Source organism: Rhizobium sp. K102 (genome assembly GCF_022385315.1).
Classification (GTDB): domain Bacteria; phylum Pseudomonadota; class Alphaproteobacteria; order Rhizobiales; family Rhizobiaceae; genus Rhizobium; species Rhizobium croatiense.
Genome location: NZ_CP092438.1, coordinates 171,509 through 227,404, shown reverse-complemented (window position 1 = coordinate 227,404; position 55,896 = coordinate 171,509). Strand labels below are relative to the sequence as shown.

General features: G+C 62.8%; 52 protein-coding genes and 4 pseudogenes (2 of these 56 only partly in view). 29 read left to right on the top strand and 27 right to left on the bottom strand.

Features of this window, described 5'->3' with window-relative positions:
* A protein-coding gene (locus MHI61_RS31705) for a mobile mystery protein A (protein WP_239793435.1) crosses the window boundary here: on the bottom strand, window positions 1-43 show its 5' portion. It extends 419 nt beyond the left edge of the window; only the first 43 of its 462 coding nucleotides appear in the window; the start codon lies at window positions 41-43; the stop codon falls past the left edge of the window.
* A 233-nt stretch (window positions 44-276) separates the two neighbouring features.
* Entirely contained in the window at window positions 277-1,203 is a 927-nt protein-coding gene (locus MHI61_RS31700) for an SMP-30/gluconolactonase/LRE family protein (protein ID WP_239793434.1), read from the bottom strand.
* A 178-nt stretch (window positions 1,204-1,381) separates the two neighbouring features.
* Here MHI61_RS31700 and MHI61_RS31695 point away from each other — a divergent pair, with 178 nt between their 5' ends.
* Window positions 1,382-2,452, top strand: a complete 1,071-nt coding sequence (locus tag MHI61_RS31695) for a LacI family DNA-binding transcriptional regulator (protein WP_239793433.1) — start codon at window positions 1,382-1,384, stop codon at window positions 2,450-2,452.
* Between the two features lie 11 nt (window positions 2,453-2,463).
* Here MHI61_RS31695 and MHI61_RS31690 read toward each other — a convergent pair whose 3' ends face one another.
* Window positions 2,464-3,495, bottom strand: a complete 1,032-nt coding sequence (locus tag MHI61_RS31690) for an L-idonate 5-dehydrogenase (protein WP_097664981.1) — start codon at window positions 3,493-3,495, stop codon at window positions 2,464-2,466.
* Window positions 3,496-3,505: 10 nt separating this feature from the next.
* Window positions 3,506-4,447 (bottom strand): 2-hydroxyacid dehydrogenase, encoded by a 942-nt coding sequence (locus MHI61_RS31685; protein WP_239793432.1) that lies wholly within the window; start codon window positions 4,445-4,447, stop codon window positions 3,506-3,508.
* 135 nt (window positions 4,448-4,582) lie between these two features.
* On the opposite strand from MHI61_RS31685, the gene MHI61_RS31680 reads away from it, so the two are divergent.
* From MHI61_RS31680 to MHI61_RS31650, 7 genes and pseudogenes are all read left to right on the top strand, one after another.
* A complete protein-coding gene (locus MHI61_RS31680; RefSeq protein WP_097580880.1) occupies window positions 4,583-5,347 on the top strand; it encodes an SDR family oxidoreductase in 765 nt (254 codons plus the stop codon).
* 13 nt (window positions 5,348-5,360) lie between these two features.
* Window positions 5,361-5,912, top strand: a complete 552-nt coding sequence (locus tag MHI61_RS31675; protein WP_239793431.1) for a gluconokinase — start codon at window positions 5,361-5,363, stop codon at window positions 5,910-5,912.
* Window positions 5,902-6,797 (top strand): annotated as a pseudogene (locus MHI61_RS31670) (NAD(P)-dependent oxidoreductase). Before MHI61_RS31675 ends, MHI61_RS31670 begins: the two are co-directional and overlap by 11 nt.
* Before the next feature lie 102 nt (window positions 6,798-6,899).
* The gene (locus MHI61_RS31665) at window positions 6,900-8,396 is read left to right on the top strand and encodes a sugar ABC transporter ATP-binding protein (RefSeq protein ID WP_239793430.1); all 1,497 of its coding nucleotides are present in this window, start codon (window positions 6,900-6,902) and stop codon (window positions 8,394-8,396) included.
* A gap of 18 nt (window positions 8,397-8,414) precedes the next feature.
* Window positions 8,415-9,455: an ABC transporter permease gene (locus MHI61_RS31660; RefSeq protein ID WP_097606077.1), complete on the top strand. Its 1,041-nt coding sequence runs from the start codon at window positions 8,415-8,417 to the stop codon at window positions 9,453-9,455.
* Window positions 9,456-9,505: 50 nt separating this feature from the next.
* Window positions 9,506-10,603 carry a substrate-binding domain-containing protein gene (locus tag MHI61_RS31655; RefSeq protein ID WP_239793429.1) on the top strand — a complete coding sequence of 366 codons (1,098 nt, stop codon included), beginning with the start codon at window positions 9,506-9,508 and terminating at the stop codon, window positions 10,601-10,603.
* 91 nt (window positions 10,604-10,694) lie between these two features.
* The gene (locus tag MHI61_RS31650) at window positions 10,695-11,033 is read left to right on the top strand and encodes a hypothetical protein (RefSeq protein WP_097580874.1); all 339 of its coding nucleotides are present in this window, start codon (window positions 10,695-10,697) and stop codon (window positions 11,031-11,033) included.
* Between the two features lie 32 nt (window positions 11,034-11,065).
* Here the strand turns inward: MHI61_RS31650 and MHI61_RS31645 are convergent, their stop codons facing one another.
* Entirely contained in the window at window positions 11,066-12,775 is a 1,710-nt protein-coding gene (locus MHI61_RS31645) for a GGDEF domain-containing protein (protein WP_239793428.1), read from the bottom strand.
* Window positions 12,776-13,348: 573 nt separating this feature from the next.
* Here MHI61_RS31645 and MHI61_RS31640 point away from each other — a divergent pair.
* Window positions 13,349-15,319 (top strand): methyl-accepting chemotaxis protein, encoded by a 1,971-nt coding sequence (locus tag MHI61_RS31640; RefSeq protein WP_239793427.1) that lies wholly within the window; start codon window positions 13,349-13,351, stop codon window positions 15,317-15,319.
* 68 nt (window positions 15,320-15,387) lie between these two features.
* Here the strand turns inward: MHI61_RS31640 and mctP are convergent, their stop codons facing one another.
* The 5 genes from mctP to MHI61_RS31615 form a co-directional block, all read right to left on the bottom strand.
* Window positions 15,388-16,863: a sodium:solute symporter family protein gene (mctP, locus tag MHI61_RS31635; RefSeq protein WP_239793426.1), complete on the bottom strand. Its 1,476-nt coding sequence runs from the start codon at window positions 16,861-16,863 to the stop codon at window positions 15,388-15,390.
* Window positions 16,853-17,050 (bottom strand): DUF3311 domain-containing protein, encoded by a 198-nt coding sequence (locus tag MHI61_RS31630; RefSeq protein ID WP_007539443.1) that lies wholly within the window; start codon window positions 17,048-17,050, stop codon window positions 16,853-16,855. Before MHI61_RS31630 ends, mctP begins: the two co-directional genes overlap by 11 nt.
* Window positions 17,051-17,298: 248 nt before the next feature.
* Window positions 17,299-17,970 (bottom strand): response regulator transcription factor, encoded by a 672-nt coding sequence (locus MHI61_RS31625; protein ID WP_239793425.1) that lies wholly within the window; start codon window positions 17,968-17,970, stop codon window positions 17,299-17,301.
* Window positions 17,967-19,352, bottom strand: a complete 1,386-nt coding sequence (locus MHI61_RS31620; protein WP_239793424.1) for a cache domain-containing protein — start codon at window positions 19,350-19,352, stop codon at window positions 17,967-17,969. The genes MHI61_RS31625 and MHI61_RS31620 overlap by 4 nt, the downstream gene beginning before the upstream one ends.
* A 73-nt stretch (window positions 19,353-19,425) precedes the next feature.
* Complete coding sequence (locus tag MHI61_RS31615) at window positions 19,426-19,890, bottom strand: Lrp/AsnC family transcriptional regulator (protein WP_010029817.1); 465 nt, start codon at window positions 19,888-19,890, stop codon at window positions 19,426-19,428.
* A gap of 161 nt (window positions 19,891-20,051) precedes the next feature.
* Between MHI61_RS31615 and MHI61_RS31610 the strand changes: the two genes are divergently transcribed.
* The 8 genes from MHI61_RS31610 (at window position 20,052) to MHI61_RS31575 (ending at window position 27,286) form a co-directional block, all read left to right on the top strand.
* Window positions 20,052-20,831: an ATP-binding cassette domain-containing protein gene (locus MHI61_RS31610; RefSeq protein WP_239793423.1), complete on the top strand. Its 780-nt coding sequence runs from the start codon at window positions 20,052-20,054 to the stop codon at window positions 20,829-20,831.
* A gap of 48 nt (window positions 20,832-20,879) precedes the next feature.
* Window positions 20,880-21,653, top strand: coding sequence for a transporter substrate-binding domain-containing protein (locus MHI61_RS31605; protein WP_239793422.1), 774 nt, complete (start codon window positions 20,880-20,882; stop codon window positions 21,651-21,653).
* 12 nt (window positions 21,654-21,665) lie between these two features.
* Window positions 21,666-22,391 (top strand): ABC transporter permease subunit, encoded by a 726-nt coding sequence (locus MHI61_RS31600; protein ID WP_239793421.1) that lies wholly within the window; start codon window positions 21,666-21,668, stop codon window positions 22,389-22,391.
* 15 nt (window positions 22,392-22,406) lie between these two features.
* Window positions 22,407-23,096: an ABC transporter permease gene (locus MHI61_RS31595; protein WP_009983832.1), complete on the top strand. Its 690-nt coding sequence runs from the start codon at window positions 22,407-22,409 to the stop codon at window positions 23,094-23,096.
* 76 nt (window positions 23,097-23,172) lie between these two features.
* The gene (locus MHI61_RS31590; RefSeq protein WP_239793420.1) at window positions 23,173-24,081 is read left to right on the top strand and encodes a homocysteine S-methyltransferase family protein; all 909 of its coding nucleotides are present in this window, start codon (window positions 23,173-23,175) and stop codon (window positions 24,079-24,081) included.
* 182 nt (window positions 24,082-24,263) lie between these two features.
* Window positions 24,264-25,382 (top strand): ABC transporter substrate-binding protein, encoded by a 1,119-nt coding sequence (locus MHI61_RS31585; RefSeq protein WP_239793732.1) that lies wholly within the window; start codon window positions 24,264-24,266, stop codon window positions 25,380-25,382.
* A 66-nt stretch (window positions 25,383-25,448) separates the two neighbouring features.
* Window positions 25,449-26,501 (top strand): iron ABC transporter permease, encoded by a 1,053-nt coding sequence (locus MHI61_RS31580; RefSeq protein ID WP_239793731.1) that lies wholly within the window; start codon window positions 25,449-25,451, stop codon window positions 26,499-26,501.
* The gene (locus MHI61_RS31575) at window positions 26,498-27,286 is read left to right on the top strand and encodes an ABC transporter ATP-binding protein (RefSeq protein ID WP_239793730.1); all 789 of its coding nucleotides are present in this window, start codon (window positions 26,498-26,500) and stop codon (window positions 27,284-27,286) included. The genes MHI61_RS31580 and MHI61_RS31575 overlap by 4 nt, the downstream gene beginning before the upstream one ends.
* A gap of 24 nt (window positions 27,287-27,310) precedes the next feature.
* On the opposite strand, the gene MHI61_RS31570 is transcribed toward MHI61_RS31575, so the two are convergent.
* Complete coding sequence (locus MHI61_RS31570) at window positions 27,311-27,748, bottom strand: helix-turn-helix domain-containing protein (protein ID WP_239793729.1); 438 nt, start codon at window positions 27,746-27,748, stop codon at window positions 27,311-27,313.
* 205 nt (window positions 27,749-27,953) lie between these two features.
* Between MHI61_RS31570 and MHI61_RS31565 the strand changes: the two genes are divergently transcribed.
* The 3 genes from MHI61_RS31565 (at window position 27,954) to MHI61_RS31555 (ending at window position 30,524) form a co-directional block, all read left to right on the top strand.
* Window positions 27,954-29,768 carry a chloride channel protein gene (locus MHI61_RS31565; protein ID WP_239793728.1) on the top strand — a complete coding sequence of 605 codons (1,815 nt, stop codon included), beginning with the start codon at window positions 27,954-27,956 and terminating at the stop codon, window positions 29,766-29,768.
* A 70-nt stretch (window positions 29,769-29,838) separates the two neighbouring features.
* The gene (locus tag MHI61_RS31560; protein ID WP_239793727.1) at window positions 29,839-30,105 is read left to right on the top strand and encodes a type II toxin-antitoxin system Phd/YefM family antitoxin; all 267 of its coding nucleotides are present in this window, start codon (window positions 29,839-29,841) and stop codon (window positions 30,103-30,105) included.
* Window positions 30,102-30,524 carry a type II toxin-antitoxin system VapC family toxin gene (locus tag MHI61_RS31555; RefSeq protein ID WP_239793726.1) on the top strand — a complete coding sequence of 141 codons (423 nt, stop codon included), beginning with the start codon at window positions 30,102-30,104 and terminating at the stop codon, window positions 30,522-30,524. The genes MHI61_RS31560 and MHI61_RS31555 overlap by 4 nt, the downstream gene beginning before the upstream one ends.
* Window positions 30,525-30,552: 28 nt before the next feature.
* Here MHI61_RS31555 and MHI61_RS31550 read toward each other — a convergent pair.
* From MHI61_RS31550 to MHI61_RS31530, 5 genes and pseudogenes are all read right to left on the bottom strand, one after another.
* A pseudogene (locus tag MHI61_RS31550) lies at window positions 30,553-31,322 on the bottom strand (ABC transporter ATP-binding protein).
* Window positions 31,323-31,331: 9 nt separating this feature from the next.
* Window positions 31,332-32,315: an ABC transporter substrate-binding protein gene (locus MHI61_RS31545; protein WP_239793725.1), complete on the bottom strand. Its 984-nt coding sequence runs from the start codon at window positions 32,313-32,315 to the stop codon at window positions 31,332-31,334.
* Window positions 32,316-32,350: 35 nt separating this feature from the next.
* Window positions 32,351-33,202, bottom strand: a complete 852-nt coding sequence (locus tag MHI61_RS31540; RefSeq protein ID WP_239793724.1) for an ABC transporter permease — start codon at window positions 33,200-33,202, stop codon at window positions 32,351-32,353.
* Window positions 33,203-33,212: 10 nt separating this feature from the next.
* Window positions 33,213-34,565 (bottom strand): LLM class flavin-dependent oxidoreductase, encoded by a 1,353-nt coding sequence (locus tag MHI61_RS31535; protein ID WP_239793723.1) that lies wholly within the window; start codon window positions 34,563-34,565, stop codon window positions 33,213-33,215.
* Window positions 34,566-34,836: 271 nt separating this feature from the next.
* Window positions 34,837-35,622, bottom strand: a complete 786-nt coding sequence (locus tag MHI61_RS31530; protein WP_239793722.1) for an IclR family transcriptional regulator — start codon at window positions 35,620-35,622, stop codon at window positions 34,837-34,839.
* Window positions 35,623-35,873: 251 nt separating this feature from the next.
* On the opposite strand from MHI61_RS31530, the gene MHI61_RS31525 reads away from it, so the two are divergent.
* From MHI61_RS31525 to MHI61_RS31490, 8 genes are read left to right on the top strand one after another with little or no spacing between them, the layout of a single operon-like run.
* Entirely contained in the window at window positions 35,874-36,950 is a 1,077-nt protein-coding gene (locus MHI61_RS31525; protein WP_239793721.1) for an ABC transporter substrate-binding protein, read from the top strand.
* 21 nt (window positions 36,951-36,971) lie between these two features.
* Entirely contained in the window at window positions 36,972-38,486 is a 1,515-nt protein-coding gene (locus tag MHI61_RS31520; protein WP_239793720.1) for a sugar ABC transporter ATP-binding protein, read from the top strand.
* Complete coding sequence (locus MHI61_RS31515; protein WP_239793719.1) at window positions 38,483-39,445, top strand: ABC transporter permease; 963 nt, start codon at window positions 38,483-38,485, stop codon at window positions 39,443-39,445. The genes MHI61_RS31520 and MHI61_RS31515 overlap by 4 nt, the downstream gene beginning before the upstream one ends.
* The gene (locus MHI61_RS31510; RefSeq protein WP_239793718.1) at window positions 39,442-40,383 is read left to right on the top strand and encodes an ABC transporter permease; all 942 of its coding nucleotides are present in this window, start codon (window positions 39,442-39,444) and stop codon (window positions 40,381-40,383) included. Before MHI61_RS31515 ends, MHI61_RS31510 begins: the two co-directional genes overlap by 4 nt.
* Window positions 40,380-41,336 carry an amidohydrolase family protein gene (locus tag MHI61_RS31505; protein WP_239793717.1) on the top strand — a complete coding sequence of 319 codons (957 nt, stop codon included), beginning with the start codon at window positions 40,380-40,382 and terminating at the stop codon, window positions 41,334-41,336. The genes MHI61_RS31510 and MHI61_RS31505 overlap by 4 nt, the downstream gene beginning before the upstream one ends.
* A complete protein-coding gene (locus tag MHI61_RS31500) occupies window positions 41,329-42,639 on the top strand; it encodes an alanine racemase (protein WP_239793716.1) in 1,311 nt (436 codons plus the stop codon). Before MHI61_RS31505 ends, MHI61_RS31500 begins: the two co-directional genes overlap by 8 nt.
* A 35-nt stretch (window positions 42,640-42,674) precedes the next feature.
* Window positions 42,675-43,019, top strand: coding sequence for a RidA family protein (locus MHI61_RS31495; RefSeq protein WP_239793715.1), 345 nt, complete (start codon window positions 42,675-42,677; stop codon window positions 43,017-43,019).
* 30 nt (window positions 43,020-43,049) lie between these two features.
* Complete coding sequence (locus tag MHI61_RS31490) at window positions 43,050-44,123, top strand: succinylglutamate desuccinylase/aspartoacylase family protein (protein WP_239793714.1); 1,074 nt, start codon at window positions 43,050-43,052, stop codon at window positions 44,121-44,123.
* On the opposite strand, the pseudogene MHI61_RS31485 reads toward MHI61_RS31490, so the two are convergent.
* From MHI61_RS31485 to MHI61_RS31445, 9 genes and pseudogenes are all read right to left on the bottom strand, one after another.
* Window positions 44,072-45,244: pseudogene (locus tag MHI61_RS31485) on the bottom strand (hypothetical protein); the annotation flags it as partial. The gene MHI61_RS31490 and the pseudogene MHI61_RS31485 overlap by 52 nt on opposite strands.
* A 106-nt stretch (window positions 45,245-45,350) precedes the next feature.
* Window positions 45,351-46,292, bottom strand: a complete 942-nt coding sequence (locus MHI61_RS31480; protein ID WP_239793713.1) for a sugar phosphate isomerase/epimerase — start codon at window positions 46,290-46,292, stop codon at window positions 45,351-45,353.
* Between the two features lie 81 nt (window positions 46,293-46,373).
* Window positions 46,374-47,546 carry a Gfo/Idh/MocA family oxidoreductase gene (locus tag MHI61_RS31475; protein WP_239793712.1) on the bottom strand — a complete coding sequence of 391 codons (1,173 nt, stop codon included), beginning with the start codon at window positions 47,544-47,546 and terminating at the stop codon, window positions 46,374-46,376.
* Window positions 47,547-47,577: 31 nt separating this feature from the next.
* A complete protein-coding gene (locus MHI61_RS31470) occupies window positions 47,578-48,603 on the bottom strand; it encodes a Gfo/Idh/MocA family oxidoreductase (RefSeq protein WP_239793711.1) in 1,026 nt (341 codons plus the stop codon).
* Complete coding sequence (locus MHI61_RS31465; RefSeq protein ID WP_239793710.1) at window positions 48,600-49,505, bottom strand: sugar phosphate isomerase/epimerase; 906 nt, start codon at window positions 49,503-49,505, stop codon at window positions 48,600-48,602. Before MHI61_RS31465 ends, MHI61_RS31470 begins: the two co-directional genes overlap by 4 nt.
* Window positions 49,506-49,611: 106 nt before the next feature.
* Window positions 49,612-50,433 carry an ATP-binding cassette domain-containing protein gene (locus MHI61_RS31460; RefSeq protein ID WP_239793709.1) on the bottom strand — a complete coding sequence of 274 codons (822 nt, stop codon included), beginning with the start codon at window positions 50,431-50,433 and terminating at the stop codon, window positions 49,612-49,614.
* 9 nt (window positions 50,434-50,442) lie between these two features.
* A complete protein-coding gene (locus MHI61_RS31455; RefSeq protein ID WP_239793708.1) occupies window positions 50,443-51,441 on the bottom strand; it encodes an ABC transporter permease in 999 nt (332 codons plus the stop codon).
* Between the two features lie 10 nt (window positions 51,442-51,451).
* Window positions 51,452-52,498, bottom strand: a complete 1,047-nt coding sequence (locus MHI61_RS31450; protein ID WP_239793707.1) for an ABC transporter permease — start codon at window positions 52,496-52,498, stop codon at window positions 51,452-51,454.
* A 107-nt stretch (window positions 52,499-52,605) separates the two neighbouring features.
* Window positions 52,606-53,580, bottom strand: coding sequence for a sugar ABC transporter substrate-binding protein (locus MHI61_RS31445; RefSeq protein WP_239793706.1), 975 nt, complete (start codon window positions 53,578-53,580; stop codon window positions 52,606-52,608).
* A 159-nt stretch (window positions 53,581-53,739) separates the two neighbouring features.
* Between MHI61_RS31445 and MHI61_RS31440 the strand changes: the two genes are divergently transcribed.
* Entirely contained in the window at window positions 53,740-54,774 is a 1,035-nt protein-coding gene (locus MHI61_RS31440) for a LacI family DNA-binding transcriptional regulator (RefSeq protein ID WP_239793705.1), read from the top strand.
* 100 nt (window positions 54,775-54,874) lie between these two features.
* Here MHI61_RS31440 and MHI61_RS31435 read toward each other — a convergent pair whose 3' ends face one another.
* Entirely contained in the window at window positions 54,875-55,549 is a 675-nt protein-coding gene (locus MHI61_RS31435) for a 4-carboxy-4-hydroxy-2-oxoadipate aldolase/oxaloacetate decarboxylase (protein WP_239793704.1), read from the bottom strand.
* 92 nt (window positions 55,550-55,641) lie between these two features.
* A pseudogene (locus tag MHI61_RS31430) lies at window positions 55,642-55,896 on the bottom strand (ABC transporter substrate-binding protein) (it continues 583 nt past the right edge of the window).

Below are 55,896 nucleotides of genomic sequence, written 5' to 3'. Positions count from 1 at the left end.
CATCAAGCCGTTTCCGCGCTCGTTTTCGCACTTCGCTTTTCATCACTGAAACCTTTTGGCCCTACTACAAAATCACATCACAGGCTGGTCTAAGATAACTAAATATCAGTCTATAGGACGATAAGCAACTAATAAAATCAGCCTATAAACTGAATTCTGTGCGCACCGATACAGGTTGTGGACTGATTTTGTTGTGGGCCTACAGGTTTATTACCGAAATGCTCCCCAAGTCGACCACACATTACGTCTCAACGGAGAACGGAACGACAGCCCGCTCTATCCCAGTCTCGACCCATTAGCCGTGAGATAGACGGCGTAGAGCGACGTGGTTGCGGTGATGAAGAGGCGGTTTCGTTTCTCGCCGCCGAAAGCGACATTGGAGACGATCTCAGGGATATGGATCTTGCCGATCAGCGTGCCGTCCGGATCGTAAGCGTGCACACCGTCGCCGGCGCTCGTCCAGATCCTCCCCTTCCGGTCGACGCGAAAGCCGTCGAAAAAGCCTGCGGTGCATTCGGCGAAAATGCCGAGATCGGTGAGCTGTCCATCACCCGACACAGCGAGTTTTCGTATATGACGCGGGCCGTCGGGCAGATGGGTCCCGCCGGTGTCTGCGACATAAAGCACTGTTTCGTCGGGAGAAAAGGCCAGCCCGTTCGGCTTGATGAAATCGGACGTCATCCGATCGGTCGTGCCTGTTGCCGGATCATGCCGGTAGACATGGCATCCGCCGATTTCCTCTTCGCCGTAGTCGCCCTCATAATCGTGAAGGATGCCGTAGCTCGGGTCGGTGAACCAGATGGTTCCGTCGGATTTGACGGTGACGTCGTTGGGCGAGTTGAACCGTTTTCCGGCAATGCGATCGGCCAGCACGGTAATCCCGCCGTCGAAATCCGTTCGCGTGACACGGCGCGCCAGATGTTCGCAGGTGATCAGTCGTCCCTGATTGTCGACCGTGTTGCCGTTGGAATTGTTGCTGGGCGCGCGGAAGACCGACGTCTGCCCGCTGGTATCGTCGTAGCGCATCATGCGATTGTTGGGGATATCCGAGAAGACCAGATAACGCCCGGCGGCAAACCAGGCTGGTCCTTCCAGCCAGCGGCCGCCCGTCCAAAGCCGCTCGACGCGGGCATGGCCGACGAAACAGCTTTCAAAACGTGGGTCGAGCACTTCGAACCCCGTACCCTCGATTTCTCCGAACATGATCTCCCTCACTTCAGAATGTTATCGATATCATCCTGCCCTGTTTTTCGCCCTTCGTACAGAGATCGACGAACTGTGGAACGCGGCAGTCCTGTAATAATATTGATTGTGCGATGATAGCGATAACTTTATCGTCTTCTGACATGCCCAACGCGGAAGCTGTTTGAAAGCGGAGCCGGTGAAAGACGAGGATGAGTCAAAAGGCAGGCGTCTCAAGGGAGGAGACGCCCAAAAGCTGACGATGGCCGAAGTCGCCAAATATGTCGGCGTGTCGGCCATGACCGTTTCGCGCGCCTTTCGCCAGGATGCGAGCGTTTCCGAAGAGACCCGGAAGCGCATCATGGAAGCCGTCGATGCGCTCGGTTATGTGCTCGATCTTTCCGCCGGCGGCCTTTCATCGCGGCGCAGCGGCTTCATCGCGGCGCTGGTGCCCTCCATCAACAATTCGAATTTTTCCGATACCGCACGCGGCATCACCGATGCCTTGGAAAATACCGGCCTTCAGCTTCTTCTCGGCTATACCGATTATTCCGCCGAAAAAGAGGAAAAGCTGATCGAGGCGATGCTGCGCCGACGCCCCGAGGGCATCATCCTGACAGGCGGTTCGCATACCGACCGGGCGCGGCGCATGCTTGATAAGGCCGGCATTCCGGTGGTTGAAACCTGGGAAATTCCAGAAGAGCCGATCAATCACGTCGTCGGCTTTTCCAACAGCGAGGCGATGTCGCTGCTGGTGCGGACGCTTGCAAGCCAGGGCTATCGGCGGTTCGGCTACATCGGCGGAACGACGGCGCGCGATACGCGCGGCAGCCAGCGGCGAAGCGGTTTCCTGAAGACTGTCGAGGAACTGGGATTGGGACCGGGCCGGGCGATTTCCTTCGGCGTGCCGCCGATCACGATGGAACAGGGCGGCCAAGCGGTGGTGAGCCTCCTGGAACGCTGGCCGGACACGGAAGTGGTTCTCTGCGTCTCCGACCTGTCCGCCTTCGGCGCGATCATGGAATGCAAGCGCAGGGGAATGCGCGTGCCTGAAGATATCGCCATTGCCGGCTTCGGCGACTACGAGATCTCGTCGATCTGTCATCCCAGCATCACCACGATCAATGTCGACTGTTACGGCATCGGCCGCCAGGCCGCCGCCCGGCTGCTGGATGCCCTGCAGGCGGGCGGCGAGGCGACCGGCGACGAGATTACATTGACCGGCTACAGGGTCGTCCTGCGCGAAAGCACGGAGCGAGGCGCCCGATAATCGGCGCCTTGTCAGAAGGCGATCTGGACTTTCATCGACTTGCTGCGGTCGCTGGCCAATTCGAAGGCGGCGACGGCCTCGTCGATGGCAAAAACCCCTGTCAGCAGCGGCTTCAGATCGACGCGGCGCGCGTTGATCAGTTCGACGGCAAGCGCAAATTCCTCGTGAAAGCGGAATGTCCCGCGCATCTCGATTTCCTTGGCGACGATCATGTTCTGCGGGATGGAGACATCGCCGCCGAGACCGAGCTGCACGAGAACGGCGCGGGGCTTCAGCGCCTCCAGGCCGGCGCGCACGGCGCGCTCATTGCCCGACGCTTCGAACATGACGTCGAAATAACCCTTGTCGGCGCCGTAAGCGGCGAGGTCAGCGGCATGCGTGGCAACATTGATCGTCCGATCCGCGCCGCTGGTGCGGGCGATTGCCAGAACGCTGTCGGTCACATCGGTCGCGACGATTTCGCGGGCGCCGAGAACGCGCGCGGCAACAATCGCCAGCATCCCGATCGGGCCGCAACCGGTGACGAGCACGCGTTTGCCCAGCAGCGATCCGGCGCGGCTGGCCGCATGCAGCGTTACGGCAAAGGGTTCGGCGAAGGCGGCCTCGTGAATGGAAATGCCCTCGGTGACCTTGTGGCATTGCCAACGCTCCGCCACCAGCCGCTGGCGAAAGCCGCCCTGAATATGCGGCATCGGCATGGCGCTGCCGTAAAATCGCATGTTGAGGCAGTGGTTCTGCTGTCCCTTCAGGCAATATTGGCAATGATTGCACGGCCGGCTCGGGGACACCGCAACACGGTCTCCGACGGCAAGATCGCTCACACCGGCACCCAGCGCCTTGACCGTGCCGGCGATTTCGTGGCCGAGGATCATCGGCTCGCGCAGGCGAACGGTGCCGAAGCCGCCATGATTGTAATAATGCAAGTCGGAGCCGCAAATGCCGCCGGCTTCGATGGCGATTTCCACCTGCCCCTCTCCCGCAACCTCCGGCTCGCGCTCCTCGATCCTGAGATCCTTGGCGGCATGAATGACGATGGCTTTCATAGCGAATCCCTCACACGACGGGAGTTGGAAGCGGGTTGCCGGCAAAATGCGCGGCGAGATTGTCTCTGACCAGCTGGCCCATGGCCTTGCGAGTCTCGACGGTACCGGAGCCGTGATGGGGCTGCAACACCACGTTTTGAAGCGTCAGGAAACGCGCATCGATCTTCGGTTCGTTGAGGAAGACGTCGAGGCCGGCGGCCTGGATGGTGCCGTCCTGGAGGGCCGCGATCAGCGCCTCTTCGTCGACCGTCGTTCCGCGCGAAACATTGATCAACATGCCGTTGGGGCCGAGCGCTTTCAGCACCTCGGCATTGATGATCTTCATCGTCGCCTGCCCGCCGGGGACGATGACGATCAGAAAATCGGCCCAATCGGCAAGTGCCACAAGGTCCGGCTGGTAGGCGTAGGCGACATCCTTGTGCTCATTGCGGGCAAAATAGGCGATGTCGCAGCCGAAAGCGGCGGCCCGCTTGGCGATCGCCTTGCCGATCCGCCCCATGCCGGCCAGTCCGACCTTCTTGCCTGAGACCCGCGTCACCAGCGGCATGGCGACATTGCCCCACTGGCCGGCGCGGACGAAAACGTCGGCCTGCGGAATCTGCCGCGCCGTGGCAAGCAGCAATCCGATGGCGATATCGGCGACGTCCTCGGTCAGCACGTCAGGGGTATTGGTGACACGAATGCCGTTGGTGCGGGCATAGGAGAGGTCGATGGCATCGGTGCCGACGCCGTAGCAGGAGACGATCTCCAGCTTCGGCAATTGTTTCATCAGCTCGGCGGACGCGCCGAGTTCACCGCGCGTCGCGATGGCGCGAATATCCTTGCCGACCCTTGCGATCAGTTCCTGCCGGTCTGCCGCTTCCCACAGGCGGTGAACGCGATACTTCGCCTCCAGATCGACCATATCCCATTCCGGGTAGGCTCCGGTCATCAAGATCTCTACCTCAGGCATTCCGTCTCCGTCCCGCATTTTGACAGTTGATTATGTTATCGATAACATATAATCCGGAAAAGCGATGTCAAGTGAGTTTCACCTGAAGTGGCGGTATAAGCCGTCATTCGCAGCGACACCGGAGGAGTTACTTGCATGAAGAACCTGTTTGATCTGACCGGACGGCTTGCCCTGATCACCGGCTCGAGCCAGGGGATCGGTTATGCGCTGGCCGAGGGCCTGGCGCAGCATGGCGCAGAGGTCGTCATCAACGGCCGCACGCCCGAAAGCGTCAAACGGGCCGTCGAGAGCCTCAAGGCTCAAGGCCTGTCGGCGCATGCGGCCATCTTCGATGTGACCAGCAAGGACGCCGCCAAAGCGGGCATCGATGCGATCGAGGCCGATATCGGCCCGCTCGACATCCTGATCAACAATGCCGGCATGCAGTTTCGCACGCCGCTGGAAGACTTTCCGGCGGACAAATGGGAGCTACTGCTGACCACCAATATTTCGAGCGTGTTTTACGTCGGCCAGGCAGCCGCCAAGGCCATGATCGCCCGCGGTCAAGGCAAGATCATCAACATCGCTTCGGTGCAGAGCGAACTGGCTCGTCCCGGCATCGCACCCTATACGGCGACCAAGGGCGCCGTGCGCAACCTGACGCGCGGCATGTGCGCCGACTGGGCCAAGCACGGTCTGCAGATCAATGCGATCGCGCCGGGTTATTTCAAGACGCCGCTCAACCAGGCGCTCGTCGACAATCCCGAATTCTCGTCCTGGCTGGAGAAGCGGACGCCGGCCGGACGCTGGGGCAATGTCGAGGAACTGGTGGGTGCCGCCGTTTTCCTCTCGGGCCGCGGCTCGTCTTTCATCAACGGCCACACGCTTTATGTCGATGGCGGCATCACGACCTGCCTCTGACCGAGACACGACGATGGAGAGCGAGAAAGAAGCGTTGCCTCTGGCGGTCGTGGTCATGGGCGTGAGCGGTTGCGGCAAATCCTCGGTTGGAGCGGGAATCGCCGCTCGAAACGGCGTGCGATTTGTGGAGGGCGACCAACTCCACCCCGCCGCAAACGTCGAGAAGATGGCGAAAGGCATACCGCTCACCGACGCCGACCGCCTGCCCTGGCTCGACCGGATTGGTGAGGAAATAAAGACCGCGCAAAGGGTGTCGCGGGGGTTGGTTATTTCGTGCTCGGCGCTGAAGCGCAGCTATCGGGACCGGTTGAGACAGGTGGCTGGCGGGCGCCTGGCCTTTGTTTTCCTGGAGGGCTCGCGCGATCTGCTGCTGTCGCGGATGCAGGCCCGCCAGGGCCACTTCATGCCGGCGTCGCTGCTCGACAGCCAGCTGCAGACGCTGGAGCCGCCGACCGGTGAAGCCGGTGTGGTAACGGTGGCGATCGGTAGGGCTTTGGATGATATGGTGGCGCTGGCTTGTGAGGGGCTGGGCGCGGCCGACAAGGGAGGTTTTCATGCAGGATGATTATAGAGCAGATGTCGCCGTTATCGGCGCCGGCATCATGGGAACGGCGATCGTCACGCGGCTGATCGAGACAGGCCACAAAGTATCGGTCTTCGATCTCGATGCCGAGAAGGTTGCAGCATTGACGGCAAAGGGCGCTCACGCGGCGAGCTCCGTGGCGACTGCCGTCTCGGCGTCGGAATTCTGCATTCTCAGCCTCAATCACGCCAGCATCGTGCGCGCCGTCGTCTTCGGCGAGAAGGGGGTTGCGGCGGCGGCAATCGCCGACAAGCTGCTGATCGACATGTCCTCCATCGACCCCACTGAGACGGCCGACATGGCGAAACGGCTGCGTGCGGAAACCGGCATGGCATGGGTGGATTGCCCGCTGTCGGGCGGCGTACCCGGCGCGCTCGGCGGCAAATTGACGATCATGGCCGGCGGCAACCCCGAGGACTTCGAGCGGGCGCGTGTGGTGATGCGGCATCTTGCCGCCAATTATACGCTGATGGGCGCCTCCGGCGCCGGTCAGACCACCAAGCTGATCAATCAGCTGTTCTGTGCCGTGCTGTTCCAGGCGGTCGCCGAAGCCGTCAAGCTCGCGGAAGCCGGCGGCGTCGATCCCGCCGCAATTCCGGCAGCCCTTGCCGGCGGCCGGGCGGACAGCCGGATATTGCAGGAATTCATGGCGAAATTCGCCGCCCGGGATTTCTCGCCGACAGGCAGGATCGACAATATGCTGAAGGATCTGGATTCGCTCCAGGCCTTTGCGCTGAAGACCAAGAACTCCGCTGCCGATGACGGGTGCGGTGGTGGAGATTCACCGCCTGCTTTGCGCCGCCGGCCTTGGGCCGAAGGAACTCTGCCGAGATGATGCATCTCCTCGACGGATTTCGCGCCGGCTGACGTCATCTCGCGGAGTTGGGGATTGTCACTTTCCGCTTGACTATTGCGGAATGTTATCGATAACATCTTTTAAGGACAGCTGCAGCTTTGGGAGGAGCCACAGTGGAAGCCAAGAGACTGCTGGAGTTCCAATCGATCACCAAGAGCTTCGGCGGCACGCAGGCGCTGCGTGACGTATCGATCGATCTGCGCGAGGGCGAGATCCTTGCACTGCTGGGCGAAAACGGCGCCGGCAAATCGACGCTGATCAAGACGCTTGCCGGCATTTACAAGCCGGATCACGGCGACATCCTCTTTCGCGGCCAGAGCTACCATCATCGCCCGCCGAAACCGAACGAGCGGCAGCCGGTCGCCTTCATCCACCAGGATCTCGGTCTGATCGAGTGGATGACGGTCGGTGAGAATATGGGCCTGTCGCAGGGCTTCTCGATGCGCGGCGGCCTGATCGACTGGGGAAGGACGCAGGCGCGGGCCAAGGAAGCGCTGAAACTGGTCGGCTGCGACTTCGATCCGACGACGCGGGTCTCGGCCCTGTCGCGCACCGAAAAATCGCTCGTCGCCATCGCCCGCGCGCTTGCCGTCGAAGCCGATGTTCTGGTGCTCGACGAGCCGACGGCGAGCCTTCCCGCCGACGAAGTCGATCGGCTGTTCAATGCGATCCGCCCCCTGAAGGAGCGCGGCGTCGGCATGATCTACGTCTCCCACAGGCTGGACGAGATTTTCCGCATCGCCGATCGTGTCGCCGTGCTGCGCGACGGATGCATGGTCGGACAGAAGCCGGTCAGCGAGACCACCCCCGACGAACTGGTGACGATGATCATCGGCCGCAGCGGCGACAGTCTCTTTTCCAAGACCGAGATCAAGCCCGGCAAGGCGATCGTCAAGGTCCGCGACCTCGTCTGCGCCGGCACGAGCCCGATCTCCTTCGATATCCGTGAGGGCGAGTTGCTGGGCCTGGCCGGGCTGCGCGGCGCCGGCCAGGAGCGCATCGGCCGAGCGCTGTTCGGCTGCGAGCCCTTCAATGGCTCGGTTCTGCTGCATGACCAGGCGCCGGATCTGTCCAGCCCGCGACAGGCCATGGCGTCGGGCATCGGTCTGATCGCCCGTGACCGGACGGAGGAATCCGTCGCGCTGTCGCTTTCCATTCGGGAAAACACCTATCTCAATCCGGGTGCCGTCGGGCGCGGGCTTTTCTCCTTCCTGTCGCCGCGCGGCGAAGCCGATCTTGCCCATGCGATCGGCCATTCCGTCGGCCTCAGGCCGAACGATCCGGATCTGCCGGCGGAAGCGCTGTCGGGCGGCAACCAGCAGAAAGTGGTCGTCGGCCGCTGGCTGGCGACCGGCCGTAAGCTGCTGGTCGCCGAAGACCCGACCGCCGGCGTCGACATCGGCGCGCGCGCCGAGATCTACCGCCTGATCACCCAGGCGCTGGAAGCCGGTCTGGCGGTCGTCGTGGTCTCGACGGATTTCGAGGAAATCGCCCATATCTGCCACCGCGCGCTGGTTTTCTCGCGCGGCAAAATCGTCAGCGAACTGAGTGGAAGCGCTCTGACGACGGAGGCGGTCATCACCGCCGCCTCCGCCTCGGAAGCGGCTTGAGCCATCGGGAGAACAGCCATGCAATCCATTGAATCCACTGCGCTGGAGCCGACCAAGAGCGAAATGGCCGGCCTGTCCACCGGCCAGAAGATCGGACGCCTGATCCCGGTTTACGGGCTGGTGATCCTGACTGTCGGCCTGATCGTGCTCTTCTCGATCCTCTTGCCCGATACCTTCCCGACCGTGCTGAACGTCCGCTCGATCGTCTCCGACAAGGCGATCATCGCGCTGCTGTCGCTCGCCGCAATGATCCCGATGGCATCGGGGCGCATCGATCTGACCGTGGGCTACGGCATCGTGCTCTGGCACATTCTCGCCATCAGCCTGCAGACGGTCTATGGCCTGCCCTGGCCGGTCGCCGTCGTCATCGTTCTGGCGCTCGGCGTCCTCACCGGCTTCATCAACGGCCTGCTGGTCGAAGTCGCCAAGATCGACAGTTTCATCGCCACGCTCGGCACGGGAACGGTTCTCTACGCGCTTGCCCTCTGGCACACCGGCGGGCGGCAGGTGGTCGGCGTGTTGCCGGAAGGTTTTTATGCGCTGAATGGCACCATGCTGTTCGGCCTGCCGATCACCGGCTTCTATGTGCTCCTGATCGCGATCTGCATGTGGATCGTGCTCGAATATCTGCCGATCGGCCGTTATCTCTATGCCATCGGCGCCAATCCCAAGGCCGCGGCCCTCAACGGCATTCCTGTCCGCAAGTTCGTGATGGGGGCCTTCATCACCTCGGGTCTGCTGGCGGCTCTGACCGGTGTCCTTCTCGCCTCGAAGCTGCGCATCGGCCAGGCGAGCGTCGGCCTCGAATATCTGCTGCCGGCGCTTGTCGGCGCATTCCTCGGATCGACGACGATCAAGCCGGGGCGGGTGAATGTCTGGGGCACCCTGATCGGCGTCATCATCCTGGCGGTCGGCATATCGGGAATTCAGCAATTCGGCGGATCGTTCTTCGTCGAACCGCTGTTCAATGGAGTAACCCTGCTGATCGCCATCGGCATAGCAGGTTACGCCCAGCGCAAGCGCGGAGCTGTGAGGAGGATCACACCCGCATCCAAATGAGGATGCCGGCTCAGCCGGTGTTCCAGAACAAACAAAATGGAGGAGTGAACATGAAGCGCAGGACTTTAATGCAGGCAACGGTCGCAACCGTCGCCCTTCTGATCAGCGTGCCGGCAATGGCCGATTCCATGGCCGACGCCAAGGCCGTGGTCGACAAGTATGCGTCCAAGGTGAGCGCTTGGGATGGCCCGACGAGCGGGCCGAAGGGCGCGAGCGGCAAGAACATCGTCATTCTTGCCGCCGATATGAAGAACGGCGGCATCCTCGGCGTGGTCAACGGTGTTCAGGAAGCGGCGGGCGCCTTGGGCTGGACGGTGAAGGCGCTTGACGGCGCAGGCTCGATCGGCGGACGGACGGCGGCCTTCGGCCAGGCCATGGCGCTGAAGCCCGACGGTATCATCATCAACGGCTTCGATGCCGTCGAGCAGAAGCCGGCGATGGAAGCGGCCAAGGCGGCCGGCATTCCGATGGTTTCCTGGCACGCCGCCTCGGCGGTCGGCCCGGTTCCGGAGGTCGGCGTATTCGCCAATGTGACCACCGATGCGATGGAAGTCTCGAAGTCCGCGGCGGACTGGGCCTTCGCCGATGCCGGCGGCAAGCCGGGTGTCATCATCTTCACCGACTCGACCTATGCGATCGCGATCGCCAAGGCCGACCGCATGAAGAAGGAGATCGAGGATCTCGGCGGCACCGTGCTGGAATATGTCGACACGCCGATCGCCGAAACCTCCCAGCGCATGCCGCAGCTGACGACGTCGCTGCTGCAGAAGTACGGCGCCAAATGGACGCATTCCCTGGCGATCAACGACCTCTATTACGATTTCATGGGACCGTCCCTTGCCTCGGCCGGCATTGCCGGTGACGGCAAGCCGGTGAATGTCGCGGCCGGCGACGGTTCGGAGAGCGCCTATCAGCGTATCCGCGCCAAACAGTTCCAGGCCGTCACCGTTGCCGAGCCGCTCAATCTGCAGGGTTGGCAGCTCGTCGACGAACTGAACCGCGCTTTCGCCGGCGCCCCGTGGTCGGGCTATGTGTCGCCGCTGCACGTGGTGACCAGTGAGAATGTCGAATTCGACGGCGGACCGAAGAACAGCTTCGATCCCGATAACGGTTACCGCGATCAATATAAGAAAATCTGGGGCAAATAAGCCTTCCCAGGGCGTATCGACGGATACGCCCTCCCTCCCCTCCGTCACCCGACATCGGTCCAGCTCCCTCGAGTTTTGGAAAAGAGAACCTATGATCATTCGCTATGCTTTGTTTGAAGGCGAAATCCATCCCGGCCGGGAAGAGGAATTTCGCGATTTTGTGAGACAGCGCCTTGTCCCTTTGTGGACGAAATTTCCCGGAGCCGAAGAAATCCGGGTGCTGGACGGGGTCGAACGCGACGAAGGCGCGCCGGTCTATGCCATGGCTCTGGCCATTCGGTATCCTCACATGGAGGCCGTGAACGCAGCACTTCTCTCCGACGTGCGGTTTCAGAGCCGCGAGGTCACCGGCGAGCTATTGAAGCTTTTCACCGGCAAAGTGCACCATCACGTCTTCGCTGCGAACGAATATCCTCCGCGCGTCGCCTGACATCAGGAGGAGCAACCGGCAAGCACCAAGCGTTACGCCACCGTTGCCACGCAGCGGTTGCGGCCGGCATTCTTGGCGGCGTAGAGGTTGGCGTCCGCAACATGCAGCGCAGCCTCCAGCCTGTCGGTCAAAGACCAGTCCGCCAGACCGATGGAGCAGGTGACCTCAAGCTTCGGGGTCACCGCCGACCATTCATGGTCCTGCACCCGCAGGCGCAGCCGCTCGGCATCGGCAAAGGCGTCGCCGGCTGCCGTGCCGGGAAGCAGAAGCAGGAATTCCTCGCCGCCCATGCGGATCGCCAGACGGCCTTCCGGTCCGATACCGCCCAGCAATCCGGCAATCTGACGCAGAACCATGTCGCCCGTCGCATGGGAAAAGATGTCGTTGATGCGTTTGAAATGGTCGATGTCGAACAGCAGCAACGCCGCATGGGTCACGCCGGATTCGGCCCAATCTCTGCACCTGAGCTGCAATTCGCGGCGATTGCCGAGACCGGTCAGCGGATCGGTGCGCGATGCCAGCGCCGCCTCGCGCTGTTCGGCGGCAAGCCGCAGATTTTCCTCCAGCAGGCGTTCGCGCTCCAGACGGGCGCTGTCTTCCTTGCGGCGCATCGTCTCCAGGTCGAGCGCCAGCTTCATCGTATAGGCACGCGCCGAGGCAAGCCGGCGATAATCCTCGACCACCATCTCATGGTAGGCCTTGTGATAGTCGAAAGCCGCCCTCCAGTCGCCGGCCATTTCGGCGATCCGGAAGCGCATGTCGAAATGACGCATCTTCATGCCGGGCGTGGCCAGAACGCCTTCCATCGCCTCGATGGCTGCAAGCAGCGACAAGGCTTCGCCGAAAGCGCCCTGCCCCGTCAGAAGATAGGCGTACCAGTAGGAGGCTTCCGCCAGCAGCGCCGCGTCCTCTGCGACCCGGCAGGCGGCGATGGCGGCGATATAATGGGCCGCCGCCGCGGCGTCTTCGCTACGCGTCCATGCCAGGAGCCCGAGATAGCAGTGGCACTCGGCAATCTCATAGGGCAGGTTTTCCGCCTGAGCCTCGGTCAGAATCGACCGCAACTGATCTTCCGTGCGGGCAAGCAGGGTGTTGTCGATCTCCCGCCCTGCCAGGCGATGCTCGCCGAGTGCGCGTGCCGTCATGCGGCTGGCAATCGAGCGGGCGATCAGCACGGAGCCTTTTGCCAGACCGCTCGTCTCCGCATAATCCAGACTTTCGGCGGCGGCCTCGGCCGCGCGATCGAAGTCCTTCGTGTCGAGCAATGCCACCGCATAGGCCGTGCGTGCTCGCCAGTTGGCGAGCGGATCCGTGCAGGACTTGGTGCGTTTCTGGCAATCGGTCAGAAGGGCGAAGCCGGTTTCCAGATCGCCGAGGGCCACCAGAAGGCCGCCATGGATCGACTGCAGGGAAATGATGGCAGCCTGGTCCTGGCAATAGCGGAGCCAGGTTTCGGCGCGAATGCATATTTTCAGGCCTTCAGCCAAGCTCTCCTTGTTGAAATGAATAAGCGCCAGCCGATGTGAGGCGCGCAAGGCTCCGGCAACATCGCCTGCCTCGAGCGCGGCTTCATAGGCGGCCTCGCCGACCTCGAGCGCTTCGCCGGTGCGGCATTCCCAGTCTAGGCGCACGGCGCAGTCCAGCAGTTCCTGCCAGTGCGCTGCCAGGTTTTGATCCTGCCTTGACTCGGAAGACGCCTGTCGTGCCACCTCTGCCCCATTCTTTCCCTGCATATGGTCCATGAGAACTTCTAAAAAATTCTCAAAGAGTTTCGCTTAACAAGCGACGAACATCGCCTCTCGCTTCCGCAGATCATTATTCGGGCACTGCTCCCGCGAACATTCAGCGGTCTTTTTTGCAACAGGCGATATGCTCCGTTTCCTTACAGCAACTTCACATATTCTTCCCTGTGGAAAAAATTAGACATTTTGCGCAGAAATACCGATGAAATATACAAAATGCGCAACAGAACGATGCCCTCTCGGCGTCGTTTACATTCTCTAAAATATATAACTTTATTTTTAAGCGATCGGAGCGACGTTCCCAGGGATCGTCACCTCCGCCATGACGGCGGGCCAGGCATCCGAATCTCGTATGAAATCGACATTGTTACCGCGACGCAGGCGCCTCGCACCTTTGATGCGCTGGCTGCGCTCAGGGGACACGTGTGGCGGTATGCGAATGGCGTCGCTTCCGCGTGCGGGGTGCCTATCGGGTGCTCGGACAACCGGGTCCCATATTTGAACGAGATGCAACGAACGATCCTGGCAGTCCAGACACCTGTAACAAAACCTCCCATACGACGGAGAGTAGTAATGAAGAGCATTAAGAATTCAGGGATCGCGGTGCGTCTCGCCCTTGGCTTCAGCTTCCTGATCTTGCTGATGGCCGGCCTGAGCATTTATGCGGCGGTTAAGGTCGCGGAGATCAACAGCAATCTCGAAACGATCAACGACGTCAACAGCGTCAAGCAGCGGTTCGCCATCAACTATCGCGGTAGCGTGCACGACCGGGCGATTGCCATTCGCGACGTAACCCTGGTGACCTCCGCCGATGAGCGCAAGGCGGCCCAGGCGTTGATCGAAAAGCTCGCGGCTTCCTATGCCGAGAACGAAAAGCGCATGGCCGATATGGTCGCATCGCCGGCAGGCGCGACGGACCAGGAGAAGTCCATACTGAAGGAGATCGCCGACATTCAGGCGAAAACCAATCCCCTGGTCGCCCAGATCAGCGCGCTGGAGGAAAAGGGCGACGGCGAGGCGGCCCGCAAGATCCTGCTCGAACAGGCGCGGCCGGCCTTCGACGCCTGGCTCGGCGCCATCAACAAATTCATCGACTACCAGGAAGCACTGAACAAATCGATCGGCGGAGATGTCCGCAGCACGGCGAGCGGCTTCAAGCCGATCGTTCTGACGGCGCTGGGCATCGCGGCTCTTCTTTCCGTCCTTGCCGCGGTCATTACCGCACGCACGATCGTTGGCCCGCTGGCAAAACTGCAGCTTTCGCTGAAAGCGATGGCGGAGGGCAATCTCGATGGCGACCGTCGCCTCGAAGCGCGCGGCGACGAGATCGGCAAGCTTGCCCGCGCCGTGGCGGGATTGCGCGACGCCATTTCGGCAAAGGCGGAGCGGGAAGCCGATGCGGAAGCCAGGCGGGCCGTCGCTGAACGGCATCGGCTCGAACAGGATGCCGACGAACGCCGCACCCTTGCCGAGCAGACGGACCGGGCTGTCGGCCAGCTTGGCAGTGCATTGCAGGCGTTGGCCGATGGCGATCTCACGCAGCAGATCGGCACGCCGTTCATCCCATCCCTGGAAAAACTCAGGGCCGACTTCAATTCCGCCGTCGAAAAGCTCCGCGCCGCCATGCAGAAGGTGGCCGAGAACGCCAGCGCCATTGCGGCCGGCGCACAGGAGATCCGCTCTGCCTCGGACGATCTCGCCAAGCGGACCGAGCAGCAGGCCGCCTCCGTCGAGGAGACCGCCGCTGCCCTGGAAGAGATCACGACCACTGTCGCCGACTCCAGCAGCAGGGCTCAGGAGGCTGGCCAGCTCGTCCGCAAGACGAAGGACAATGCGGAGCGCTCGGGCAGCGTCGTCCGTGACGCAGTCGATGCCATGGGCAAGATCGAATCGTCGGCCACCGAGATCGGCAGCATCATCGGCGTCATCGACGAGATCGCCTTCCAGACCAACCTGCTGGCGCTGAACGCCGGTGTCGAAGCGGCCCGCGCCGGTGAAGCCGGCAAGGGCTTTGCCGTCGTCGCCCAGGAAGTGCGCGAACTGGCGCAGCGTTCCGCCAAGGCGGCAAAGGAAATCAAGGAACTGATCAACGCTTCGAACGGCCATGTGAAAAACGGCGTTGCCCTGGTTGGCGAAACCGGAAAGGCCCTGCAGGAGATTGCGGTACAGGTGCAGCAGGTCGACGGCAATGTCGGCGCCATCGTAGGCGCCTCGCAGGAGCAGGCGACCGGGCTGAAAGAAATCAATACCGCCGTCAACAGGATGGACCAGGGCACGCAGCAGAACGCCGCCATGGTCGAAGAAGCCACAGCCGCCGCTCACAAACTCGCCAAGGAAGCCGATGCGCTGTTCCAGCTCCTGGGCCAGTTCAACATTGGCGGAGCGGTGGCATCGAGGCGCATATCGCAGCCGGCTCCCGCGGCGCAGCATTCTCAGCCCGTGGCTTCACCGGCCCGCCAGATGGTTGCCAGAGTAAGCAAATCGTTCCAGGGGAATGCGACCCAGGGGAACGCAGCATTGGCCGGCAATTGGGAAGAGTTTTAAACCGCAGAGGGTTCTGCTGAAAAATGAGGTAGCGAAGGGCAGCGTTTGCTGCCCTTCGTGTTTTTATCTTACGCTCTGGCCGGGACCTTGGCCGGAAGCAGGGCGTTGACCACGACGGCAACAGCGATGTTTGCCGCGAGCGCCAGCAGTCCGGTATAGACGGTGAAGGGTTCACCGCCGAGGCTGATCAGGTGCAGCGGCTTCCAGCCGGCATCCCAGACGAGATAGGTGCCGCCGCAGAAGCCGACGAACCATCCGGCAAGCAGGCCGGGCGCACGGAACCAGTTGGTATAGAGGCCGAAGACCAGGGCCGGAAGCGTCTGCAGGATCCAGATGCCGCCGAGCAGCTGCAGGTCGAGGGCGAACTGCGTCGGCAGGAAGATGATGACGAGAAGTGCCCCGACCTTCACCACCAGCGACGTCACCTTCGCGACCTTGGCTTCGCCCGCATCGCTGACCTTGGGGTCGACATAGGCCTTCCAGAAATTGCGGGTGAAGAGATTGGCCGCGCCGATGCTCATCACCGCCGCCGGCACCAGTGCGCCGATCGCGATAGCCGCAAAGGCGAAGCCGGAGAACCAGCCCGAAAACAAGGTCTTGAACAGGGTTGGAACGACGTCATTGGCGCTGTCGAGCTTCAGGTTGGCGGCATGGCCCATATAGCCGAGCAGCGCCAGAAGGCCGAGCAGCAGTGTATAGGCGGGCAGCATGATCGCATTCTTGCGGATCGTCTTGCCGCTGTTGGAGGCGAAGATGCCGGTCAGCGTATGCGGATACATGAAGGCCGCGAGCGCCGAACCGAGAGCGAGCGTGGCATAGGCGACATACTGATTGCCGCCGAGCAGCAGGTTGCCGGAGCCCTTGGCCTGGAAGGCCGCATCGGCCGAGGCGAAGACATTGGCGTAGCCGCCGAGCTTCGACGGGATGAGTGCGACGGCTGCGATCACGACGATATAGATCATGATGTCCTTGACGAAGGCGATCAGCGCCGGGGCGCGCAGGCCCGCCGAATAGGTGTAGAGCGCCAGCACGATGAAGGCGATCGCCAGCGGCAGTTCGCCATGCAGCCCGAGCGCCTTCAGGACCGCCGTCATACCGACGAGCTGGAGGGCGATGTAGGGCATGGTGGCGATGACGCCCGTCGCCGCGACGGCGAGTTCAAGACCGCGCGATCCATATTGGCCGTGAACGACGTCGGCGGCCGTGACATAACCGAAATCCTTTGCGCGTTTCCACAGGATCGGCATGACCATGAAGACGAAGGGATAGACGACGATCGTATAGGGCAGCGCGAAGAAGCCGTAGGCGCCGACCGTATAGACCAGCGCCGGGACGGCGATGACGGTATAGGCGGTGTAGAAATCGCCGCCGACCAGGAACCAGGTAATCCAGGTGCCGAAGTTGCGCCCGCCGAGACCCCATTCATCGATATGGGCGAGCGTCTCGGGCTTGCGCCAGCGGCTGGCGACGAAGCCCATGACCGTGACGAGGATGAAAAAGAAGATGAAGACGGCAAGCGCCGTGCCGTTGATGTCAGTCGTCATGGCGAACGCTCCGATAGGCGATCCAGGTCAGCGTCGCGGTGATCGGCACCCAGAGAAGCTGATACCAGTAGAAGAAGGGAAAGCCGAAAAGCGACGGCTCACGGAGATTGTAAAATGGCGGCCAGAGCAGACCTATATACGGAATGATCAGCAGCCACAGCGCTGCCTTGCTACGTGGTTTTTCCATGTCGGAGTACCTTTCAGGCGCCGCAATAGCGGTCGCCATGTTCCAGTTGTCGGCGTGGAAGGCAGGTCTGTCAGCCGGCGTCGGCAGCAGGCCCGGTTCGGGTCGCTCGAGCTTTTCCGGCCAATCGGAAGCTGATGTAACGCATGTGAATTCCTCCCAACGGCTTGGCGCTTGGCAAGCCGCGAATGAAGTCCTCAGGGCGTCGGTTTTATCCCCACAAGATGGGCGCAGAGCCGAAATACCGGGCTCTACCCAGAAGTGGGTAGACGCGAATTCGCGTCGATTTTCGAGACGATGCCATGGTCGAGCGCATAGCGTATGAGGCCTGCGGTGGTGGCAATGCCAAGTTTCTTCTTGAGGTTCTTGCGATGGGTTTCCGCCGTGGCAGAGCTTATCCTGAGCACTTCGGCGATCTCGCGGTTGCTCCGGCCGGCAACGATCAGCCCGAGAGTATCGCGTTCGCGCGGCGTCAAGGGATCGCTCCCCTCCTCCGCCCGTTCCCCCATCAGCGCGTCGAAGACGCCGGAGGAGAAATAGGTTCCGCCATCCGCGACGGTTTCGATGGCCGCGACGATCTCCTCTGTGGAGACGTCTTTCAGAACATAACCGGCGGCACCGCGCATGACCGAAGAGGAGATATACTCGCGACTGTCATGCATGGAGAGCATCACGACGCGGGTCTGCGGAAGTTCGCTTCTGAACAGTTCGATCGCATCGATGCCGCTGAGCTTCGGCATGTTGATGTCCATCAGCACCACCTGCGGCTGGATCTGCCGGGCGATATCGAGTCCGGTCTGCGCGAGGCCGGCGGTGCCGGCGACCTCGATATGATCGAATGTTTCGAGAACGGCTTTCAGCCCGTCCAGCACCAGCGGATGGTTGTCGATCAGGAGCACCCTTATTTTCGGGCGTTCCGTCATGCGGCTTCCGCCTGCTTGCCGGCGGGCAGATTGGCCGATCTCGGCATCATGGCCGTCAGTGTCGTGCCGGCCTCGCTGCTTTTGATGAGCAGCAGGCCGCGGAAGTGCGCCATCCGCTCCTGCATGTTGCGCAGGCCGAGGCCCGAGCCGCCGGGTGCGTTATCTCTGGCGTCGTCGAAGCCGTTGCCGTTGTCGGAGATGGTCATGCGGGCGCGGCCGCCGTCGCTCCAGAGCCTGACCGAGAGCTTCGAGGCGCCCGAATGCCGCTCGACATTGTTGAAGGCCTCCTGAGCGACGCGATAAAGGGCGGTGCTGGCTTCCGCCTTCAGCGAGCCGGCGAAGCCCGAGGCGTCGATCTTCGTCTCGATCCCCGTCCGTTCGGCAAAGTGATGACAGAGCGCCTCCAGCGCGGCCGTCAGGCCGAGATCGTCGAGCACGCGGGGCCGCAGATCATGCGAGAGCAGCCGGATTTCCTTGATCGCGCCGTTCAGCGCCTCGACGCCGCGCTCGATGGTCAGCGCCGCCTCGTCGACATTGGTCCTGACCTTGCGGCCGGCGAGATCCATCGCATAGCGTACGCCGAGAAGGGTCTGGGAGATGCCGTCATGCAGCTCGCGCGCGAGCCGGGTGCGCTCTTCTTCCTGGGTGTCGATCACCCGCTGCGTCAGCTCCTTGAGCCGGCTGTCGGCCATGCGGCGCTCGTGGAAGGTCAGCAGCATGCAGGTGGTGAAAACAACGAGCACCGAAGGCACGGCGATCAGCGCGACGATCACGAAGGTTCGCTTGATATTGGCGCGCGTCACCTTGTTGGCGGCGGCACTCTGGGCGAAGACATCGTCCAGATAGACGCCGGTGCCGACGACCCAATGCCATTTGTCGAGGCTGACGACGAAGGAGAGCTTGTCGGCGATCTGCCCGGTTGACGGCTTCTGCCATTTGTACTGATGCAGGCCGCCGCCCGCCTTGGCCGTGGCGATCAGTTCGGCGATGACCTTATCGCCATCCGGGTCGGTAAGATCGAGCCAATTTTGCCCATGCCGGAAACTCTGGCGCGGATGGACGATATTGTTGCCGTCGTAATCGTAGACGAAGAAATACCCATCCCTGCCGTAGTCGAGCGAGGTCAGGATTGCCGCCACCTGCTGCTTGGCGGCTTCGTCGTCGGCACCGGCCTTGTCGTAGATCGTCTGGACGGCGGAGAGGGCAAGATTGGTCAGATTGAGGATCTCGGCTTCCTTGGTCTTCAGCATGTTCTGCTCGAACGTATCGATGCTGTTCTTGGCGAGGTTTGCCGATTGCCAGGTGATGAAGGTGGTGATCGCAAGGATCGAGATAACGAGCGGGACGATCGCCAATGCGATGATCTGGTGTCGTAACGTCAAGGATCGTTCCTCCCGAAATTTGCGCCCGGAATTATGCCCTTTGTCGAAGGCGAGTCCAGCAGCTTGTCCGGAGCTACTCGAGCGGCACGAACAGGCCGAGCTTGACGTCGCGCAGCACGACATTGGTGTGCATGCGGCGGATCTGCGGATTGTCAGCCATGATCAGGGCGGCGATGTCGTCATAATGCTCGACGTCGCGGGCGGTGACGATCGCGATCAGGTCGACTGCGCCGGTGACGTAATAGACCTGCTGGATATGATCCTGTTTCTCGGCCCAGACGCGGAACTTCGCCAGCGCGTCGTAATTGTCCCGCTCGATCTCCATGCCGACGATGAACACCATCGATGTTCCTGTCGCCTTCCGATCGACGACGGCGACCTCCGCCTTGATGATCCCCTCTTCGCGCAGCCGTTTCAATCGCCGCTGCACGGCCGAGACCGACAGCCCGATCCGTTCGGCAATCGTTTCGGCCTTCAGCTGGCAGTCGCGCTGAACGATATCGAGAATGTCACGGTCAAAACGATCCAGCTGTTCCATTGTCCAGTCCAATTCAGTTATGGCATTTCATAGTTTCTGCCGCATTCGATGCGTGAGGAAGATTATTTTGCACAAAATATGCAAAAGAGGTGATAATTGCGCGAAAAAACCGCGTTCTTTTATCATTATCCTTTGCAAACTCAGTTCAGCCGGACCCATGCATGTCGGATCAGCCCTTTCCTGCTCTTCGCGTCGAAGATCTCCATAAAAGCTTCGGCTCGCAACAGGTTCTCAAGGGTATCTCGACCGAGGCCCACAAGTCCGACGTGATTTCGATCATCGGCTCGTCGGGCTCCGGCAAGAGCACGTTCCTTCGATGCATCAATTTCCTGGAAACGCCGGATCGCGGCCGCATTGCCGTCAACGGCGAGGACGTCGCGCTGAAAGTCGGCCGCGGCGGGCGGCTGCAGCCGCAGAGCTGGCGGCAGATCGAGCGGCTGCGGACTGGGCTCGGCATGGTCTTTCAGAGCTTCAATCTCTGGGCTCATCGCACCGTGCTGGAAAATGTCATCGAGGCGCCGGTGCATGTCATGGGCATTTCAAAGCGCGAGGCGATCGAAAAGGCGGAAGCCCTGCTCCACAAGGTCGGGCTGTTCGACAAGCGCGACGCCTATCCCGCCTTCCTGTCCGGCGGTCAGCAGCAGCGCGCGGCGATTGCGCGGGCGCTCTGCGTCGATCCCGCCGTCATGCTGTTCGACGAGCCGACATCGGCGCTCGATCCGGAACTGGTCGGCGAGGTGTTGAAGGTCATCCGCGATCTCGCGGAAGAAGGCCGGACGATGCTGATCGTCACGCATGAAATGCGCTTCGCCCGGGATGTCTCGAGCCGCGTTCTCTTCCTGCATCAGGGGCGGATCGAGGAGGAAGGGCCGCCGGAACAGGTTTTCGGCGCGCCGGTCAGCGCCCGCTGCCGGGAATTCACCCGTCTCAGCGCCCATTGATCCACACCAGCCATCATCGACAACACACGAACCAGGAGAATCCTGCGAATGAAACTGCTCCCCACGCTTTTTGCCGGCGCGGCACTTGCGCTTTCCGCGAACGCCGCGCAGGCCGAAGTCCGCTTCGGCGTCATGAACGAATCCTATCCGCCCTTCTTCGCCAAGGACGCCTCGGGGGAGTGGCACGGATGGGAAATCGACCTGATGAACGCCGTCTGCGCAGAGATGAAGGAGAAATGCTCGATCGTCGACATTTCCTGGGATGGTCTCATTCCGGCTCTTGAGAGCAAGAAATTCGACGTGATCTGGTCGTCGATGTCGAACACGGCGGAACGCTCGAAGGTGATCGACTTCACCGACAAATATTACAACACACCGAGCACCCTGATCGGCCCCAAGGACCAGAAGCCGGGCGCCACTGCCGACGACGTGAAGGGCAAGACCATCGGCATCCAGGTGTCGACGATCCAGTCTGAATATTACAAGAAGTATTTTGCCGGCGCCGCCGACGAGAAGACCTACCAGACGCTCGACGAGGCGTTCCAGGATCTCGCCTCCGGCCGTATCGACTACGTTTTCGGCAATTCGCTGGCGCTCGACGCTTTCCTGAAAAGCGACGGCGGCAAGGATTGCTGCGCCAAGATGGGAGATGTCGCCGACGACAAGGAAATTCTCGGAGCCGGCGTTTCGGGCGGTCTGCGCAAGGAAGATACGGAGCTGAAAGCCAAGCTGAATGCGGCGATCGCTGCGGTTCGGGCCAACGGCCAGTATGACGCGATCACCAAGAAATACTTCGATTTCGACATCTACGGCGCGAAGTAAGCAGTCCAAGAGATGGCGACCGCGCAACAAGGCATTCTGGACCTGCTGTCTCCCTATCCTCCGGGATGGGGCGGCGTTCTCTTGACAGGTGCAGTCTCCACGGTCGCCATCTCGGCTTGCGCCTTCGCCATCGGCCTGCTGCTCGGCACCGGCGGCGCGCTCGGAAAGCTATCCGGCAATCGCCTGCTCGGCCTGCTGCTCGATCTCTACACCACTGTCATCCGCGCGGTTCCCGAGCTGATCCTGATCGTCGGGCTCTATTATGCGGGCACCGACGGCCTCAACCGGCTGCTGGCGGCATTGGAACTGCCGCCGGTCAATGTCAATGGCTTCGTTGCCGCCGTCGCCGTACTCGGCTTCGTGCAGGGCGCCTATATGACGGAGGTGCTGCGCGGCGCGATTCTCGCCATTCCGGTCGGCCAGATCGAGGCGGCCAAGGCCTTTGGCATGGGGCCGGCGTTACGGTTCCGCCGCGTCCTGCTGCCGGCGCTGTTGCCGAACGCGCTGCCGGGGCTTGCCAATCTGTGGATGTCGGTCACCAAGGACAGCGCGCTGGTCGCGGTCGTCGGCTACCAGGAACTGGCGCTCGCCACCCGCCTCGCCGGGGCGAGCGCCAAACACTACTTCGTGTTTTTCCTGGCTTCGGCCCTTCTCTATCTCGCCATCACGCTCGTTTCCAACCTCGCTTTCAAGCTGATCGAGGGACGGGTGCGGCGGGGACAGCCGCGCCTTGCCTGAAGAAAGCCACGCCCCATGAGTTTCACCTGGATCTCTTCCTACTGGCCGCTGCTTCTGACCGGCGCCTGGCAGACGGTGTCGCTGCTGGTCATCTCGGTGACGTTCGGTTTCATCATCGCTATCGGTCTCGCCTTCGCGCAGGTCAGCGGCGGCAGGCTGACGCGGCTGCTTGCCCGCGGCTACTGCACCTTCTTCCGCGGCACGCCGCTGCTGATCCAGCTGTGGCTTCTCTATTACGGCGTCGGCTCGCTGCTGCCGATGGTTCCCGGCATCCGCCAGAGCCTGTTCTGGCCGATCCTGCGCGAAGGCTTCTTCTTCGCTGCCGTCAGCTTCACGCTAAACTATGCGGCCTATGAGGCAGAGGTTTTGCGCGGCGCGCTGCTTGCCGTTCCCAAGGGCGAGCTCGAAGCCGGCCGGGCCTTCGGCCTGTCGCCCTGGAAGCTGACCCGCCGTATCTGGCTGCCGCGCGCCATCCGCATCGCCCTGCCGACGATTGCTGGTGAGATCGTCATGCAGCTCAAGGCGACGCCGCTCGCCTTCACGGTGACGGTGATGGATCTCTATGCCGTGGCCAACAAGGTTCGCCAGGACACGCTGCTGGTCTATGAGCCGCTGCTTGTCGTCACCCTTTTCTATCTCGCCCTGACCGCCGTCATCGCCCGCGTCTTTCGAGGTCTCGAAGCGCAAGTGCCGGTCCGGCGTTAGGCGGACGGACGTTCCTCACTTTGTTTTTAAAGCCCGCCGCCGGTAACGGCGCGACAGCCTGAATGGAGATCTCTTCATGAGCACCACACGAATTCTCGATGGCGGCATGAGCCGCGAATTGCTGCGGCTCGGCGCCGAATTGAAGCAGCCGGAATGGTCGGCCCTGGCGCTGATCAATTCACCGGATATCGTCCGCGAGGTGCATAAGGAATTTATCGCCGCCGGCTCTGAGATCATCACGACGAACAGCTATGCGCTGGTGCCCTTCCATATCGGCGAGGACCGATTCCAGACGGAGGGGCCAGCACTGATCCGTCTCGCCGGCCGCTTAGCACGCGAGGCGGCCGATGCCGTCACCGGTCGCAAGGTGCTGGTCGCCGGTTCGCTGCCGCCGATCTTCGGCTCCTACGAGCCGCAGAATTTTCAGCCTGCACAGGTGCAGGATTATCTCAAGGTGCTGGTCGAAAACCTTTCGCCCTTCGTCGACATATGGCTCGGCGAGACCCTGAGCCTAATCGCCGAGGGTGAGGCCGTCCGCACGGCGGTGGCAGCATCCGGCAAGCCGTTCTGGATCTCCTTCACCTTGGCGGATGACGAAGCCGACGTCGAAAGCGGCGAACCGAAGCTTCGCTCCGGCGAAAGCGTCGAGGAGGCGGCGTCCTGGGCGGTTTCGTCAGGCGCCGAAGCCTTCCTGTTCAATTGCAGCAAGCCCGAGGTCATGCGGGGCGCCGTGGAGACGGCAGCGCGCGTGTTCCGCAAGGCGGACGCTCGGATCGAAATCGGCGTTTATGCCAACGCCTTCGAAGGGGAGCAGGGTGCATCGGCCGCCAATGAAGGCCTGCACGACACCCGCGACGATCTGAACGACGACGCCTATTCGCGTTTTGCCTGCTCCTGGGCCGAGGCTGGCGCGACGATCATCGGCGGCTGCTGCGGCATCGGCGCCGCTCATATCCACCGCCTGGGCAAGACGCTTTTGCGCTGAAGCAGCAGAGAGTGGCGGCGGTCGTCATGCCGCCGCTGTCCCCGATCGATCGGGATGATGTACGCCGTTATTCCTATTGCCGAAACTTGGGTTTTGCGGATGAGAGAGCCGTCGATAAATAACTTGATTTATTTCATCACCTTTAATAACTCGACCTCGTATTTAACTGATGGAAGGTCATCATGAATTTTAGATCCGCAACCGGCTGGCTGGCTGCCTCGTTTGTTTCAATTTCTGCAGTTTTCTTCGCCCCCTCTTTGATGGCGGAGCAGAAGACGATCACCGATGTGATCGGCCGTGAAGTGAAGGTCGATCTTCCGGCCAAGCGCGTCGTTCTCGGCTTCTATTTCGAGGACTATATGGCCGTCGGCGGCGAGAAGGCCTATGACTCCGTCGTCGGGATTTCCCGCGAGGCATGGGAGGGCTGGGTTCCCGCCAACTGGAACATGCACCTTGCCCACCGTCCTTCGCTCGGCGACATTGCCGATGTCGGCGAAGTGGAAGCGCAGACCTTTTCCATCGAGAAAGTGCTGAGCCTCAATCCCGACCTGGTCATCCTTGCCGACTGGCAGTACCAGGCGCTCGGTCAGGACGCCCATCGCTTGGAACAGCAAGGCATTCCTGTTGTCGTGGTCGACTATAACGCCCAGACGATCGAGCGCCATGTCGCCTCGACCGTGCTGTTCGGGGAACTGACCGGCCAGGATGTCCGCGGCAAGGAGATCGCCGATTTCTACGCCGGCGCGCTGAAGGACATCGCGGCCCGTGTCGCCGCATCGGGCAAGCCGAAGCCGAAGGTCTATGTCGAATTCGGCAATAAGGGGCCGGCGGAATATTCCTTCACCTATGGCAAGAACATGTGGGGCGCCATGTCCACCGCAGCCGGCGGGGACAACATCGCCGCGCCCTTCGTCGAATGGTGGGGGCCGATAAATCCGGAGCAGGTCCTGGCGTCCAAGCCCGATGCCATCTTCATTTCCGGCCGTGAGAACAACAAGAGCGAGACCGCCTTGCCGATGGGACAGGGCGTGAAGGCCGACGAGGCCCGCGCCAAGCTCAAGGCTTTCGAAACCCGGCAGGGCTGGAGCGAACTGCCCGCGGTCAAGAACGGCCAGCTCTTCGGCGTTTATCAGGGCGCCTCCCGCACGCTCTCGGATTTTGCGATGGTGCAGTATATCGCCAAGCAGCTCTATCCCGAGCAGTTCAAAGACGTCGACCCGGTTGCCGACTATCTCGGCTATTACAAGAAGTATCTGCCGGTGGCTCCGGAAGGCACCTTCGCCATCGCCGTCAAGGGTTGATGCTGACAGGCCAATCTCTGCGAGCGCCATGTCCGATGGCGCTCGTTTCCAATCGAGAGTTTTCCCATGACAGTGACCGCCCGCAATGCCGAAGCGATCGGCGCGCACCGGCTGCGCGAGCGCAGGCGCTGGCGCAGCCTGCTGATTTTCGTGGCTCTGATGGCGGTATGCCTCGTTCTCGATATCGCCACGGGTCCCTCGTTGCTGTCGCCGGCAGAAGTGGTGCGCTCGCTCACGGGACTTGGCGAGCGGACGGCGATGACGGACGCCATCGTTCGCGGCCTGCGCCTGCCCATGGCGCTGATGGCGCTTGCCGTCGGCGCGGCACTGGGGGCCGGAGGCGCGCAGATGCAGACGCTTCTCAACAATCCGATGGCAAGCCCCTATACGCTCGGCATGGCGGCTGCGGCGGGGTTCGGGGCGGCACTGGTTCTGGCGCTCGGCGGCTTCGGCCTCGATGCGATGGTCGCCGTGCCGCTCGGCGCTTTCGTCTTCTCGATGCTGGCGGCGCTCTTTCTGTTCACCCTCGCTTCCATGCGCCGCATGACGGCGGAAACCATCATCCTCGGCGGCATCGCCCTTCTCTTCCTGTTCCAGTCGCTGCTGTCGCTCATCCAGTTCCTCTCCTCGCCGGAACTGTCGCAGCAGATCTTGTTCTGGCTGTTCGGCAGCCTGACGAAAGCGACCTGGCCGACGCTTGGCCTGACCGCGGCCGTTACCTTCGTCTGCTGCGCCATGCTGATGGCGGATTCCTGGAAGCTGGCGGCCCTGCGCATGGGCGAGATGCGCGCCGCCAGCCTCGGTGTCGATGTCCGGCTCTTGCGGATGAAAGTCCTCGTCATTGTCGCGGTCATGACGGCGACCTCCACGAGTTTCGTCGGCGTGATCGGCTTCATCGGCCTCGTCGCCCCGCATATCGCCCGCATGACGGTCGGCGAGGATCAGCGCTTCTTTCTGCCGATGTCGGTCGTCAGCGGCGCGCTGATGCTGTCGGCGGCCTCCGTCGTGTCGAAGTCGATCATTCCTGGTGCGCTGTTTCCGGTCGGTATCGTCACCGCCATCGTCGGCGTGCCGTTCCTGCTATGGCTGATCTTTGCGCCGAAGAGATCCGGCGCATGATCCGCCTCGAAAACATCGCCATCGAACGAGGCGGGCAAAGAATTGTCTCCGGTATCGACACCAGTTTGGAGGCCGGCAAGATCCACGCCGTCATCGGCTCCAACGGCACAGGCAAGACCACGCTTCTTAGCGCGCTCTTCGGCGACCTGCCGCTCGCCGAGGGCAGGTTGACGCTTGGCGGCAACAGCCTTTCTGCCGGACGCATAGGCGCGCGGGCACTGAAGTCGTGGCGTGAGAGCTTCGCCTATATGCCCCAGGACACGGCCGCCGATATCGCGCTCACCGTTCTCGAAGTCGTGGTTCTCGGCCGGCTTGGCCGGCTGTCGCTGCACATCGATGACGAGACGCTCGACATGGCGATGACGCGGCTTTCGCAGGCGGGTATCGCCCATCTCGCCGGGCGCGACATCGCCTCGCTGAGCGGCGGACAAAGGCAGATGGCGCTGTTTGCGCAGGTGTTGATGCGCGCCCCGAAAGTCATGCTGCTGGACGAGCCCGTCAGCGCGCTCGATCTGAAGCACCAGATCGCGCTGCTCGATCTGGTGCGCCGGGAAACCCGCGCCAACGGCTGGGTCACGGTGGTCGTGCTGCACGATCTCAATCTGGCCTGCCAATATGCGGACAACCTGCTGGTGATCGCGGATGGCGCGATGAAGGCGAGCGGTCATCCGCAATCGATCGTCACGCCCTCGCTGATCGCGCAGACTTATGGCGTGGATGTCGAAGTTTTGCGCGACCGCCGCGGCCAGCCCGTGATTCAGCCGCTGGTCGTCGAGAGTGTGTGAGGGCCGTCCGCGCCGCGGCCGCGGTCATTCCGCTTTCGGCGCTGTCTTCTGAAGTTCGAGCAGAAGCTCGATCAGCTTCGGCGCCATCACCCGGATTTCCGACAGGTGGACGGCGCTCAACCTCGTCAGAAGCTCGTCGGCCTTCTCGGTCAGGAGGAGCGTCTGACGACGCCTGTCGGCCGGGTCGGCATGGCGTTCAACCAGTCCGGCATCCGACAGCCGCCCGACGAGTTCGGTCGCCGTATGCGGCGCGATGATCAGCCGCTCGGCCAGCATGCCGATGGTCATCGCTTCACCGTCGCGTTGTCCCTTGATCGCCAGCAGCGCCTGATGCTGCTGCACGGGCAGTCCTTCCGACTGGGCGGCTGAGGCGCTGAAATCCATGAACTGGCGAAGCGCGAACCTGAGGTCGGCGAGCGCCTCGTAATCCTCCTGTCTCAGCGGCGGCGGGGTTTTCTTCACACTCGTTCTCCTCTGCCGCTTGGTTCGCAGGAGGCGATCCTTGCGCGCATTATTGCCGATCTCGAATAGATGGGCAGCCGCAAGCCGGTCAAGTCAGGCACCTGCCGAGACATTTTCGCCTTCCAACATTCGTCGATTGATTTATATCGTACTACGATATAATTACGCCGCTTAAACGACCCGTTTCCGCGTAGCAGAGGCTTCCATGGCGCAGCATCAACCAAGCAACCGGCCGCATGATTTCACCGGCGGTCTTTCCCGGCGCGAGGCCGGTGATTTTACCACCGACAGGCGGGTTATCCTGCTGGTCGGAATGGCCGTCATTGTCGGCACCTCAGGGGCCTTTGCGGCCTGGTGTCTCGTCAGCCTGATCGCGCTTGTGACCAATGTCGTCTGGTTCGGAGAGATCGGCATCGAGCCCGCCTCTCTGGCTGCAGTGCCGCGTTCGCTGTGGGTGGTGCTGGTGCCGCCGCTCGGCGGGCTCGCCATCGGACTGATGGCCCGTTTCGGGTCGGAAAAAATCCGCGGCCACGGCATTCCCGAGGCGATCGAAGCCATCCTGATCGGCGGCAGCCGGATGTCGCCGAAGGTCGCTGTGCTGAAGCCGCTGTCCTCGGCAATCTCGATCGGAACGGGCGGCCCGTTCGGCGCCGAAGGGCCGATCATCATGACCGGCGGGGCGATCGGATCGCTTTTTGCCCAGTTCTTTCACATGAGTGCAGCTGAGCGGAAGACGCTGCTCGTCGCGGGTGCGGCCGCCGGCATGACGGCGATCTTCGGCTCGCCGATCGCCGCGGTCATGCTGGCGGTCGAACTGCTGCTGTTCGAATGGAAACCGCGCAGCTTCATTCCCGTCGCCGTTGCCGCCTGCGTGTCGATCTGCTGGCGTCCGCTGCTCTTCGGCACAGGTCCCCTGTTCCCGACCCATTTCCAGGTGACCTTGCCCTGGTGGTGCATATTCGCCTGCGCGGGGATGGGCATTATATCGGGGCTGCAGTCGGGATTGCTGACGACGTTGCTCTACCGGATCGAGGATCTGTTCGAGGCTTTGCCGATCCATTGGATGTGGTGGCCGATGCTCGGCGGTCTCGTCATCGGCCTCGGCGGCTTGATCGAACCCAGGGCGATGGGCGTCGGCTACGACATCATCGACGGCCTGCTCAACAACCGGCTGCTGGCGCCCGCAGTACTGTCGATCCTGCTGGTGAAAACCATCATCTGGCTGTTTGCCCTCTCGTCTGGCACTTCGGGCGGCGTGCTCGCGCCGCTTCTCATCTTCGGCGGTGCTCTCGGATGGTTGATCGGGCTCTTCATGCCGGGTAACGATCCCGGTTTCTGGGCGCTGCTCGGAATGGCGGCGATGATGGGCGGAACCATGCGCGCGCCGCTGACGGGGACCTTCTTCGCGATGGAGATCACCGGCGACGTCAGCACGCTGGTTCCCCTGCTTGCCGCAACGGCGGTGGCCTATGCCGTCACGGTGCTGCTGTTGCGCCGCTCGATCCTGACCGAGAAGATCGCACGCCGCGGGCAGCACATCACCCGCGAATATGGCGTCGATCCGTTCGAGCTTTCCCGGGCAAGGGAAATCATGATCAGCGAGGTCGATACGCTTCCCGTCACCATGACGGTCGGAGAAGCCTGCGATTTCTTCGCCTCGCAAGAGAAGACGCACCGGATCTACCCGGTGGTCGATGCTGCTGGCAAACTGGCCGGCGTCGCCTCGCGGGCCGATGCCCTTCTCTGGCAGGGCAAGCCCGACCTCGCCGCCCAGACGCTGGGCGAAACCGTCACGGATGGTTCCGTTCCCGTCGGGCATCCTGACGATACGGTCGCCTTCATCGCCGACCTGATGCTGTCGACGGACAATGGCCGTATCCCGATCGTCGATCCGGCATCGGGCAGACTGTGCGGCCTGATCGCCCGCAAGGATCTGCTGCGGCTGCGCAGTTCCTTGCGGTCCGCGGAACTGGACCGCCGGCCCTATCTGACCGCAGGAGGGAGAAGCAAGCCGAAATAGCCGCGCCGCTTGCCAGGTTTGCAGCTTCGGCTTATATAGTCATCATGGTCATTCTAGTCAGGAGTTGAGCATGCAGCCCTCACGGCAAGGCGATGAAAGCTGGACCGTTGCCAGCGCAAAGGCGAAGCTTTCCGAGGTTATCGAACGCGCCCAATCCGCGCCGCAGACGATTACCCGGAACGGCAAGCCGAGCGTCGTCGTCGTCTCCGCCGAGGAATGGCAGCGCAAGACTGCGCGCAAGGGAACGCTTGCCGAATTCCTGATGAGTTCGCCGCTGCGTGGCGCCGATCTGGATCTCGAGCGTCAAGGCGACGAACCGCGTGATCCCGAGCTGTGAGGCTTCTGCTGGACACCAACGTCCTATCCGAGGTGACGAGGCCGAACCCTGACATGCGCGTCCTGGCGTGGCTGGATCAGCTGGACGAGGATCGCTCCTTCATCAGCATCGTGTCGATTGCGGAGATCCGGCGCGGTGTCGCCCTGATGGACGAGAGACGAAAACGCGACGCGCTGGCCGAATGGCTTGCCCGGGAGCTGCCGCAACGCTTCGAACGCCGCATTATCCCGGTGGATGAGCCGGTTGCCTCGGCCTGGGGTGACCTTATGGGCCGTGCGAAGCGGAGCGGCCGCGGCCTGTCGTCGATGGATGGACTGATCGCTGCAACCGCGGCTGCTCACGATCTCACTCTCGCGACGCGCAACACCAGAGATTTCGAGGGGTTCGGGATCGAACTCATCGATCCCTGGATCGTATAGCCCTTGCGAAGGCGGCGGCAAGCAGCCTTCAATGCAGCCCGAACAGGTTCAGCAGCTCCTCGCGGTGGCGGACGAATTCCGGCGCGCTGCGGTCGCGGGGTCGCGGCAGATCGATGTCGATCAGGCGCGGCTCGCCTCCCTTTCCCGCGGCAGGATCAGGATCCGGTCGGCGAGATAGATCGCCTCCTCGAGATCATGCGTGACGAGGATGGTCGTCACATCCTCATCACGCCAGATCCGGGCGAGTTCCTGCTGCATGCCGATCTTGGTCATCGCATCGAGCGCGCCGAGCGGTTCGTCGAGCAGCAGGATCTCGGGCTGAACGGCAAGCGCCCGGGCGATGCCGACGCGCTGCGCCATGCCTCCCGAGAGCTGTCGGGGATAGGCCGCCTCGAATTGCTGCAGGCCGACGAGCTTGACGTAGTGACGCGCACGCGCCCTCGCCTGCTCGCGGCTGAGACCTCTCGTTTCCAGCCCGAAGGCGACATTGCCGAGGACGTCAAGCCAGGGAAGAAGGCGCGGCTCCTGGAAGATGACGGCGCGTTCCGCGCCGACGCCGTGTATCGTCTTGCCGTCGACTTGTACCTCGCCTGTATCCGATTCCTCAAGGCCGGCCAGAACCCGGAGCAGAGTCGTCTTGCCCGAACCGCTGGCGCCAACGATGGCGAGGCTTTCGCCGGAGCGGATGTGGAGGTTGATATCTTTCAGTACCTGCAGATCGCTGCCGTTCAGCTTGTAGGATTTGGAGAGGTGACGGATCGTCACCTCTCCGCGGCGAATGTCCTGGGCGAGGCTCATCATGGCTCCTCAATTGCTCGCCGGCTTGGCGTCGGCGGTGAAGATAATGTCCTTGGCTGCCAACTGGCCCTGCTTCAGCTTGCCTTCGCGAACCAGGACGTCGATCCAGAACTGGATGTCGCGCTCAACAGGCAGACCGCCGGCACGCACGCCGTATCCCCGGAAATATTGAGCAATATCAGGGTTTTCGCCACGTTCGCCGAGCGCCCTGGCCAGGATCTTCTTGGTTTCCTCGGGATGTTCGCGGGCATAGTCGAGGGCGCGGGCTGACTGCTCGACGAAAATCTTCGCAGCTTCGGGATGCTGCTGAATGAAATCGCGGCGCAGGACCACGAAACCGCCGGCAATGTCGCCGAGCACGTCGGTATCGTCAAAGACCGCGCGCAGGCCGCCGTTCTTCAGCGCCGCACCCTCGAAGGTCGTCTGCCAGTAGCCGAAGGCGGCAATATCGACCTGCTTGGAGCGCAGCACCTGCTCGAGCTGCGGCCCGGGAACGACGACCTGGTTGGCGGAGTCGCTCGGCAGGCCGACCGAATGCAGGGCTTCGCGGATCGTATAGTCGAGATGGGCGCCGAGCGTGTTGACCGCGATGCTCTTGCCGGCAATGTCCTTGATGCTTTTGATCGGGCTGTCTTCCAGCACGTAGAAGGTCGACTGCACCTCGTCATTGATGCCGTTCGACGGATAGGCGGCGACGAAATCATTGCCGCCGATGATCGAATTCAGCACGGCGGAGGTGGCGGCGCTGCCGATCTCCACGTCCCCGGATGCCAGAGCGATGAGAGAGGCCGGGCCGCCTTGGGCGTAGCCGACATTCTCAAACGTAATGCCGGTGTCTTTGAAATAGCCGAGCGCGTCGGCGAGTTCATGGGCGGCAAGGCCGCCCTGGCTCGCGAGATAGCGCAGCTTCACCGTGTCGGTGGCGGCGGCCGGCGTGGCAAGACCGAGGGCGATCACGGCCGGCAGGAGAAAATTGCGGGGATGGAAGGTCATGGAAAGTCCTTTCGGGAGAAAATCGGAGGAAGAGATCAGGCGTTCGGCTGCGACCAGCGGCAGAGGCGGCGCTGCAGGAGGACGAGCAAGGCGTTGGCGGCAAGGCCGAGGAAGGCGAGCAGCAGGATCGCCGCAAACATCAGCGGGATCTGGAAATTGTACTGGGCGTTCATCACCTGGAAGCCGATGCCCTTGTTGGCGCCGATCATCTCGGCGGCGATCAGCAGCAGAAGCGCCGTCGTCGCCGAGAGGCGCAGACCGACGAAGATCGCAGGCACCGAGGCCGGCAGGATGACGCGGCGGAAGATGGTCAGCGGTCCGGCGCCATAGGTCCGCGCCATCTCGATAAGCTTCCTGTCCACCTCCTTGACGCCGCCGATCGTGGCGAGCAGCACCGGAAACAGCGTCGCCCAGAAGATCACGAAGATCTTCGACGTTTCGCCGAGGCCGAGCAGCAGGATGAAGACCGGATAGAGCGCCAGCGCCGAGGTCTGGCGGAAGAGCTGCAGGATCGGATCGAGCGCCTGCTCGACGGCCCGAAACTGGCCCATGAACAGGCCGAGCGGAATGCCGACCACGACAGCGAAGGCGAAGGCGGTGCCGGACCGCTGCAGGCTGATGGCGATGTCATCGAGCAGCGCGCCATCGGCAAGGTTGGTCCAGAGAGCCGACAGGATCACGTCCAAGGGCGGGAAGATGGCCGGATTGATCCAGCCCCTGGTGCTCGACAGCTGCCAGAGGAGGAGGAAGGCGATGAGCAGGCCGTAGCGCGGCAGAAGCGATGCGAGCACACCGCGCACATGCGACGTGAAAGTGGGCGTATTGCTTTCGCTGCTCTTCAGGCGGCTGAAGCTTCTTGGGAGGACCTGATTGATTTCATAGGCCATGGATCGCTCCTCACTCTGCTGCTTGGAGAGCTGCACGTGCGGCAGCCTGTCGGTTGCTCGGGAAAGGCAGGCCGAGATTTTCCCGGAGCGTCTTGCCTTCATAGGCCGTGCGGAACAGGCCGCGGCGCTGCAATTCCGGGATGACCAGATCGACGAAGTCGTCGAGGGCGGTCGGCAGCCAGGGTGGCAGAATGTTGAAGCCGTCGGCGGCTTCGTTCTCGAACCATGTCTGCAGCGTATCGGCGATCTGTTCGGCCGTGCCGACGATGGTGCAGTGGCCGCGCGCGGATGCGATCCACTGATAGAGCTGGCGGATGGTGAAATTGTTTTCGTCGGCGATCTGGCGGATGAGGGCCTGGCGGCTCTTCATGCCCTCGGTCGGCGGCGCCGGCGGCAGTGGCCCGTCGAGGTCGTAGCCGTGCAGGTCGAGCGTTCCGCCGGTCAGGCCGTTGAGGAGACCGATCCCGTCCTCTTCGACGATCAGTGACGTCAGACGGTCGTATTTCTCCCGCGCCTCCGCTTCGGTTCTGCCGACGAAGGCGGAAACGCCGGGCATGACCAGGATGTGATCAGGGTTGCGGCCGAGGCCGCGGGCACGTGCCTTGATATCCCGGTAGAATTCCTGGGCGGTTTCGATGTGCTGATGGGCGGTGAAGATCACCTCGGCCGTTGCTGCGGCAAGCCCACGCCCGTCTTCGGACTGCCCGGCCTGCACGATGACGGGATGGCCCTGCGGCGAGCGCGACACGTTGAGCGGGCCGCGCACGCTGAAATGTTCGCCGCGATGGTCGGTGTCGTGCAGCTTCGCCGGGTCGAAGAATACGCCGGTCTCCTTGTCGCGGATGAAGGCGTCGTCCTCGAAGCTTTCCCAGAGTTTGCGGACGACGTCGACGTGCTCGGCGGCGCGGCGATAGCGCTCGGCATGCGGAAGCTGGGTATCGCGGTTGAAATTCTGCGCCGTCGGGTCGCCTGTCGTGGTGACGACGTTCCAGCCGGCGCGGCCGTCCGAGATCAGGTCGAGCGAAGCGAATTTCCGGGCGGTTGTATAAGGCTCCTCGTAGGTGGTTGAGGACGTCGCGATGAAGCCGAGATGGGTGGTCAGGGGCGCGAGCGCGGAGAACAATGTGACGGGCTCGAAGCCGGCGACGCGGGCGTTGCCGCCTTCACGCGCGCCACCGAAACCGACAGCCAGGTTGTCGGCAAGGAAATAGGCGTCGAAGAGGCCGCGTTCGGCTGTCAGCGCGAGTTGTTTATGAAACTCGAAACTGGTGGCACCGTCGACCGGCTGGTCGGGGTGCCGCCAGGACGCAACATGCTGTCCGCCACCAGGAAGAAATGCCCCAAGCCTGATTTTTCGTGTCATTTCGCGTCCTCTCGGTTTGCCGCCAATTGCCCGGTCTGCTCAAAGGCCGAGGTCAGCTTGACTGTCAGGACGCTAGCCTACGTTCTCCATAAATTTTATAGAGAAACTTCATTTCGTAATTTCGGGGGAGGAGTGAATAGTTTTGCGGGATCGGCGTGAATCTGGAAATCGACGATCGGAGCGGCAGCAGATTTCCATGTCGGACCGCCGGGCACCGGTTTATGCACCAACGTCCGCGCTAGCGGATAGCAATGTCTGGCTTGGCCAGGCGTCAGCCGCGTCTTGGCCGGGCCGGGGCGTGCTCCAGGCCGGCGGCGGCCTTCTTCAGGCAGTAGAGGTAGCGGTCCCGGTTGGCGATGCCGTCGTCGCGCGGCGTGACGAGGCAGAGCGTCGCGGCGGCATGGCCTTCCTCGCCGCGCACCGGCACGGCAAAACAATGGGTGAAGCTGTCGACGATGCTGTTGAAGGTGAAGAGACCTTCACGCTCGGCCTGGCGGACTTCGGCGATGAAGGTCTGCGGCTCGAGCCATTCGCCGCCCGGCAGGCGGAAGTCCTGCGGCGGAATGAAGTTGAGGATGTCCTGATCCGACAGATGCGCAACCAGCAGGCGGCCCGACGCGGTCCACGGGATCGGCACGGATTGCCCAATATCGGTCGAAATGCGGAAGGGCCGCGCGCCCTCGCGCATGCGCACGACCGTATATTTGTTCCCGTCAAGCATGCAGAACTGCGCCGTCTCCCGCGTCTCGTCGGCAAGCTGGTCCAGCGCCGCCTCGCATTCGCGGGTAAAATCGAAATGGTTCTCATAGGCGGCGCCGAGGAAATAAAGCTTGCGGCCGAGATAGACGCGGCCCTCGCCGCCGGTGAATTCGAGGATGCCATTGCTCAGCAGCAGGTTGACGAGTTCGTAGACAGATGAGCGCGGCGCGCCGATCTGCGCGGCGATTTCATTCGGTTTCAAGGCCTGCCGTTTCTGGCGCAGGAAGTCGAGGATCTCGAAGGCGCGGTCGAGCCCTCGGGCGCGCTTGCCGGCTGCTTCGTCCTGAACTGCATCCATTGCTGTCAATCCCGTTCTTGTTGAGCCCTGTTCTTGTCGGGCTCTGTTCTTGCCCGGCGAAGCTTTTCAAGCCGTCCGCCGAATCTGTCAATCGATCCCGTCCTGCTTCGCAAATGAAATCTTCCCACCCCCTCTTGCGGGGTAAAAAAATCGGCATAAGATCGGCTCGTCCGGTATAAAGATCATATGTACAATATAGCGGACAAAAACAAATGGCAAGCCGCCAGCGCTGCCGCAAAAAGGGGATCGACATGAAGAATTTTTTTGAAGAAAGCATTTCCGTTTCACTGCGCCGCCGTCTTCTCGCCGGCGCTGCTGCTGCCGCCACCCTGCTTGCCTTTTCGGCCGGCACGGCCTCGGCCGCCGCCAATTGCATCAAGGGAGACAGGAAGGCGCCATACACGATCGGCTGGGCGAACATCTATTCGGTGCCGACCTGGATGAAGCAGACCGAAGGCACCATCACGGCCGAAGTGGAGGAATTGAAGAAGGCGGGCCTCGTCAAGGACCTGATGATTACCGACGCGCAGGGCAACGCCCAGACGCAGATCCAGCATATCCAGTCGATGATCGACGCCAATATCGACGCCATTGTCGTGATCGCCGGCTCCTCCAACGCCCTCGACCGCGTCATTTCAGATGCCTGTGACAAGGGCATCGCCGTCGTCAACTTCGACAGCCTTGTTAATACCGACAAGGTGACGGCGAAGATCAACACCGATTCCAACGAATGGGGCGCGACCGCTGCCAAGTGGATGGTCAGCCAACTCGGCGGCAAGGGCAAGATCATCATCATGAACGGCCCGGCCGGCATTTCGGTCAGCGACGACCGTCGCAAGGGCGCCCAGCCGGTGCTCGATGCCAATCCGGGTCTGCAGGTGATCACCGAGACCAACACCGAATATAACGTCGCGCCGGCCCAGGAAGCGATGACCAGCCTGCTGTTTGCCAATCCCGAAATCGATGGCGTGCTGTCGCTCGGCGGCGCGCTCTCGGCCGGCTCCGTCCTCGCCTTCGAGCGCCAGGGCCGCGACCAGGTACCGACGACAGGGGAAAACGCCCGGCAGTTCCTGGAGCTTTGGAAGGAAAAGGGCCTGAAGGGCTGGGCGACGATGCAGCCCAACTGGCTCGGCGCGCTTTCCGTCTATACCGCCGTGCAGGCGCTGCAAGGCAAGGACGTGCCCTCCTTCGTCAAGGTGCCGCTGCCCGTCATCGACGACAGCACGATCGGCAGCTACCTCGCCCGAGCCGACAAGTTCCCGGCTGACGGCTATATCTACTCGGATTACGACAAGGCGCTCTTCGACAAGCTGCTTGCCACCAAATAATCCGGATTGAGGGACGCCGTCATGACGGAAGAAAGACCCCTGCTGGAAGCCCGACAGGTGTTCAAGGGATTTTTCGGCAATCCCGTTTTGAAGGGCGTCGACATCGCCCTTCTGCCGGGCAGGGTTCACGCCCTGCTCGGCGAAAACGGCGCCGGCAAGTCGACGTTGATCAATCTTCTGTCCGGCGCCCTCCAGCCGGACAGCGGGTCCATCCTCATCGAGGGCAGGCCTGTCGGGCGCTTCAGCCCGGCGGCGGCGCGCGCCGCCGGCATCGCCGTGGTTCAGCAGGAGCTGAGCCTGACGGCCAGCCTGTCGATTGCCGAAAACATCGGGACCGGCGCCTTTCCGCGCCGGTTCGGTCTCATCGAGTATCGAGCGCTGCATCGCGGCGTGCGAGAGGTCTGCGACATGGTCGGACTGACCGAGCCGCTCGACATGCCGGTCGCCGATCTCGCGCTCGGCCGCCGCCAGATGGTGGAAATCGCCAAGGCACTGTTCCGCAAGCCGCGCGTGCTGATCCTGGACGAGCCGACCTCGTCGCTCTCGGCGCACGAAGCCGGCATCCTGGCCCGGCTGATCGAGACTCTGAGCGCGCGTGGCACGGCGCTTCTTTATATCTCCCACCGCCTCAACGAGGTGCAGGCGCTCTGCTCGCATGTCACCGTGCTGAAGGATGGCGGCGTCACAGCGGATCAATCGCTGTCCGGCATCGACGGCGAGGGTCTGGTGCGCCTGATGGTCGGCCGCGAGACCGGCGACCTGTTCCCGCCGCGCCCGGCCGCGGCACCCGGTGCGATGTGCATCAGCGTCGAAGGTTTTTCGGCCGGCATGGTGCGTGACGTCGCTTTCTCCGCCTGCGCCGGCGAGATCGTCGGCATTGGCGGGCTGGTGGGACAAGGGCAGGAAGACCTGCTGCTCGGCCTCTACGGCGCGATCCCCGCGTCTGCCGCCCGGGCGGAAGTATCAGGCAAACCCGGCCTGCCCGCCGATGTCGGTGCGGCGAATGCAGCCGGCATCGTCTATGTGCCTGCCGACCGCAAACATGAGGGACTGGTGTTGCCGCATTCCATTGCTGCCAATCTCATCCTGCCCTCGCTCGGACGGCTCGCCCGCAAGGGGCTGCGCGACCGGCCGGCGGAAAGCGGCCTGGTCGCCGCTCTCGCGCGCCGGCTGACGATCAAGGGCGATACGGCCCGCCCGGTGCAGGCGCTTTCCGGCGGCAACCAGCAGAAGGTGGCGCTTGCCAAATGGCTGCCGCTCGATCCCTCCGTTCTGCTGCTCAACGATCCGACGCGCGGCGTCGACATCGAAACCAAGCGGGAAATCTACCTGATGCTGCGCGCCTTCGCCGCCGAGGGGCGGCTCGTCATTCTGGTCAGTTCCGATACGCCGGAGCTTGTGCATCTCTGCGACCGCGTCGTGGTTCTGCGCGAGGGCCGCGTCGCGGCAACACTGTCGCAGGATGCGATCAGTGAAGGCGCGATCGTCGGTGCGGCCATGGGTATTGCGGCTACGACGCAGGGAGAGGCGGCATGAGCACGATTTCGTCATCCCGGCTTTACGGTTCGATCCAGCTGCGCCGCAACCGCGGCCTCGCCGGCCTCTATCTCGTCGTCGCTGCCTTTCTCATCCTCTATGCGCTGCTCTTTCCCGGCATCCTGACCATCGGCGGCTTTTCCAAGTTCACGCAGAATTGGTTCCCGCTCGCGCTCGTCACCATGGCGCAGGCGCTGCTGATGCTGAATGGCGGCATCACGCTCGCGATCGGCCCGCTCGTCAGCCTCGGCGCGGTGATCGCGGCGACGACGATGCAAGGGGCGCTCGGCGTGCCGGGCGGCATTGTCGCTGTCGCACTCGCCGGCCTTTCGATCGGCGCCGTCATCGGCGCGATCGTGACGCATCTGAGGCTGCCGGCGATCATCGTCACGCTGGCCGGCTCCTTTATCATCGGCGGCGTCGCGCTGATCCTGCTGCCGCGGCCGGGCGGATTCATTCCCGATTGGCTGTCGACGGTGCTGGCCGGCCACACGCCCGTCGCCTTCCTGCTGCTGGTCGCGATCCTCATGCTCTGGAAGGTCTTTCTCGCAACGCCGCTCGGCCTCGGCATCTATGCGGCCGGCGACAACCCGGTCGGCGCATTCCGCTCCGGCGTCCCGGTCGAACGGGTGAAGGTTGCAGCCTTCGCGCTCTCCGGTCTGCTGTCGGCACTGGCCGGCCTCTTCGTCGCGGCGCAGACCGGCTCGGGCGATCCCGTCATCGGCACGCCCTTCACGCTGAACTCGATCGCCGCGGCCGTGCTCGGCGGTGTCGGTTTCCTCGGCGGTAAGGGCACCATGCGCGGCGCGATCTGCGGCAGCCTGCTGCTCTCGGTGATGATCAACGTGATGTTCTTCCTCGGCTTCCCGCCGGTTGCGCAATATGTCGCGCAAGGGTTGATCATCGTCGGGGCGGTCGCCGTTCCGGAACTTCTCGGCGCACGGAGGGCAAAGCGATGAACATCGTCCGATCCGCGTTTCGCAATCCGCCACTCCTGACCTTCCTTCTGGTCGCGCTCGTCTGGATCGTCGCAAGCTTCACCTTGCGTGGTTTCGGCGCCTATGGCCATCTGCGCTACCTCCTCGAACTCGCCGCCGTGATCGGCATCGTCGCGGCCGGGCAGACGCTCGTCATCCTGATGGGCGGCATCGATCTTTCGGCCGGCGCGGTTATCACAGTCACGGCGATCCTGCTGCCGCTGATCTCGCCGGCCTGGGATCCGACCGGCCTTGCCGGCATCGCGGCGGCCCTTGCCATCGCCACCGGCATCGGTCTGATGAACGGTGCGGGTGCCGCCTATCTTCGCGTGCCGCCGATCATCATGACGCTTGCGATGGCGACCTTCCTGCAGGGCCTGCTCGTCATCGTTGCCGGCGGCAGCGCCGTCACCGTCAGCAATCCGGCCGTCATCCTGCTCGGCCAGGCGCGGCCGCTCGGCATCCCCTCGGGCATCATTCTGTGGCTTTTCGTCGCGATCGTCGTCCTGCTGCTCGTCCACCGCATGCCGATCGGCGCGCGTTTCCTCGCACTCGGGGCAAACCCGCTCGCCGCCCGGCTTTCCGGCGTCAGCGTCACCCGCAATACGCTGATCGTCCATACCCTGTCCGGCTTCTTTGCGGGACTTGCAGGCATTCTGGTGCTGGGCATGAACCGGCAAGGCTATGTCGGCATCGGCGATCCCTATCTGCTGACCTCGATCGCCGCCGTGGTGCTCGGCGGCACCTCCATCCTCGGCGGCCGCGGCACCTATGCCGGCACCATCCCGGGGGCGATCCTGCTCGTCACCACGACGGCGCTGATCACCGTCGTCAACGCCTCGCCCGGCTGGCGCTCGATCATGTTTGGCACGCTGATCCTCGCCCTGCTGCTCGTTTCCGGCCGCGAGGCGCGCCGATGACGAAGTGCTATGACGGGCCGGTGATCGACCCGCACCACCATCTCTGGGATCTCAGCCTGCAGCGCCATCCCTGGCTTGAGAAGGCGCGGGCTTCCGGCGAGGAGATGGCGGTCGGAAACCTCGGGGCGATCCTGCGCGATTACGGCATCGACGATTATCGCGCCGATGCCGCGCAACAGAACGTCGTTGCGACGGTGCATGTGGAGGCCGGCTGGTCGGTTGCCTATCCGCTGGAAGAGAGCCGCTGGCTGGATGGTCTCGACCGCAGCTCCGGCGTGGCGCACCGTTATATCGCGCGCGTTCCCCTCGACGGCCCGGACGCTGCACGCCTGCTCGAAGCGGAGGTGCAGAATCCGAGCGTCGTCGGCATCCGCGATATTCTGAGCTGGCATCCCGATGTCGCGAAGCGTTTTGCATCGCGTGCGGACCGCATGACCGATCCTGCCTGGCGGGCGGGGCTTGCCCATGCCAGGCGGCTCGGGCTGGTCTTCGACCTGATGCTCTACCCCTGGCAAATGGCCGAGGCGCTCGATCTCGTGCAGGCCTTTCCCGAAACGCTTTTCGTGCTCAACCACGGCGGCAGTCCCATCGACCGGACGGAGGACGGCATGGCGCTCTGGCACCGCGGCCTGCGGGCGCTCGGCAAGGAGGCGAATACTCGCCTGAAGATTTCTGACCTCGTCGCCTATGACCATGCGTGGACCCTCGAAAGCCTGCGGCCGGTGATCGAACATTGCCTCGCTTGTTTCGGCCCTGAACGTGCGATGTTTGCGAGCGACTTCCCGGTCGCCGGCCTGCATGCTTCTTTCGATGAGGTCTATCGGGTGTTCCGCACGGTCGCCGCCGAGCTCTCCTACGACGAGCAGCGCGCTTTGTTCTTTGCCACCGCCAACGACACGTATCGCCTCGGTTTGGCCGATCCGGCCGAGATCGGGAGAGGCCGCCATGTCTGATCTTCATACGACGCCGGAAAACGTCCTGATCGACGAGCGGGTGCGGGGCTTTCCGCCCGGCCATCCGCCGCTGCCGCTTGCGGCCATCGGAACCCAGGGATGGAAGCCCTATGACGGCAGGATGGCCCTGCCGCTGATCTCGCTCGACCGGCAGGCCTTCGCCAACAATGTCGAACTGATGATGGCCTATGTGAAAAGCCATAGTGCCGAAATTGCGCCGCACGCCAAGACCCCGATGTCGACGGGGCTGGCGGACACGCTTCTTTCGGCAGGCGCCTGGGGCACGACGGTCGCCGACATTCGCCAGGCCGCCGTGCTGCTCAAGGCCGGACAGCGTCGGCTGATCCTCGCCAACGAGATCGGCGGGGTCGCCGCCGCCCGCCGGCTGGCGGCCCTGCTCGGCCATTATCCCGATGCGGAGCTCCATGTCTTCGTGGATTCGACAGCGCTCGTCGAGGCGCTTGCCTTCGCCTGGCAGGAGCGCGCCGATCTGCCGCCTCTTGGCCTGCTGGTGGAATTCGGCGCCGGCCGCGCCGGTCTTCGTAGCGCCGAAGCCGCGGCGGGAATTCTCGACGCAATCCTTACCGTGGAGACGCCGGCCTTGCGGCTGAGCGGCATCGCCGCCTATGAGGGTGCGGCCGCGACCGCCGATCCGGAAGAAACGATGCTTCGCATCGACGCGCTGATGGCGATGACATCAGATTTCCTGCCGAAGATCCGCGCCCGTATCGGCAGCGAACGGCCGCTCCTCGTCACATCAGGCGGTTCGGTGTTTTTCGACATCGTGGTGGCGCGGCTTTCAGCTGCCGTCGCCGCCGATCCAGCCTGCCGGCTCGTGCTGCGCAGCGGCGCGATCTTCTTCCACGACCACGGCATCTATGAGCGGGGCCTTGTGGCCCTCGATGCACGCGGCGGCCTTCGCATCGGCGGCGAGATCGTTTCCGCGGCGGCGGGTTTCCGTCCGGCGCTCAGGGTCTGGGCCGAGATCCTGTCGCGGCCGGAGCCAAAGCTTGCGATCGCAGGCATGGGCATGCGCGACGTGGCGATGGACCAGGACTTGCCGCGGCCGCTGGCGCTTTATCGCGATGGCGCGCGCCTTGCCGATCTCGAAGGCGCCAGAGTTTTCCGCCTCAACGATCAGCACGCCTTCATGGCGCTTGCCGATGACAGCGACGTCGCCGTGGGCGATGTGATCGAGTTCGGCATCTCGCATCCCTGCACCTGCCTTGACCGGCATGCGATCCTTTATGGCTTCGATCCGGATCATTCGGTGACGGCAGCCTATCTGACCAGCTTCGGCTGAATTCTTCCTGTAAAACCAAGAAAAGGAAAACCTGCATGATCCAGCGTTATCAGAAGGGCTCGCGTATGAGCCAGGCCGTCAGCTATGGCGGTCTCGTCTATATTGCCGGCCAGGTCGCGGAAAATCGCAAGGCTGATATCGAGGAGCAGACCCGCGATGTGCTCGGCAAGATCGACGCCCTTTTGCAGGAAGCCGGGACCGATCGCTCGCGTCTCCTCACCGTCAACGTCTTCCTGCCGGCGATTACCGATTTCGAGGCGATGAACGGCGTTTATGACAGCTGGATCGACATCGAAAACCCGCCGGCCCGCGCCTGCACCGAAGCCCGCCTTGCCGACCCGGACCTGCGCGTCGAAATGACCGCGGTCGCCGCCCTCTGATCGAAGGCAAGCGCTAGAACTGGAGACATCATGCACAGCGGTCTCGTCAATCCGATCGACTTTTCGCGCGAGGGCCGCCAGGCCGGTCATCTCGCCATTCCCTATTCGATCGACCGTTCGCCCTACTATCAGATCCGCATTCCGATCCTTCGACTCAAAAATGGCGAAGGGCCGTCTTTGCTGCTGATGGCCGGCAATCACGGCGACGAATATGAGGGCGAACTGCAGCTCGGTCGGCTGATGCGCCTGCTTGACGTCGCTGACATAAGTGGCGCCGTCACCATTTTACCGATGGCGAACCTGCCGGCTGTGATGGCAGCCAAACGCTGCTCGCCCTTCGACGGCGGCAACCTCAACCGGGCCTTTCCCGGCGATCCCGCGGGGGTCCCGACGGGGCGCCTGGCGCATTTCCTCGAACACGAACTCTTCCCGCGCCACGACGTCGTCTTCGACCTGCATTCAGGCGGCACGTCGATGGCGCACCTGCCCTGCACCCTGATCGAGCGGCAGGCCGACGCCACCCGCTTCGAGCGATCCGTCTCGCTGATGCGGGCGATCGGCGCATCGCATGCCTTCATCGCCGACAATGGCCCGGCGGCGCCGACATCGATGGGGGCTGCGGCAAGGGCCGGCATCATCGGTCTTTCCGGCGAGTTCGGCGGTGGCGGAACCGTGACGCCCGCGACGATGGCCTTCACGGCGGCGGCGATCGACCGGCTGCTTGTGGCGCTCGGCATCGTCGGGCGTCCGGTCATCTCCCGCGCGCCGCTGGCCGAACCGGGGGCGCTGCAGCTGCTGTCGCTCTCCCGGCACAGCCAGGGCATCTATGCCGACCGCAGAGGCTGGTTCGAGCCGGCCGCAGTCCTTGGCGCCACCGTTTCGGCCGGCGACCTCGCCGGATGGTATCACGATCTGGAACGCTTGGAGCAGCCGGAGGAAGAGCTGCGCTTTGCCGAGGACGGCATCGTCATTTCCCGCCGGCTGCATTGCGACAGCCAGGCCGGTGACTGCCTGATCCAGGTCGCGGAAACGATTGCCGCTTCGAGAAGCCCGTCGACTGCCGCCTTGACCCAGTCGAGGCGTTTGGCCGGGATCAGGCCGTAATTGTAGAAGTTCACGCCGTCGGCGCCGGCATCGACGGCGGCCTTGGCGCGGGCCGCCAGCACCGCGGCTTCACCGACCTCCGGATAGAAGACGCGCAGGCCGACGCCGAGGAATTTCTCCGACCCGATCGCCGCCCGGCCGGCGCGGATGACATCGCCGATCGCATTCGGCTCCATGTCGTAGCAGCAGAGGATCGCCCCGTCGCAGATCTTGCCGACGGCTGCAAGATCGACGCCGCCGAGCCAGCCGTCCTTCAGGTCGATCAGTACGATCCGGCTCGCCGGATCGGCCGCCGCCTTGATCTCGCCGATCAGGCTGGTCACCGGTTCGTTGCGCCAGGCGAGATAGGCATGCAGATCGGGGTGGTCGCGAAAGGCATCGATGCCGGCTGCCGGAAAATCCGGGAACTGCCGTTCCGGAACGGCCCGTTCGCAGAGTTCGGCGATGAAACGCGCAACCGATCGGCGCGCGCCTTCGACCGGCACGCCAGCCTTTGCCGCGCGCGCCGTGCAATGGTCGCAGAAGCAGAGCGAGAGCAGGAAATCGTCTTCGGCATTCAGGCCGACGCCGTCTTTTTCGTGATGGTATTGATGCGCGAAACCCATGAAGTTCGGGCTTTCGAGTTCGACCATATCCGGCCGGTAATTCACCGTGATGTCGCGCACGAGGGTGACAGCATAGGCGCGCGCCGCCGGGCTGGAGGGGCAGAGATTGTAATAGTTGGCATTGCCGAAGGCGTTCCGCGTCACGTGATCGGGATGCAGCATGCCGAGACGGCTATTGTGGAGGCAGACCGTCCAGCAGGAGACCTTCAGACCCGTCACGTCGCGTCCCCTGGTCAGCGCCTCCAGCATGTCGCCGCGCTCGGTCACATTCGCCGCCATCAGCGGCCGGATCAGCTTGTCCTGCCACAGGCTCTCATCCGGCCGAAAGTAGACCGTGCCGTCCTCGGGAAAATAGGCCTTCTGCCGCGGGCTGCGCGGCTGGAGGAAGCGGCCCGCATGATAGGAGGTCGCCATGCTGATCGTGTTGAGGCCTGCCCGGTTGCGAAGCTCGGCGGCAATCGCATCAAGCCCCTGGTCCTGGATATCCCAGGGGTAGGTCCACATGGAAAGGTGCATGGCGCGCTCCGCTCAAGTCTGTCCGCTTTATAGAACATGTGTCCATAATAGTGTCCAGGCTGATCTTTGAACGCAGAGGGCGGCGAAAGCCGCCCGCCCTGCCCTGTCATCGGCTGATCGTCGCCTGCAGCGCGTCGATGGAGGACTGGATGCCGGCGTCCGTCGACATGGTGAAGTCTTCCATCTCGAGGCTGACCCAGCCGTTATAGCCGACCATCCGCACGACCGAGAAGAACTCCTTCCACCATTGCAGATCATGCCCTGCGCCGACGGCGACATAGTTCCAGGTGCGGTTGGCGACGTCGGTGACGTCCTTCAGTTCCAGCAGGCCATTGACGTCGGCGAGACCACGCTCGATCCGGGTGTCCTTGCCGTGGCAATGATGGATCGCGTTACCCAGCGCCCGGGCCGAAGCAATCGGATCGGCGCCCTTCCAGAACAGATGGCTGGGATCGAGGTTCATGCCGACGGACGGCCCGACCTCGTTGCGCAGACGGAACAGGGTTTCCGGGTTCCAGACAAGCATTGCCGAGAAGTTTTCAAGCGCGTATCTCTCGACGCCGACTTCTCTCGCGAGCTTGACCAGATCGTGCCAGAGCGGGAAGGCGCGGTCTTCCCACTGGTAACGGTCACGTTCCGGCATCTCGTCCGGCCAGCTCTTGGTGTAGACGAGCCAGTTCGGTACGCTGTCGCCGGGGGCGGCTTCCGGCAGGCCGGACATGGTGACGATGGTCTTGACGCCGATTTCGCCGGCAAGACGGATCGTCTGTTCCATTTCCTTGCGGTGGCGCTTGCCCATGTCGCCGGGATCGAGCGGGTTTGCCGAGCAGTTCAGCGCCGCGATTTCAAGGCCACGCGCTTCGATTTCCCTAAGCTTGGTTTTCAGAAGCCCCTTGTCTTCAAGCAGTTCATCAGCGCGGAAATGCGGGGCACGCGACCAGCCGCCGCCGGTCATTTCGATGCCTTCGACACCGAGTTTGACGCATTTGTCGAGCATGTCAGTGAAGGACAGGTCGCCCATCACGTCGGTGCAAATGGAGAGTTTCATCGTCTCGATCTTTCCTTATGAAAAATGAGGGCGCGCCTTGTGAGAGGGGTGGAGGAGTTCCCGGCGCGCCCCCGGAGGGAGCTATTTGAAGTCGACCCAGGCGGCACCCGCATCCGCCGAGCGGACGCAGTTTTCCAGCCAGCGCACGCCTTCAGTGCCGGCTCTAATGCCGGGATAGTGATGGGCTCTGAGGAAGGCTTCGTCGCCGCGGCGCTTTGCGTCGATCGCCTGGGCGATCCAGAGGTAGATGTTCGCCCAGCTGTCGCCGAGGCCCTCGGTGTGCAGCGCGCCCATGCGATCGGCTGCAAGGCTTTCCTCTTCGAGGTAGGGCATGCCGTGGTGCAGGGTGCGGTTCGGCTCGCCCTGGATTTCGTAAATCAGCTGGTCGGGGTGGGAATCCGACCATTCGATGGAAGCCTTGGAGCCGACGAAACGGTAACGTTGCGAACCCATGTTCCCGGCATTGACCGACGACACCCAGAGACGTCCGCGGGCGCCGTTGTCGTAATGCATGAGAACGGTTGCGTGGTCTTCGAGCGGCGCGCGGGTGGGAATAAAGGCCTTGCGGTCGCAGAGCAGCTTTTCGATCTTCAGATCCGGCAGCACGACCTCGGAGAGATAGTAGAGATGCGTGCCGATATCGCCGAGAACGAAGGTCGGGCCCGCCGTCTGCGGATTGGTGCGCCATTTCACCGCCTCGCCGGCCCCGACATCGTCGCCCGAATTGAAGCCGTGGGTATATTGCATGTCGACGATGCGGATATCGCCGAGCATGCCCTTTTTGACCATTGCCGCCATCTGATGGACCAGCGGATGGCCGGTGAAACCATAGGTGACGCCGACGATAAGGCCCTTCTCTTCGGCGAGCTTGGCGATCTCATCGCATTCGGCGACGGTGAAGAACAGCGGCTTTTCGCAGACCACGTGCAGCCCGGCTTCCAGGCACGCCTTGGTGATCTCATAATGGGTGAAGTTCGGCGTGGCGATCGAGACCACCTCGACGCCGTCTTCGCGCCCGGCTTCCCCGGCGATCAGTTGCTTGTAGTCTCCGTAGCAGCGCTCGGCGGCGACGCCTATCTGCGTGCCGAAGTCCCGTCCGCGCTCGGCGTCGAGATCGAAGGCGCCGCAGACGAGCCGGTAGGTGCCGTCCCGCTGGGCGCCGGTTCTATGCTTATAGCCCACCTGCCCGGTGCGGCCGCCGCCGACCATGCCCCAACGCAAGGGGCGCTCGATGGATCTTTCTCCGTTGATCATCTGATCATTGCTCCTGAAATGGCCTGCCGCGTCATTCCGCCGCCATGGCGGTCGGCGGTGCGTAAAGCTTGGGTTTCGGTATCATGTTGACGGGTTCGAGGCCGCCGCTGGTCACGGCTCTGAGAGCAGCATCGGCCACCAGCGTGGCCGCGTAACCATCCCAGGTGGAAGGACCGCCGGCCGTTTCCTTGGAGGCGTCGACGATCCATTCGCGGAATTCCTGGTCGTAAGCTTCGATAAAGCGCTCGCGCCAATCCTCGGGGATTGCCTGGCGAATGCCGCTCGAATCCGAGATCACGGTCGCCGGGCGGTTCGGCAGCGCGGCAACGCCCGCCTCGCAGCTGATCTCGCCGCGGATGTCATAGCCATAGGCGATGTTCACCGAAATCTCGACGTCAACAAGCGCACCCGAGGCCATGTGCAGGAGGACGAAAACCGGGTCGCGCAATTCGCCGCCGCGCGAGGAGCGGCGCGGCACACGCACCTCCACGCCGGTGACTTCATCCGACAGGAGCCAGCGGGAAATATCGGCATCATGGACCAGCGTGTCGTTCAGCGGCATCTCGGAGGTGTAGAGCCCTTCGGGAACCGAGGCATTGCGATGCACGGAATGAAACATCATCGGTGCGCCGAGTCTCCCGCCGTCGATAACCGCCTTCAGGCGGCGATAATCCGCATCGAAACGGCGCATGAAACCCACCTGGACGAGCCGCCTGCCGAAGGCCACTTCCGCCTCCATCACGCGGAGCGCGGCCGCCTCGGAGGTCACCAGCGGCTTTTCGCAGAACACCGGCTTGCCGGCGGCAATGCAGGCGAGCAGCTGCTCCTCATGGGCGGGCCCCCAGGAGCAGATGACCGCGGCCTGCACTTTTTCCGAAGAGATCAGTGCCGAAGGGGTGGCGAACACCTCCGCCCCCGCAGGGGCGGCAGCGGCGGCGCGGGCCTGGTCGATATCGGTGACGCCGACGATTTCGACACCGGAAACGACGTTCGTCAGGCGGCGGATATGATCCTGACCGATCATCCCCGTACCGATGACGCCAACCTGAAGGGTCATTTCGCCCCCCAGTGCTTATCGATGTAACGCTGCATTTCCGCGCGCATGAAGGTGCCGCTCTGATCTGCCTTATCCTCCCAGGCGAAGACGCAGGCGGTCATGATGCCGTCGAAGCCGATCTCGGCCAGCGTGCCGAAGAACTCGTCCCACGGAACCTCGCCCTGACCGATATCGAGGTGCTGGTGCACCCGGGCATTGGTGCCGGGCGGGTTGAGGATATAACGAAGGCCGGATGAGGCTTTGTGGTTGAAGGTGTCGCCGACATGGACATGTGCCAGCACGTCCTTCGCCTCACGCAGCATCGCCTTGGTGTCGTCGCCGAAATAGAAAGTGTGCGGGGCGCAATAGAGGAACTTGACGCTCTTCGAATTGACCGTGCGGATGATGTCGAGCGCCGGCTGCAGCGTCTCGCACCAGTCTTCCGGATGCGGTTCGACATTGAGCTGGATGCCCTCGCGCTCGAAGATCGGCACCAGTTCCTCCATCGAGCGCCACCAGGCATCTTCGCAGGCCTCGATCATCGAGCCGGTGTGGCAGCAATAGCAGGACCCCTTGTCGGGATGCGGGCCGCGGCCGAACTCGGAATTCATCGTGTCGACTTCCAGCTCGACCGCGATCTCGATGGCGCGTTTCCAGTGCTTGACGGCGGCCTTGCGTTCGGTCTCATCATTGGACGCCCAGCGGTACATCGGCAGCAGCGAGGCGATCCCGACATCCGCCTCCTTCAGCGAGCGCTTCAATGATTTGATCCGCTCGGGAAAGACGCGCGGCGCCTTGAACCATTCGAGGAAATCTCCGCGTGGCGAGAGCTCGATCCAGTCGTAGCCGAGTTCCTTGACCTTCCCCGGCAGCGCCTCGAGTGAGAGATGCCGATGCATGAACGGGTCGATTGCGATCTTCATTTTGACCTCCGGATTCCAGACATGATTTTCCTTCCCCGGCGGCGACCTGTTTGTCGCTGCCGGACACTGTGTGTTTTGGGCCGTGTCGTTTGGGTGCCGTCAGCGGTTACTCAGCCGGCGGCGAATGGCTCTCATGGCTTGCAATGTAAGTATCGATCTGGGCTTCGAGATCCGCCATGGTTTCCCCGCCGGCCATCAGGTCGGTAATCTCCTCGCGGGTCTTCTCGCCCCGCCGGAAATCGGCGGCGATCGCGCCGCGGATGAGCACGGCGAAGTGGTCACCCACCGCCATCGCATGCATGACCTGGTGGGTGATGAAGATCACCGCCAGACCCCGCCGCTTGGCTTCGTTGACGATCCGCAGCACATGCGCTGCCTGCTTCACGCCGAGAGCGGCCGTCGGTTCGTCAAGGATCAGCACGCGCGCGCCGAAATGCACGGCCCGGGCAATGGCGAGCGACTGGCGTTCGCCGCCCGAAAGCCCGCCGACAAGGCGGTCGCCATCATCAATCCGGGTGATGCCGAAATCCTGCACGGCTTTCACGGCAATCTCATTGGCCTTCCTGCGGTCATAGACCTTGAAAGGACCCCAGCCCTTGGTCGGCTCGACGCCGACGAAGAAGGAGCGGCCGATCGACATCAGCGGAAATGTGCCGCCGAATTGATGCACTGCCGAGATGCCTTTTTCCTGCGCATCGCGCGGCCCGCTGAATTCGACCGGATTGCCATCCATCAGAATGGCGCCGCGCGTCGGCTTGTGGACACCCGCAAGCGTCTTGATCAGCGTCGATTTGCCGGCGCCGTTATCGCCGAGCAGGCAGAGCACCTCGCCCGCACGGACCTTGAGCGAGATGTCGTGCAGCACGTCGATCGGGCCGAAGCTCTTGTCGACATTCTGGAGTTCAAGGATCGGAATATTGTCGGACATGGTTGACGCTCACTTCTTTTTCTTCGGCACGAAGCTTAACGCCATCTGCCGGAACGTGTTGTTCATCAGAACGGCGGCCATCAGCATCACGCCGATAATCAGGTTGGACCAATTGCGGTCGATATCGGTGAAGTAGATGCCCTGGCTGACGACGGCGAAGGTCAGCGCGCCGAGAAAGATCCCGGCGACCGAACCGAAGCCGCCCGTGAGCAGCACGCCGCCCACCACGATCGAGACGATCGTATTGAAGATGTAGTTCATGCCGCCCGAGACCTGCGCGGAATTGAACAGGATGGCGCCGCACATTCCGACGAAAGAGGCGGCCGTGCTCGAGAGAACGAAGAGAACGATCCGCAGCCGGTCGGTCGGGATGCCGGCATTGCGCGCGCTGACCTCGTCTCCGCCCATGGCGACGATCCAGTTGCCGTAACGCGTCGCGTGCAGCACGAAACCAAAGACCACGGTCAGCGCCAGCCACCACAGGATGATCACCTGGAATTTGCCTTGGATGAGATCGCCGAACATCGTCTTGGCCCAGGCCGGGGCATTGAGCGGAACCGAAGCGGCCCCGGTCAGGATCACGGATCCCGCAAGTACAAGCCCCTGCACCGCAACCAGCGTGCCGAGGGTGATGATCAGCGAAGGCACGCTGGTGCGCACCGCCAGCAAACCGTTGACCAGCCCGACGACAACGCCGATGGCGAGCACACCGAACATGCCGACGACGATCGGCAGCTCGTAATAGCCCGAGAGGATGGCGATCGTCATCGAGCCCGCCGGGATCATCGCGCCGATCGAGATATCGAGCTCGCCTGATATCATCAGAAGGCCGACAGGCAGGGCGACGATGCCGAGATTGGCGGCGAAATTGACCCAGCTTGCCGCGCCGAAGAGCGCGCCGAGGCTGACGCCGCCGAAGGCGACATAGAAGGCGATTACTGCCACGAAGCTCAACACGGCGCCGAATTCCGGGCGGCGTACAAACTGTCCAATGGAAAAGCCGGTCATCTCTTCGCCCTCACTTCTTCTTTTTCGCCGCATAGGACATCGCCATCAGCCGGAACTTGTCGTTCATCATCACGGCGAGCAGCAGGAGCGCGCCGATGATGACGCTGCCGAGGTTCGGGTCTATGCCGGTGAAATAGATGCCCTGATTGACGATCGCGAAGGTGAGCGTGCCGAAGACGATGCCCACCACCGATCCGGCGCCGCCGGTCAGAAGCACGCCGCCGATGACCACGCACATGATCGAATTGAAAATGAAGGATTGCCCGCCGAGCACCTGCGCGCTTTGGTAGACAAGCACCTGGCTGACGCCGACGAAGGCGGCGGAAAAGCCCGACAGCATATAGAGGGCGATGGTGAGCTTTTCCGTCGGAATGCCGGCGTTGCGGGCCGAGACCTTGTCGCCGCCGAGAGCGAAGATCCAGTTGCCCACCGGCGAGATGTGCAGCAGGCAGAAGAACGCCGCCGCAAACAGGATCCACCAGAAGATCGTCACCTGGAACATGCCGCCGATGAAATCGCCGAGGATCGCTTTGACGGCCGGGCTTGGCACCAGCGATACGCCGGTGCTGCCGGCAATCAGCACGGTGAAGCCCAGCGTCAGCCCCATGACGGCGAACATCGACCCGATGGTGACGATCAAGGACGGGACGCGCGTGCGGTTGACGAGGTAACCGTTGAAAAAGCCGACGAGGAGCCCGACGCTGAGGCCGGCGGAAATCCCGACGATTTCGGGAAGGCCGTAATGGCCTGATATGATCGCCACCGTCAGTGATGATGCCGGGATCACCGCGCCGATCGAGAGGTCCATTTCGCCTGATATCATCAGGAGCCCGATCGGCAGCGCGACGATGCCGATCTCGGCGGCGACGTTGAGCCAGCTTGCATAGCCGGCAGCGGACAGGAAGACCTTGCCGCCCAGCAGGGCGAAGAAGACGAACACCGCAATCAAGCCCAGCAGCGACCCCGCTTCAGGGCGCCGGGAAAGCTGACCGATGGTCGCTTTGGCATGGCCGCCCGAAGGAACCGACGGGGCGAGGACATCGTTTCTCGCGTTCATTTGACACCACCAATAAAGCCGCATGACCGATAACGGCCGGCGCTTCTGAAAGAATGGAAGCCGCCCGCGTGAGGGGCAGGCAGCTTCACCACGTCCGGCCGATCCCCTTAGCGGGCGCCGGCCTTCACGCCTGCCAAGGTGGCGTCGACGTTCGAAGCGTCGATGACGCCGGGGCCGGTCAGGATCTCCCGGGTTGGGACGGTGAGCCCGTAATTGACGTTGCCGTTCAGGATCGAGACGGCCAGAAAGCCCTGCAGGTAACCCTGCTGGTCGATCGCGCAAAGCTGGCTGCCGCTCTTGATGTTGTTCAGAACGGTTTCATCCATGTTCATGCCGCAGACCTTCACCTGTCCCGCTTTGCCGGCCTGTGTCACGCCGTTGACTGCGGAGTTCGTATCGACGTTGCCGATGGCGAAGACGGCCTTGATCTCTGGATGCTGCAGCAGATGCGCCTTGAGCGCCTGCGCCACGGCGGTGGCCGAACCGAATGACGTCGCCGGCAGCGGCAGCGCCGAACCGACGCCGCCACCTTCCGTCACGCCATCGGTCATGCCTTTGCAGAAGGCTTCAATGTTTGCCGCACCCGGCAGCGTGTTGAGGCAGACGGCGTTTTTCAGGTCGTGCTTGGCGAAGTAGCTGCCCGCGGCCTTGCCGGAGAGATAGTCGTTGGAGCCGACATAGTTCATGGCACCGAGGCGATCGGCGGCTTCGATGCCGCCGGCATTATAGATGACCAGCGGAATTTTCTTGTCGACGACCGCTTTGAAGGCTGGATCCATGGCTTCCGGCACCCAGTCCGGACCGACGATCGCATCGGCGCCCTGGTCGATGGCCTGACGGATCAGTTCGGCCGCATCGACGCCGAGATTGTCGTAATTCTGAGGCCCGAGCCAGACGACCTTGCCGCCCTGTGCCTCAACGACCTTGCCGGCATCCTCGGCGCCGCGCTTGACGATCGACCAGAACGGATCGTCCGGTTTGCCGCCGACGACGAAGATGTTGGCGGCCATAACGGCCGTGGCAGTGCAGGTCATGATCGCGACAGCCGACACGGTTGCCGCAAGGCGGCGAAATTTAGTCATCTCAATCTCCTCCTTGGCCCGCCTCCCTGGCGTGACCGTGAAGAGAAACATATCACCGCTTGAAATTCTCGAAATGTGAAATCATACTAAACATGCATAAAGTATCATAGAGTATCACTCATAATGATACGGACGTTCGAACGATGGAGGGGAATAATCATGCGGCGGCCGACCATCTCCGACCTTGCCAAGGAGGCCGATGTCTCGATTGCGACCGTCAATCGGATTCTGGCCGGCACTGCCTCCGTCAAAGGCACGACCGTGCAGCGCGTTCAGGCCGCCGCGGAACGGATCGGCTTTTACGGCGCCGGCGCAATCGAGGACCGGCTGCGCAAGACGGTGCCGAAGTACCGGCTTGGCTTTCTGCTGCAGCAATCCAGCCGTGAGCTCTACCAGCTCTTCGGCAAGAAGATCGTCGAGGCATGCCGCGCCAGGCGCGATGAGGTCATCGATCCCCTGGTCGACTTTGTGGATCTGCTGACGCCGGAAAATATTGCCGGCCGGCTCAAGGCGCTCGGCGCAAATTGCGACGCCGTTGCCGTCGTCGCAGCCGATCACCCGGTGATCGCCCAGGCCATCCGTGAGCTGCACGAGAAGGGCAAGCCGGTCATCGCCTATATTACCGACCAATCCGCCCGCGAGCGGGCCGCTTATGTCGGGGCCGACAATTGGAAAATGGGGCGGACGGCGGCATGGCTGATCTCGAACATGAGCCATGGGCCGGGGCGGATTGCCGTCTTCATCGGCAACCATCGTTACCAATGTCAGGACGTCTCCGATGCAAGCTTCCGCTCCTATATGCGCGAACACGCGCCGCATCTGACCATCGAGGACAGCCGCCCCACGCACGAGGAACCGAACGAGGCCTATCGGATGGTCAAGGAACTCTTGGCGACGACGGATGACCTCACCGGTATTCTGATTGTCGGCGGCGGCATCTCCGGGGTCTTGCGGGCGCTGCGGGAAGTGCCGCAGGAGCGGCGCCGAAGCATCCGCCTCGTCTGCCGGGACATTGGCCCGGAGACGCGAAAAGGCCTGTCAGAGGGGATGATTACCGCCGCCCTCTGTCATCCGCTGGAGCGGACTTCCACGGCGCTGGTCGAGACGATGATCGAAACGATCACGCAGGGTGCTTCAGGTGCCACGATTCAGCGGACCATTACCTTCGAAATCGTGACGCCTGAGAATATCTGAGATACTCCAGTCGCGGCATTCGCCGCGACCGAGCAACAGTCGGAAAAGCCCGCGACCGGAAGCCGGCGCGGGCTTGGAAAGAGGTCATCCGTGTATCGTCTCAAATATCGACGACAAGGCCCTTGGCTTTCAGCACCGGCGCCAGATTGCTGACCTCGATGACCGATTTCCCTGCCTTGTAGGCGGCGATATAGCCGGCTTCGGCATCTTCGCGGGCCTGCGAAAGCCGGGCGGCTTCCTGCGCTTCCTGCCTGCGCACCACCACCAGGCCGTCGGCATCGCCGACGATGATGTCGCCGGGATTGACGGTTTCGCCGCCGACGATGATCGGGTCGTTCACCGCCGCAATGGTTTCCTTCACCGTGCCCTTGATGCAGACGCTGAGCGAGAAGACGGGGAAACCGAGTTCTCTAAGCTGCAGCGTGTCGCGCACGCCGGTGTCGGTGACGAGGCCGCCGATGCCTTTGGCCAAGCAGGCATTGGCGAGCACATCGCCGAAGGATCCTGCTTCCTCGTACTCGCCCGCCGAGACGACGATGATATCGCCGGGCTTGGCATAGTTGATGGCGAGCTGCAGCATGATATTGTCGCGCGGCGCGCATTTGACCGTAAAGGCCGGGCCGCACAGTTTCATGCGGTAATCGACGGGCTTGAGGCGGGAGGACAGCGCGCCGCGGCGGCCCAGGGCTTCGTGGATCGTCGCCGGCGAAAATTTGGAAACGGCGTCGATATCGGCTTTGGCAGGCCGTTCGGCGATATCTTTAATATGAATCATGAATGGCTCCGATCGTTGGCCGACGGCGGGCATGCCCCGCCGCCTGATTTCGTTTGGAAATCGTCAATGGATGACGTCGAGGCCGATTGGCCTCATGGGATCGGGTCGAATTTCAACTCGGAGAGCGGCACGACCTTGTCGGTGCGGGTCATCTTGTATTCGGTATTCGGGCCGAGCCACTTGTCCCAGATCTTGTTGATCTCGCCTGATGCGTCGAGCTTGTGGAGGATTTCGTTGATCTTTGCCGTCAGCTTCGGCTGATCCTTGGCCATGCCGATGCCGATCGGCTGGTAGAGCATCGGCTCCTCGATCATCCGCATTTCCTTGCCCTTGCTCTTCGAATTCAT

What these genes read in the sequence shown, in the direction of transcription:
- MHI61_RS31700 (WP_239793434.1), bottom strand. Translation starts at nt 1,203, where the DNA reads ATGTTCGGAGAAATCGAGGGTACGGGGTTCGAAGTGCTCGACCCACGT.
- MHI61_RS31690 (WP_097664981.1), bottom strand. Translation starts at nt 3,495, where the DNA reads ATGAAAGCCATCGTCATTCATGCCGCCAAGGATCTCAGGATCGAGGAG.
- MHI61_RS31685 (WP_239793432.1), bottom strand. Translation starts at nt 4,447, where the DNA reads ATGCCTGAGGTAGAGATCTTGATGACCGGAGCCTACCCGGAATGGGAT.
- MHI61_RS31680 (WP_097580880.1), top strand. Translation starts at nt 4,583, where the DNA reads ATGAAGAACCTGTTTGATCTGACCGGACGGCTTGCCCTGATCACCGGC.
- MHI61_RS31675 (WP_239793431.1), top strand. Translation starts at nt 5,361, where the DNA reads ATGGAGAGCGAGAAAGAAGCGTTGCCTCTGGCGGTCGTGGTCATGGGC.
- MHI61_RS31660 (WP_097606077.1), top strand. Translation starts at nt 8,415, where the DNA reads ATGCAATCCATTGAATCCACTGCGCTGGAGCCGACCAAGAGCGAAATG.
- MHI61_RS31655 (WP_239793429.1), top strand. Translation starts at nt 9,506, where the DNA reads ATGAAGCGCAGGACTTTAATGCAGGCAACGGTCGCAACCGTCGCCCTT.
- MHI61_RS31650 (WP_097580874.1), top strand. Translation starts at nt 10,695, where the DNA reads ATGATCATTCGCTATGCTTTGTTTGAAGGCGAAATCCATCCCGGCCGG.
- MHI61_RS31645 (WP_239793428.1), bottom strand. Translation starts at nt 12,775, where the DNA reads ATGGACCATATGCAGGGAAAGAATGGGGCAGAGGTGGCACGACAGGCG.
- MHI61_RS31640 (WP_239793427.1), top strand. Translation starts at nt 13,349, where the DNA reads ATGAAGAGCATTAAGAATTCAGGGATCGCGGTGCGTCTCGCCCTTGGC.
- mctP (WP_239793426.1), bottom strand. Translation starts at nt 16,863, where the DNA reads ATGACGACTGACATCAACGGCACGGCGCTTGCCGTCTTCATCTTCTTT.
- MHI61_RS31630 (WP_007539443.1), bottom strand. Translation starts at nt 17,050, where the DNA reads ATGGAAAAACCACGTAGCAAGGCAGCGCTGTGGCTGCTGATCATTCCG.
- MHI61_RS31625 (WP_239793425.1), bottom strand. Translation starts at nt 17,970, where the DNA reads ATGACGGAACGCCCGAAAATAAGGGTGCTCCTGATCGACAACCATCCG.
- MHI61_RS31615 (WP_010029817.1), bottom strand. Translation starts at nt 19,890, where the DNA reads ATGGAACAGCTGGATCGTTTTGACCGTGACATTCTCGATATCGTTCAG.
- MHI61_RS31610 (WP_239793423.1), top strand. Translation starts at nt 20,052, where the DNA reads ATGTCGGATCAGCCCTTTCCTGCTCTTCGCGTCGAAGATCTCCATAAA.
- MHI61_RS31605 (WP_239793422.1), top strand. Translation starts at nt 20,880, where the DNA reads ATGAAACTGCTCCCCACGCTTTTTGCCGGCGCGGCACTTGCGCTTTCC.
- MHI61_RS31600 (WP_239793421.1), top strand. Translation starts at nt 21,666, where the DNA reads ATGGCGACCGCGCAACAAGGCATTCTGGACCTGCTGTCTCCCTATCCT.
- MHI61_RS31595 (WP_009983832.1), top strand. Translation starts at nt 22,407, where the DNA reads ATGAGTTTCACCTGGATCTCTTCCTACTGGCCGCTGCTTCTGACCGGC.
- MHI61_RS31590 (WP_239793420.1), top strand. Translation starts at nt 23,173, where the DNA reads ATGAGCACCACACGAATTCTCGATGGCGGCATGAGCCGCGAATTGCTG.
- MHI61_RS31585 (WP_239793732.1), top strand. Translation starts at nt 24,264, where the DNA reads ATGAATTTTAGATCCGCAACCGGCTGGCTGGCTGCCTCGTTTGTTTCA.
- MHI61_RS31580 (WP_239793731.1), top strand. Translation starts at nt 25,449, where the DNA reads ATGACAGTGACCGCCCGCAATGCCGAAGCGATCGGCGCGCACCGGCTG.
- MHI61_RS31575 (WP_239793730.1), top strand. Translation starts at nt 26,498, where the DNA reads ATGATCCGCCTCGAAAACATCGCCATCGAACGAGGCGGGCAAAGAATT.
- MHI61_RS31565 (WP_239793728.1), top strand. Translation starts at nt 27,954, where the DNA reads ATGGCGCAGCATCAACCAAGCAACCGGCCGCATGATTTCACCGGCGGT.
- MHI61_RS31560 (WP_239793727.1), top strand. Translation starts at nt 29,839, where the DNA reads ATGCAGCCCTCACGGCAAGGCGATGAAAGCTGGACCGTTGCCAGCGCA.
- MHI61_RS31545 (WP_239793725.1), bottom strand. Translation starts at nt 32,315, where the DNA reads ATGACCTTCCATCCCCGCAATTTTCTCCTGCCGGCCGTGATCGCCCTC.
- MHI61_RS31540 (WP_239793724.1), bottom strand. Translation starts at nt 33,202, where the DNA reads ATGGCCTATGAAATCAATCAGGTCCTCCCAAGAAGCTTCAGCCGCCTG.
- MHI61_RS31535 (WP_239793723.1), bottom strand. Translation starts at nt 34,565, where the DNA reads ATGACACGAAAAATCAGGCTTGGGGCATTTCTTCCTGGTGGCGGACAG.
- MHI61_RS31530 (WP_239793722.1), bottom strand. Translation starts at nt 35,622, where the DNA reads ATGGATGCAGTTCAGGACGAAGCAGCCGGCAAGCGCGCCCGAGGGCTC.
- MHI61_RS31525 (WP_239793721.1), top strand. Translation starts at nt 35,874, where the DNA reads ATGAAGAATTTTTTTGAAGAAAGCATTTCCGTTTCACTGCGCCGCCGT.
- MHI61_RS31520 (WP_239793720.1), top strand. Translation starts at nt 36,972, where the DNA reads ATGACGGAAGAAAGACCCCTGCTGGAAGCCCGACAGGTGTTCAAGGGA.
- MHI61_RS31515 (WP_239793719.1), top strand. Translation starts at nt 38,483, where the DNA reads ATGAGCACGATTTCGTCATCCCGGCTTTACGGTTCGATCCAGCTGCGC.
- MHI61_RS31510 (WP_239793718.1), top strand. Translation starts at nt 39,442, where the DNA reads ATGAACATCGTCCGATCCGCGTTTCGCAATCCGCCACTCCTGACCTTC.
- MHI61_RS31505 (WP_239793717.1), top strand. Translation starts at nt 40,380, where the DNA reads ATGACGAAGTGCTATGACGGGCCGGTGATCGACCCGCACCACCATCTC.
- MHI61_RS31500 (WP_239793716.1), top strand. Translation starts at nt 41,329, where the DNA reads ATGTCTGATCTTCATACGACGCCGGAAAACGTCCTGATCGACGAGCGG.
- MHI61_RS31495 (WP_239793715.1), top strand. Translation starts at nt 42,675, where the DNA reads ATGATCCAGCGTTATCAGAAGGGCTCGCGTATGAGCCAGGCCGTCAGC.
- MHI61_RS31490 (WP_239793714.1), top strand. Translation starts at nt 43,050, where the DNA reads ATGCACAGCGGTCTCGTCAATCCGATCGACTTTTCGCGCGAGGGCCGC.
- MHI61_RS31480 (WP_239793713.1), bottom strand. Translation starts at nt 46,292, where the DNA reads ATGAAACTCTCCATTTGCACCGACGTGATGGGCGACCTGTCCTTCACT.
- MHI61_RS31475 (WP_239793712.1), bottom strand. Translation starts at nt 47,546, where the DNA reads ATGATCAACGGAGAAAGATCCATCGAGCGCCCCTTGCGTTGGGGCATG.
- MHI61_RS31470 (WP_239793711.1), bottom strand. Translation starts at nt 48,603, where the DNA reads ATGACCCTTCAGGTTGGCGTCATCGGTACGGGGATGATCGGTCAGGAT.
- MHI61_RS31465 (WP_239793710.1), bottom strand. Translation starts at nt 49,505, where the DNA reads ATGAAGATCGCAATCGACCCGTTCATGCATCGGCATCTCTCACTCGAG.
- MHI61_RS31460 (WP_239793709.1), bottom strand. Translation starts at nt 50,433, where the DNA reads ATGTCCGACAATATTCCGATCCTTGAACTCCAGAATGTCGACAAGAGC.
- MHI61_RS31455 (WP_239793708.1), bottom strand. Translation starts at nt 51,441, where the DNA reads ATGACCGGCTTTTCCATTGGACAGTTTGTACGCCGCCCGGAATTCGGC.
- MHI61_RS31450 (WP_239793707.1), bottom strand. Translation starts at nt 52,498, where the DNA reads ATGAACGCGAGAAACGATGTCCTCGCCCCGTCGGTTCCTTCGGGCGGC.
- MHI61_RS31445 (WP_239793706.1), bottom strand. Translation starts at nt 53,580, where the DNA reads ATGACTAAATTTCGCCGCCTTGCGGCAACCGTGTCGGCTGTCGCGATC.
- MHI61_RS31440 (WP_239793705.1), top strand. Translation starts at nt 53,740, where the DNA reads ATGCGGCGGCCGACCATCTCCGACCTTGCCAAGGAGGCCGATGTCTCG.
- MHI61_RS31435 (WP_239793704.1), bottom strand. Translation starts at nt 55,549, where the DNA reads ATGATTCATATTAAAGATATCGCCGAACGGCCTGCCAAAGCCGATATC.